The sequence below is a fragment of the Rothia nasimurium genome (assembly GCF_928391935.1).
Classification (GTDB): Bacteria; Actinomycetota; Actinomycetes; order Actinomycetales; family Micrococcaceae; genus Rothia; species Rothia nasimurium_D.
The window spans coordinates 57,672-115,342 of record NZ_CAKMTD010000005.1; the positions used below are offsets into that span (position 1 = coordinate 57,672).

General features: G+C 60.9%; 45 protein-coding genes, 1 CRISPR repeat array and 1 riboswitch (1 of these 47 only partly in view). Of the genes, 26 read left to right on the forward strand and 19 right to left on the reverse strand.

Translation table 11 applies throughout. From position 1 onward, the window contains the following. Positions 1-109 precede the first annotated feature (109 nt). The 17 genes from L7A15_RS06810 to L7A15_RS06890 all read left to right on the forward strand — a co-directional run bounded on the left by L7A15_RS06810 (position 110) and on the right by L7A15_RS06890 (position 21,170). Positions 110-1,624 (forward strand): O-acetylhomoserine aminocarboxypropyltransferase/cysteine synthase family protein, encoded by a 1,515-nt coding sequence (locus tag L7A15_RS06810; protein WP_237208495.1) that lies wholly within the window; start codon positions 110-112, stop codon positions 1,622-1,624. A gap of 3 nt (positions 1,625-1,627) precedes the next feature. Beyond that, positions 1,628-2,131 carry a CoA-binding protein gene (locus tag L7A15_RS06815; RefSeq protein WP_237208496.1) on the forward strand — a complete coding sequence of 168 codons (504 nt, stop codon included), beginning with the start codon at positions 1,628-1,630 and terminating at the stop codon, positions 2,129-2,131. Positions 2,132-2,532: 401 nt separating this feature from the next. Beyond that, the gene (gene cas3, locus L7A15_RS06820; RefSeq protein ID WP_237208497.1) at positions 2,533-5,421 is read left to right on the forward strand and encodes a CRISPR-associated helicase Cas3'; all 2,889 of its coding nucleotides are present in this window, start codon (positions 2,533-2,535) and stop codon (positions 5,419-5,421) included. Then, entirely contained in the window at positions 5,402-7,060 is a 1,659-nt protein-coding gene (casA, locus tag L7A15_RS06825) for a type I-E CRISPR-associated protein Cse1/CasA (protein WP_237208498.1), read from the forward strand. The genes cas3 and casA overlap by 20 nt, the downstream gene beginning before the upstream one ends. A gap of 11 nt (positions 7,061-7,071) precedes the next feature. Further along, positions 7,072-7,704, forward strand: coding sequence for a type I-E CRISPR-associated protein Cse2/CasB (gene casB / locus L7A15_RS06830; protein ID WP_237208499.1), 633 nt, complete (start codon positions 7,072-7,074; stop codon positions 7,702-7,704). 21 nt (positions 7,705-7,725) lie between these two features. Beyond that, the gene (gene cas7e, locus L7A15_RS06835; RefSeq protein ID WP_237208500.1) at positions 7,726-8,844 is read left to right on the forward strand and encodes a type I-E CRISPR-associated protein Cas7/Cse4/CasC; all 1,119 of its coding nucleotides are present in this window, start codon (positions 7,726-7,728) and stop codon (positions 8,842-8,844) included. Between the two features lie 4 nt (positions 8,845-8,848). Continuing rightward, a complete protein-coding gene (gene cas5e, locus L7A15_RS06840) occupies positions 8,849-9,541 on the forward strand; it encodes a type I-E CRISPR-associated protein Cas5/CasD (RefSeq protein ID WP_237208501.1) in 693 nt (230 codons plus the stop codon). Then, positions 9,538-10,224 (forward strand): type I-E CRISPR-associated protein Cas6/Cse3/CasE, encoded by a 687-nt coding sequence (cas6e, locus tag L7A15_RS06845; protein WP_237208502.1) that lies wholly within the window; start codon positions 9,538-9,540, stop codon positions 10,222-10,224. The genes cas5e and cas6e overlap by 4 nt, the downstream gene beginning before the upstream one ends. After that, positions 10,221-11,162, forward strand: coding sequence for a type I-E CRISPR-associated endonuclease Cas1e (gene cas1e / locus L7A15_RS06850; RefSeq protein ID WP_237201567.1), 942 nt, complete (start codon positions 10,221-10,223; stop codon positions 11,160-11,162). The genes cas6e and cas1e overlap by 4 nt, the downstream gene beginning before the upstream one ends. Before the next feature lie 11 nt (positions 11,163-11,173). Then, entirely contained in the window at positions 11,174-11,524 is a 351-nt protein-coding gene (gene cas2e, locus L7A15_RS06855) for a type I-E CRISPR-associated endoribonuclease Cas2e (protein WP_237201597.1), read from the forward strand. Positions 11,525-11,602: 78 nt separating this feature from the next. Further along, positions 11,603-14,315: direct repeats of the CRISPR family, unit length 29 nt; unit sequence GTGCTCCCCGCATGCGCGGGGATGAGCCC. A gap of 140 nt (positions 14,316-14,455) precedes the next feature. Then, a complete protein-coding gene (locus tag L7A15_RS06860) occupies positions 14,456-15,589 on the forward strand; it encodes a pirin family protein (protein ID WP_237212383.1) in 1,134 nt (377 codons plus the stop codon). 366 nt (positions 15,590-15,955) lie between these two features. Beyond that, on the forward strand, positions 15,956-16,834 hold the full coding sequence (locus tag L7A15_RS06865; protein WP_237209065.1) for an NlpC/P60 family protein: 879 nt from the start codon (positions 15,956-15,958) through the stop codon (positions 16,832-16,834). A 201-nt stretch (positions 16,835-17,035) separates the two neighbouring features. Next, positions 17,036-18,172 carry a trans-sulfuration enzyme family protein gene (locus L7A15_RS06870; RefSeq protein WP_237209066.1) on the forward strand — a complete coding sequence of 379 codons (1,137 nt, stop codon included), beginning with the start codon at positions 17,036-17,038 and terminating at the stop codon, positions 18,170-18,172. A 40-nt stretch (positions 18,173-18,212) separates the two neighbouring features. After that, complete coding sequence (locus L7A15_RS06875; RefSeq protein WP_237209067.1) at positions 18,213-19,043, forward strand: transporter substrate-binding domain-containing protein; 831 nt, start codon at positions 18,213-18,215, stop codon at positions 19,041-19,043. A gap of 56 nt (positions 19,044-19,099) precedes the next feature. Beyond that, complete coding sequence (locus L7A15_RS06880; RefSeq protein ID WP_237209068.1) at positions 19,100-19,777, forward strand: amino acid ABC transporter permease; 678 nt, start codon at positions 19,100-19,102, stop codon at positions 19,775-19,777. After that, entirely contained in the window at positions 19,770-20,519 is a 750-nt protein-coding gene (locus L7A15_RS06885) for an amino acid ABC transporter ATP-binding protein (RefSeq protein WP_237209069.1), read from the forward strand. Before L7A15_RS06880 ends, L7A15_RS06885 begins: the two co-directional genes overlap by 8 nt. 210 nt (positions 20,520-20,729) lie before the next feature. Then, the gene (locus L7A15_RS06890; RefSeq protein WP_237209070.1) at positions 20,730-21,170 is read left to right on the forward strand and encodes a GNAT family N-acetyltransferase; all 441 of its coding nucleotides are present in this window, start codon (positions 20,730-20,732) and stop codon (positions 21,168-21,170) included. Positions 21,171-21,172: 2 nt separating this feature from the next. Here the strand turns inward: L7A15_RS06890 and L7A15_RS06895 are convergent, their stop codons facing one another. Then, positions 21,173-21,697 carry a hypothetical protein gene (locus L7A15_RS06895; RefSeq protein ID WP_237209071.1) on the reverse strand — a complete coding sequence of 175 codons (525 nt, stop codon included), beginning with the start codon at positions 21,695-21,697 and terminating at the stop codon, positions 21,173-21,175. 136 nt (positions 21,698-21,833) lie between these two features. Then, on the reverse strand, positions 21,834-21,971 hold the full coding sequence (locus L7A15_RS06900; protein ID WP_237209072.1) for a hypothetical protein: 138 nt from the start codon (positions 21,969-21,971) through the stop codon (positions 21,834-21,836). A 328-nt stretch (positions 21,972-22,299) separates the two neighbouring features. On the opposite strand from L7A15_RS06900, the gene L7A15_RS06905 reads away from it, so the two are divergent. From L7A15_RS06905 to L7A15_RS06915, 3 genes are all read left to right on the forward strand, one after another. Continuing rightward, entirely contained in the window at positions 22,300-23,436 is a 1,137-nt protein-coding gene (locus L7A15_RS06905) for a zinc-binding dehydrogenase (protein ID WP_237189299.1), read from the forward strand. Between the two features lie 37 nt (positions 23,437-23,473). Then, positions 23,474-24,931: a flavin-containing monooxygenase gene (locus L7A15_RS06910; protein ID WP_237201772.1), complete on the forward strand. Its 1,458-nt coding sequence runs from the start codon at positions 23,474-23,476 to the stop codon at positions 24,929-24,931. A gap of 75 nt (positions 24,932-25,006) precedes the next feature. Next, entirely contained in the window at positions 25,007-25,936 is a 930-nt protein-coding gene (locus tag L7A15_RS06915) for an alpha/beta hydrolase (protein WP_237209073.1), read from the forward strand. Between the two features lie 88 nt (positions 25,937-26,024). Here L7A15_RS06915 and L7A15_RS06920 read toward each other — a convergent pair whose 3' ends face one another. Continuing rightward, on the reverse strand, positions 26,025-27,539 hold the full coding sequence (locus L7A15_RS06920) for a PucR family transcriptional regulator (protein WP_237212384.1): 1,515 nt from the start codon (positions 27,537-27,539) through the stop codon (positions 26,025-26,027). A 64-nt stretch (positions 27,540-27,603) separates the two neighbouring features. Here L7A15_RS06920 and L7A15_RS06925 point away from each other — a divergent pair, with 64 nt between their 5' ends. After that, positions 27,604-28,959 carry an aminotransferase class III-fold pyridoxal phosphate-dependent enzyme gene (locus tag L7A15_RS06925; RefSeq protein WP_237209075.1) on the forward strand — a complete coding sequence of 452 codons (1,356 nt, stop codon included), beginning with the start codon at positions 27,604-27,606 and terminating at the stop codon, positions 28,957-28,959. Between the two features lie 94 nt (positions 28,960-29,053). Here the strand turns inward: L7A15_RS06925 and L7A15_RS06930 are convergent, their stop codons facing one another. The 3 genes from L7A15_RS06930 to L7A15_RS06940 all read right to left on the reverse strand — a co-directional run bounded on the left by L7A15_RS06930 (position 29,054) and on the right by L7A15_RS06940 (position 32,267). Then, on the reverse strand, positions 29,054-29,503 hold the full coding sequence (locus L7A15_RS06930; protein ID WP_237209076.1) for a gamma-glutamylcyclotransferase family protein: 450 nt from the start codon (positions 29,501-29,503) through the stop codon (positions 29,054-29,056). A 121-nt stretch (positions 29,504-29,624) separates the two neighbouring features. Beyond that, positions 29,625-31,733: an AMP-binding protein gene (locus L7A15_RS06935; protein WP_237209077.1), complete on the reverse strand. Its 2,109-nt coding sequence runs from the start codon at positions 31,731-31,733 to the stop codon at positions 29,625-29,627. 225 nt (positions 31,734-31,958) lie between these two features. Then, entirely contained in the window at positions 31,959-32,267 is a 309-nt protein-coding gene (locus L7A15_RS06940; protein ID WP_237209078.1) for a hypothetical protein, read from the reverse strand. Here L7A15_RS06940 and L7A15_RS06945 point away from each other — a divergent pair. Next, the gene (locus tag L7A15_RS06945) at positions 32,266-33,168 is read left to right on the forward strand and encodes an endonuclease domain-containing protein (protein ID WP_237189771.1); all 903 of its coding nucleotides are present in this window, start codon (positions 32,266-32,268) and stop codon (positions 33,166-33,168) included. The genes L7A15_RS06940 and L7A15_RS06945 overlap by 2 nt on opposite strands. A 233-nt stretch (positions 33,169-33,401) precedes the next feature. Continuing rightward, positions 33,402-33,502: riboswitch (SAM riboswitch) on the forward strand. A 109-nt stretch (positions 33,503-33,611) separates the two neighbouring features. Beyond that, a complete protein-coding gene (locus tag L7A15_RS06950) occupies positions 33,612-35,072 on the forward strand; it encodes an LLM class flavin-dependent oxidoreductase (RefSeq protein ID WP_237189772.1) in 1,461 nt (486 codons plus the stop codon). Between the two features lie 102 nt (positions 35,073-35,174). Here the strand turns inward: L7A15_RS06950 and L7A15_RS06955 are convergent, their stop codons facing one another. Together L7A15_RS06955 and cls are read right to left on the reverse strand one after the other, a co-directional pair. Beyond that, on the reverse strand, positions 35,175-36,611 hold the full coding sequence (locus L7A15_RS06955) for a heparan-alpha-glucosaminide N-acetyltransferase domain-containing protein (protein ID WP_237212385.1): 1,437 nt from the start codon (positions 36,609-36,611) through the stop codon (positions 35,175-35,177). Positions 36,612-36,731: 120 nt separating this feature from the next. After that, complete coding sequence (gene cls / locus L7A15_RS06960; RefSeq protein WP_237208913.1) at positions 36,732-38,231, reverse strand: cardiolipin synthase; 1,500 nt, start codon at positions 38,229-38,231, stop codon at positions 36,732-36,734. A gap of 110 nt (positions 38,232-38,341) precedes the next feature. On the opposite strand from cls, the gene L7A15_RS06965 reads away from it, so the two are divergent. Further along, positions 38,342-39,031 (forward strand): TetR/AcrR family transcriptional regulator, encoded by a 690-nt coding sequence (locus L7A15_RS06965; RefSeq protein ID WP_237189738.1) that lies wholly within the window; start codon positions 38,342-38,344, stop codon positions 39,029-39,031. Positions 39,032-39,142: 111 nt separating this feature from the next. Then, positions 39,143-40,105, forward strand: a complete 963-nt coding sequence (locus L7A15_RS06970) for a phosphoglycerate dehydrogenase (RefSeq protein ID WP_237208914.1) — start codon at positions 39,143-39,145, stop codon at positions 40,103-40,105. A 262-nt stretch (positions 40,106-40,367) separates the two neighbouring features. On the opposite strand, the gene L7A15_RS06975 is transcribed toward L7A15_RS06970, so the two are convergent. Beyond that, a complete protein-coding gene (locus tag L7A15_RS06975; protein WP_237189740.1) occupies positions 40,368-42,116 on the reverse strand; it encodes an ABC transporter ATP-binding protein in 1,749 nt (582 codons plus the stop codon). A 78-nt stretch (positions 42,117-42,194) separates the two neighbouring features. Between L7A15_RS06975 and L7A15_RS06980 the strand changes: the two genes are divergently transcribed. Next, complete coding sequence (locus L7A15_RS06980) at positions 42,195-42,815, forward strand: PH domain-containing protein (protein ID WP_237189741.1); 621 nt, start codon at positions 42,195-42,197, stop codon at positions 42,813-42,815. 91 nt (positions 42,816-42,906) lie between these two features. Here L7A15_RS06980 and L7A15_RS06985 read toward each other — a convergent pair whose 3' ends face one another. The 10 genes from L7A15_RS06985 to L7A15_RS07030 all read right to left on the reverse strand — a co-directional run. Continuing rightward, positions 42,907-44,091: an ABC transporter permease gene (locus tag L7A15_RS06985; protein ID WP_237189742.1), complete on the reverse strand. Its 1,185-nt coding sequence runs from the start codon at positions 44,089-44,091 to the stop codon at positions 42,907-42,909. Next, a complete protein-coding gene (locus L7A15_RS06990; RefSeq protein ID WP_237201739.1) occupies positions 44,091-45,623 on the reverse strand; it encodes an ABC transporter permease in 1,533 nt (510 codons plus the stop codon). The genes L7A15_RS06985 and L7A15_RS06990 overlap by 1 nt, the downstream gene beginning before the upstream one ends. A gap of 154 nt (positions 45,624-45,777) precedes the next feature. After that, positions 45,778-47,526 carry an ABC transporter family substrate-binding protein gene (locus tag L7A15_RS06995; RefSeq protein ID WP_237208915.1) on the reverse strand — a complete coding sequence of 583 codons (1,749 nt, stop codon included), beginning with the start codon at positions 47,524-47,526 and terminating at the stop codon, positions 45,778-45,780. A gap of 334 nt (positions 47,527-47,860) precedes the next feature. Further along, on the reverse strand, positions 47,861-48,337 hold the full coding sequence (locus L7A15_RS07000; protein ID WP_237208916.1) for a GNAT family N-acetyltransferase: 477 nt from the start codon (positions 48,335-48,337) through the stop codon (positions 47,861-47,863). A gap of 123 nt (positions 48,338-48,460) precedes the next feature. Then, positions 48,461-50,524 carry a glucose PTS transporter subunit IIA gene (locus tag L7A15_RS07005; RefSeq protein WP_237208917.1) on the reverse strand — a complete coding sequence of 688 codons (2,064 nt, stop codon included), beginning with the start codon at positions 50,522-50,524 and terminating at the stop codon, positions 48,461-48,463. Between the two features lie 267 nt (positions 50,525-50,791). Then, positions 50,792-53,299 carry an HAD-IC family P-type ATPase gene (locus L7A15_RS07010; protein WP_237208918.1) on the reverse strand — a complete coding sequence of 836 codons (2,508 nt, stop codon included), beginning with the start codon at positions 53,297-53,299 and terminating at the stop codon, positions 50,792-50,794. A gap of 117 nt (positions 53,300-53,416) precedes the next feature. Continuing rightward, positions 53,417-54,190, reverse strand: coding sequence for a heme ABC transporter ATP-binding protein (locus L7A15_RS07015; RefSeq protein ID WP_237201729.1), 774 nt, complete (start codon positions 54,188-54,190; stop codon positions 53,417-53,419). Continuing rightward, positions 54,190-55,230 carry a FecCD family ABC transporter permease gene (locus tag L7A15_RS07020; RefSeq protein WP_237208919.1) on the reverse strand — a complete coding sequence of 347 codons (1,041 nt, stop codon included), beginning with the start codon at positions 55,228-55,230 and terminating at the stop codon, positions 54,190-54,192. Before L7A15_RS07020 ends, L7A15_RS07015 begins: the two co-directional genes overlap by 1 nt. 8 nt (positions 55,231-55,238) lie before the next feature. Further along, positions 55,239-56,498 (reverse strand): heme/hemin ABC transporter substrate-binding protein, encoded by a 1,260-nt coding sequence (locus L7A15_RS07025; protein ID WP_237188987.1) that lies wholly within the window; start codon positions 56,496-56,498, stop codon positions 55,239-55,241. 125 nt (positions 56,499-56,623) lie between these two features. Next, on the reverse strand, positions 56,624-57,671 hold the end of the coding sequence (locus tag L7A15_RS07030; protein ID WP_237188986.1) for an HtaA domain-containing protein. It continues 1,142 nt past the right edge of the window; the window shows 1,048 of its 2,190 coding nt (coding positions 1,143-2,190); its start codon lies beyond the right edge, outside the window — the gene reads right to left on this strand; the stop codon is at positions 56,624-56,626.

Consider the following 57,671-nt stretch of genomic DNA (forward strand, 5'->3'; position numbering starts at 1 on the left):
CCCGGTAACTCTGCGTAACCTGTTCACACGGTGAAATAAGTTACCGCCCTCCCCTGGGCATGGGCGACTATGGAAGATAGAGAAGACCTACCTACCTCAAGGAGCTTTCATGGCCGAACATACTTTTGGCTTCCGCACCCGCGCCCTGCACGCGGGCGGTACCCCCGACGCTGAGCACGGTGCTCGTGCGGTTCCGATTTACCAGTCCACCTCCTTTGTTTTTAAGGACGCGGACGACGCCGCCAACCTTTTTGCCCTGCAGAAGTACGGCAACATCTACTCCCGTCTGGGTAACCCCACTGTGGCGGCGCTGGAAGAGCGTATCGCTTCGCTGGAAGGCGGTATCGGTGCGGTGGCGACCGCTTCGGGTATGGCCGCTGAGTTCATTACTTTTGCGGCACTCTGCCAGGCTGGGGACCATATTGTTGCTTCGTCCAACCTCTACGGCGGCACTATTACCCAGCTGGACGTTTCCCTGCGCCGGTTCGGTATCGACACTACCTTTGTGGACGGTACCGACCCGGCTGATTACGCCGCTGCGATCCGTCCTGAAACTAAGGCTATCTACACTGAGATCGTGGCTAACCCCTCGGGCCAGGTTGCTGACCTTGAGGGCCTGGCCCGTGTGGCCCACGAGAACGACATCCCCCTGGTTGTGGACGCCACCCTTTCTACCCCCTACCTGATTCGCCCCATCGAACATGGCGCTGACATCGTGATTCACTCGGTGACCAAGTTCCTGGGCGGCCACGGCACTACCCTGGGCGGCGTGGTCGTTGAGTCGGGTCGTTTCAATTGGGGCAACGGCAAGTTCCCCACCATGACCGAGCCGATTCCCTCCTACAACAATATTTCCTGGTGGGGTAACTTCGGTGAGTACGGCTTCCTCACCAAGCTGCGTTCGGAGCAGCTGCGTGACTTCGGCCCTTCCCTCTCAGCCCAGGCGGCTTTCAACCTGTTGCAGGGTGTTGAGACTCTGCCCCAGCGCATGGACGCCCACCTGGCCAACGCCAAGGAGGTTGTGGCCTGGCTGAACGAGGACGCCCGTATCTCCTACGTTAACTATGCGGGCCTGCCGGAGCATCCCCACTATGAGCGGGCGCAGAAGCTGCTGCCGCTGGGTGTTGGGTCGGTCTTCTCCTTCGGCGTTGCCGGCACTGAGAAGGCGGGCGGACGCGACGTGGGCGCCGAGTTTATCAAGAACCTGCAGCTGGCCTCCCACCTGGCGAACATTGGTGATGCCCGCACCCTGATTCTGCACCCGGCTTCAACTACCCACCAGCAGCTGACCGCTGAGCAGCTGGCTGCCGGTGGCGTGGGCGAGGACTTGATTCGTATTTCGGTGGGTCTGGAAGATGCCGTCGATATCATCTGGGATTTGGACCAGGCCCTGACCATTGCTTCTGGCCGCAACCATGCCGGTGAGGTCGTTGGTGTTGCTAGCGCTGATGAGCTGGTGGCCCGCCGTGAGGCTGCCGAGGCTGAGGCGGCTGCCCAGAAGGCTGCCCTGGAGGCGGACGCTGCCGCCCACGCCGCCGAACGCGCCGCGCGGGAGGGGGCTGGGACGTCCGCCCCGGCGTCCGCGCCTGCCTGCGAGATCCCTGCACCTAAGAAGGAGGCCTAAGCCGTGACTGAGATTCGTACCTGGGAAGGCCCCGGCGCACCGGAGCGACTGAAGATTCTGCACGAGACTAAGTCCATTGCGATTGTGGGTATGTCTGACAAGATTTCGCGCTCTTCCTATTTTGTGGCGACCTATTTGCAGTCGTCGAGCCCTTACACCCTGTATTTTGTGAACCCGATTTTGGCGGCTAAGGGTAAGGAGGTGCTGGGGCAGAAGGTGTATGCGTCGCTGGCTGATCTGCCGGTGGCTCCTGACCTGGTGGAGATTTTCCGCCGCAACGAGGATTTGCCCGGTGTGGTGCAGGAGGCCATTGCGGTGGGCGCGAAGACGGTGTGGATGCAGTTGGGCTCCTGGAATGAGGAGGCTGCGCGTCTGGGTGAGGACGCCGGGCTGAACGTGGTGATGGACCGGTGCGTGAAGATTGAGCACGCCCGCTTCCACGGCGGCCTGCACCTGGCAGGCTTCGTGACGGGCGTGATTTCGTCCAAGCGGCAGGTCCTGGCCTAGCCTCAGGGGTAGGTACCATCTAAATCAGAAATGACCACGAACTAGGTGGTCATTTTTGATTTAAATGGTCTTTTCTGGAGAGGTAGAGGTAAGGAACAGGGCCGTCTGCAGTTGCGCCAGTAGGTAGCACCTTCACGAAAAAGCTGGTGAAATAGGATGAGGGCTTCATGAGACTGATCTTCAAAGAAGTTTGGAGATGAGCCCTAGTAGATGTGCATCAAGTACCTATTCCTCGTGTCGATGAGGCTGCCCCCTGGCTTTGACTGCCGGGGGGCTTTTCACATGGTTCTAGATACTAAAAATTTTCTCACATATACTAGTTGACATAAAAATCTTGAAGGTGTTTACTAGGCACTAAGAGACACTCCTAAACTGATGTAACCATGCGAAGAAGGTTGACGATGAAGCAACTTTTCACCGATGATTTCCCTATTTGGAGCCCACAAGCCGCTAGTCTATGGGCCAAGACTGACCGGTCTGACGATCAGAGCACTGATTGGCTTAACCTCCCCCAGCACATGATGGATTCTGCCCAGGTTGGGGCTTACCTATGGAGTCACTACCTCTCAGAAAATCACCGTAGGTTCATTCAAGGCCAGCTTGCTTTATCGAGCGAAGATTGCCAACAGTTAGTAGCTTTTCTGTGCGGATCCCATGACATAGGCAAAGCTAGTCAATCTTTTGCGAGTCAGCTCAACGAGTCATCTCGCTACAGCTTCCTGGCTGACCAGATACGGGCAACGGGTTTGAACTTGCCTTCTGCAGTACCTTCAGACCAATGGTCCCCACACTCTGCAGCGAGCTACATTATTTTGACTCGGTTCTTCGATGAAAAATTTGGTCAGAGCAGCTACCGCACCTTATCCCATCTAGGTCAAATTTTAGGGGCCCACCATGGTCTCCCCGCAGGTAGTGACCATCGCAAAAATGCAAAGCGCGAAGTCGATAATCTGTCGAGTGGGTGGACAGAAGTCCATAACGAGCTTCTGGGTAAAATTCTTGAGCTCACCCAGGCTGAACCGGCAATTATCCAGCTGTTAAGCCAGCGCACCAAGCTCAAAGACAATGCCAAAATGATTCTGACAGGCGTGGTCATTATGGCGGACTGGATTGCATCCAACGCTAATTATTTCCCGCTGGGTCTCTTTGAACCAGGTGACCAGAGTGTGCGTTTTGAGTCTGCTACTTCCAAGCTCAGGCTCCCCCCAAGCTGGAAGCCTGAAGATTTTTCCTACCGAACACCTGCAGAAATTTATGCTGCTAAATTTTTGTGGGATGCAGCTAGCTCACCCAGGCCAGTGCAGGAAGCTGTTATTGAAGTGCTCAACTTAGAGAACCCGCCCTCTATGCTTATTATTGAAGCCCCTATGGGGGAAGGGAAAACAGAAGCCGCTTTGGTAGCTGCTGAAAAACTAGCTCATCTTAATGGTTGTAGCGGCATCTTTTTTGGGGCTCCCACTATGGCAACTACTGATGCCCTCTTTACCCGTATAAAAAAGTGGGCAGAGCAGTCGCATAATTCACCGGTGATCTCGATGTATCTGGGGCATTCGAAGAATCAGCTTAACCCTTTCTACACTTCTATGGGGCGATACGCCCGTTATAACCTCGATGATGAGGACCAGCGGTCTACTCACAATCATTCCCAGATTATTGCCCACCAGTGGTTCAGAGGCCGTAAGCAGGGGATTCTTTCAAGTCTGGTTGTGGCTACCGTGGATCAGGTCCTCATGATGGCTCTGCAGAGTAAACATCTGATGCTGCGTCACCTTGGTCTTGCAGGAAAAGTCGTAGTTATTGATGAGGTCCACTCCTACGGCGCTTATATGAATCACTATATGGAGGCCGCCCTGCGCTGGCTGGGAAGTTACGGCGCTCCGGTCGTTCTGCTCTCGGCAACTCTGCCCCATGAAACCAAAGCTAAGTTGGCTGCGGCGTACCAGTCCGGGCTGAGAGGGAAGCGAACTTCAGCTGAGGCTGTTCCTTCGGCCGGTATTGCTTACCCCGTTATTACTGCGGTGGCAGCTGATTCAATTGACGTGTACGAGGTTGAGGGGAGCTCTCGTAGTACCACCTACACGGTGGAACCTATGGCTGATGATGACGCTTCGCTCGAACAGCTGATGGGGCAGGTACGTGAGGACGGAGGGTGTCTGTTAGTCATCTGTAACACTGTTGACCGGGCTCAGGCTGCCTATCAGCTTGCCCAACAGCAGGTAGGGGATGATGCCTATCTATTGCACTCTCGTTATACGGCAGTGGAACGTGTTCAACGGGAGAGCCACCTGGTACAGGAACTGGGTCCCGGAGCTTCACTAGGACAGGGACGTCCTGACCGCAGAATCGTGGTGGCAACCCAGGTGGTTGAACAATCTTTGGATTTAGACTTTGACTGTATGGTGACAGATATTGCGCCAATTGATTTAATCCTGCAGAGACTAGGACGACTACACCGTCACCAACGTTTGCCTGAAGATAGACCGCAGTGGGCTCAACAGCCTCGTCTATATGTACGTGGTATGCAGGAACTCCCAACAGAAAACTCTAGCCCCGTCTTTGCACCTGGTGTGGATGCTGTCTATCAGCCAGCACTCTTGCTACCTACATGCAGTGAGCTTTCACTTCATGTGGGCGTGGAGAGAGTCCTTGAAGTTCCTAGTGAGATTCCTTCTCTGGTCGAGGCTGTCTATTCCAGCCCTCATGTCTTACCAGCTTGGGAGGACACTTATCAGCGTGCTCGGCAACAGCTTGAGAGTGAGTTAGAAACTGCACGGAAGAAATCTGAAAGCTTCAGGGCGGAGCTTTCACGGAGCGTCCGTGAATTCTCAGAAGTATGGGCTGCTCAGAGTGGCGATCTATCGGATGAGGAAGGCGCTGCTCAAGTACGTGATACTGAGCCTACTCTTGAAGTAGTCCTCGTGCAGAAGGTGGGAGATGGGTATTATGCTCCGCTGCCTTGGTTGGTTGAGGACGTCGAGTCCCCGGCTTTGCCGGTGGGGTTCACTCCTAATGCGGATACAGCCTATCTCTTAGCTCAGTGCACGGTGCGGTTGCCCTACCAGTTATCACGGCCCTGGTTACTCGATGAAGTGTTAGACCAGTTAGAACAGGCAACCGATTTGGCTTGGCAGAAGTCGCCTTTGCTTAAGGGACTTCTACAAGTAACTCTTGATGAAAATTTTGAAACTGAGTTAGCCGGTTTTCGGCTGCGATACAGTCAGGAACTCGGTTTAGAGCTCCTAAATAAACCGACCTATAGAAAGGAGAACCATGAGTTCAACGGCAACTGAACTGAGCTTTAACCTGGTGGACAAACCCTGGGTTCAATGCCTTATGGCTGATGGATCACATCGTTGTCTTTCGCTTACAGAAGTGTTTAAAGAACTTGAGCATATTAAGTGCTTGGCAGGTGACTCTCCCCAGCAGGATTACGCTGTACTCCGTATTCTTATTGCTATCTTCTGGAGGGCTCACGCTGCCACCGAAGAAGTGCAGGAGTGCGAGGACTTCCTAGACTGGTGGGAAGACCTTGTGCAAGGTGGAGTTGAGGTGATTTCTGAGCCTGTATTTGACTATCTGACGCAATACCGAGACCGGTTTGACTTGCTCGATGACCGTGCTCCCTTTATGCAGGTAGCTGACTTGGCTACTGCCAAGGGGGAACATGCTCCTATCCAGCGCATCATCCCTGAAGCAGAGACTGATTACCTCACCATGCGGGCTGGAAATGGAATTCAGGCTCTTTCTCCTGGAGAGGCCGCCCGTTGGCTGATTTCAATTCAAGCTTGGGACTACTCAGGTATTAAGCCTGGTGCTATCGGCGACCCCCGCGTCAAAGCTGGGAGCGGTAAAGGGTATCCCATTGGAACAGGCTGGGCTGGCTTCACCGGTGGAGTCGTTGTTCACGGATCCAACCTTGCTCAAACTCTTCTGCTTAATACTCCCGCAAGTTTTATCTTCACCGAAGAGAACCTAGATGGGGATCTCCCTGTCTGGGAGAGGGAACCTGCAACCGCTGCTCCTCGCACCAGCGAGTTTCCGACTGGGCCTTGCGATGTACTGACCTGGCAATCCCGCCGCGTCCGACTTTTCTGGGACGATGTTGAGGAAGTTGCCACCGGCGTGCTGGTCACCAATGGCGACAAAATCGAAATCAGAAATCAGTTTGCAGACCCCATGACCGGCTATCGTTACAGCAAGGTCCAGTCCAAGAAGGGAGCCCCGGTATTTTTTGCTAAAAGCCACCCTGAAGAACGCACCCTTTGGAAAGGTATTGAAGCGCTCCTAGCTGATGAGCGACTTCAAGAAATTCCAAAAGGCGGGGAACCAGACAGAATCCCAGCGACCTTGCACTCTCTACAGGTACTAAAAGAAAATCGTCTGATCAACGCAGACCAAGAAGTCCGAGTAGAACTTATTGGGTTTGTGTATGGCCCGCAATCTTCGATTATTACCAATTCAATTCATGAGGTCGTTCCGTTCAAGCTCCGCACTCTGATAGCTAGAGATTCTCCGTCCTCTGACCGAATCGTTCAGGCTGCCCGACGAGCTGTTGAGGCGTCTATCAACTTGGGCCAGTTCGCCGGTTTCTTGGCAGAAGCTGCAGGTGGGACGTACGCTTTCGTTCCTTCAGCGACTGAAAGTGCCCTCAATAAACTTGAAACTAGATTCAAAGACTGGCTCCTGACCGTCACACCCGATACTGACTTAGCTCAAAGACTTAACACATGGTGCGATACCGTTGAAAAAATTATCGGAGATGAAGCCATTAGGTTAGCTCAGGGAGCAGGTTCAAAGGCTCTGATCGGCAGGCTTGATACAAGCTCTGAGAAGCCCCGAGTTTTGAATACCGCAACAGCTTTTAACCGTCTTAGAAACTCTCTCAAGAAAACACTTGAAAGAGTACCGGCTAATGAAAATGCCTCATAGAAAGGAAAACTATGGATACCGGAACCCAACAAGATTTCTCCGGCCAAGATATGCCGTTATCTTCTCAGCCTGAAAAACAGAGTTTCTACAACTCGATAGCAACTGCTCTTTACAAGCTTCAGGCAGCGTATGAACGCGGCGATCGAGCGACCCTAGCAACGCTTCGAAAGGCAGCAGGAAAAACTCCGGAAAAAGACCCATTGGCATGGTCCTATGCCTTGGATACACTTTTGCCTGATTTCGCCTACACCGGTACTAAGGACGAAGCGAATAACGCTGAGCGAGCAGCTTTCACCGCTCTATCTCTATATGCATTACACCAACGTTCTTTAAGTCGTCCTATGCACCTCGTAGGTAAGAAATCACTAGGAACAGCTGTTGCTGAGTTGACAGTTTTATCGGGAAGCAAATCTATTAAAAGCCGGCTGGATGCTCTTATGGTCACTCGAACTCCTTCCGCCATCAGCTACCATCTCCGATCTCTCATTAGCCTTTTGCACACCTACGAGATCCCGCTTGACTATGCTCAACTAGCCAGCGATCTTTGGGCACTGCATACTCCTAGCCGACGTGAAGGTGTCATCCTTCGTTGGGGCAGAGATTATGCTTCAGCCCTCTGGAAACAAACACCCACAAAAAACTAACCATCGAAAGGAAAATCTCTAATGTCACTCTTCATTGATATTCACGCACTACAGACCTTGCCTCCCAGCAACATCAACCGCGATGACACTGGCGCTCCCAAAACAGCGACTTTTGGCGGTGTTCCCCGTCAGCGTGTTTCATCTCAGGCATGGAAGCATGTCATGCGACATGACCTTGCAGAAACTCTCACCCCTGCACTCATGGGCGTACGTACCAAGCGGGTTGTCCAGAAAATTGCGTCCAAGATCCTGGAACTTGACGAGAGCTGGGACGAGGCACGCGCGACCGCTGAGGCTGAGACTCTTTTGAAAACTGCTGGCATTAAGGTTTCTCCCTCTTCCAAGAAGAAGGGCGAAGACGAAGAAAGCCACCTCGAAACCGGCTACCTGCTTTTCCTCAGTAACTACCAGATTCAGGCTGCTGCCCAGGCAATTATTGATGCTGACGGAGAAAAGATCGCTAAGAAGGACGCCCAGAAGGTCCTTGACGATAAAAACTCTGTCGATATTGCCCTCTTTGGCCGCATGGTCGCTGATGACGCTGCCTATAACGTTGATGCGGCTGCCCAGGTAGCCCACGCATTAGGCGTCGCTGGAGCAGAGCCTGAGTTTGACTTCTTCACTGCAGTCGATGATGTGGTTCGCGATGCCGATGAAACTGGTGCCGGAATGCTGGGTACTGTTGAGATGATGTCATCAACCCTCTACCGCTATGCCACCGTCAATCTCGATGGCTTGGCAAAGAACCTTGGTGATCGTGACGTCGCAGTTAAAGCAACACGGGCTTTTGTGGAGTCTTTCCTGACTTCCATGCCTACCGGCAAGCAGAATACCTTTGCTAACCGTACTTTACCTGAAGCTATTGTGGTCAGCGTCCGAAAGGATCGCCCTGTCAGCTTAGTCAACGCCTTTGAAGTGCCTGCTACCAATGAAAACGCTGGTTACCGCTTACAGGCGGCTCAGAAACTAGCAGAAGAGGCGCAAGCCCTAGACGCTATGTACGGTTATAAGCCCGAGGCATCTTGGGTAGTTGCTTTGCCTAACCTGGCTAAGGCCCTTGACGGTTTGGGTACCGTTACTAACCTGCCCCAGCTTCTGGATGAACTCACAGCAACCCTGGAAGCCACTGAAAGTAAGTAACTCCATGAAAACACTGGTTCTTAAACTGAGAGGGCCTTTGCAATCCTGGGGATCAGATAGCCGCTACCGTACCCGTGCAACTAACACCGTACCCACCAAATCAGGAGTTTTAGGTTTGCTTGCTGCAGCTCAGGGCAGACAACGAACCGATAATATCGCTGATCTTGCTGGGCTTGAGTTTGCGGTACGTATCGACCAACCAGGAAACCTGGAACGGGACTATCAAACAGCCCGCGAACCAGGTGCTAAAGCCCCTAACCTCTCAACCCGTTACTATCTGTCTGACGCGGTCTTTCTAGCAGCTGTGTCAGGGCCTGACGTGCTCATCGAAACCATCGCGGAAGCGGTACAGAAGCCTGTGTACCCCCTTTACCTGGGGCGCCGTAACTGTCCTGCAAATGCTGATCTTTTCGTATGCGTCAGCGAAGATGACGCAGAAACGGCGCTCCGCAAACAGCCTTGGGGAGCAGCGTCCTGGCATAAAAAACGCAGAGACCAGAAGGTCTTTCTGCCCCTTATCCGGGATGCCCGTACTGGTGAAGACGGCGACCAGGTACGAGATACTCCACTGAGCTATAGCCAAGAAAACCGACAGTACAGTTGGCGAACCGTGTATGAGGCGGAGCCTGTGGAGTTTGATAATGAAGAAGGACAACCTATGAGTGACCCCTTTATGGAAGCGGTGCGAGGCCTATGACCTGGTTCAGTTCTATCCTTATCAACCCCCAAAAACGTGAGGGACGAAAGCTTCTAGGCAACCGTCAGCTTATGCATAAGGCTGTACTCCAGGCCTTCCCACCAGGTTCGCTTGAAGAAGCTGGGGAACGTGTGCTTTGGCGTTTGGACCAAGAAGGCATCAAATATACCCTGTATGTAGTAAGCCCTCTGGAACCAGATTTCACCCATATCGTTGAAAGAGCGGGCTGGGTCTCACAAACCTGGAACTCGATTCACTACGGTACTTTCCTTGACCGACTTATGGTTGGGCAAGAATGGGGATTCCGTCTGCAAGCTAACCCTGTCAAACGGGAGTCAACTCCTCCCGGGAGTAGAGGGAAAGTTCTGCCACACGTGACCCCTGAACAGCAGATCAACTGGCTTACCCAACGGTCTGCGGATTTTGGCTTCGAGATTAAAGAGGCTCCTCAGAGTCTCACAGGCTTTGCTGTCGATGTTACTCACCGAGAAGACCTTCGATTTTCTCGGAAGGACCCCCGTCAGGGAGGTAGAAGCGCACAGGTGACTTTGCGAAAAGCACAGTTTGATGGAGTCTTGAAAGTTACCGACGCTGAGTCCCTAAAGTCTGCTTTAATTCAGGGAATTGGGCGAGGAAAAGCCTACGGTTGCGGCCTAATGACGCTCAGGAGGGTAGCGGCATGAGCATTCCCGGTGCACCGCCACCTACTAGAACTGAGCTGGCGCGAGTTAGCGACAGATTATCTTTTGTGTATCTGGAGAGGTGTGCGGTGCACCGGGACGCCAACGCGGTTACCGCAACTTCTGATAGAGGCGTAATCCACATTCCAGCAGCCACTTTAGGGTGCTTGCTCTTAGGTCCCGGAACCCGTGTAACTAATGCTGCGATGACTCTCTTGGGTGACTGTGGAGCTAGCGTAGTCTGGTGCGGTGAGAACGGCGTCCGATTCTATGCTCACGGTAGCTCTCTAGCTCGGAGCTCCCGTATGTTGCAGGCCCAAGCTGAGCACGTTTCAAACGTGCGCTCACGGCTTGATGTTGCCCGGAAAATGTATGCCTATCGTTTCCCAGGCGAAGATGTCTCGCAACTTACCATGCAACAGCTCCGTGGAAGGGAAGGTGCTCGCGTCCGTCGTATCTATCGGGAACATTCTGAACGTACTGGTGTTGCCTGGGGTAAACGTGATTATATACCGGGGGCCTTTGAGGACGGTTCCCCCATTAACCAAGCCCTTACCGCCGCTAATGCTGCTTTGTACGGGGTGGTACATTCAGTCATTGTTGCGTTGGGATGTACTCCAGGACTGGGCTTTATTCATACTGGTCATGATCGCTCTTTTGTCTTTGATATCGCTGACTTGTATAAAGCTGAGATCACCATTCCGGCTGCTTTTGATGTAGTTGCTTCAGGCAGCAGTAACATCACATCGGATGTTCGCCGAGCTGTTCGCGATGCTGTGGTTACACATCGTCTACTCGCCCGGTGCGCTCGTGATATTTCGCGGCTATTAGCTCCAGATATTGATACTGAATGGGAGCAGATTGATGAGCTTTCACTTTGGGCTGGGCCCGGTAAAACTACAGTAGAAGCAGGCATCAACTATGCAGGTGATGGTAGTTGATTGTTTTAGTTGTGACTGCGTGCCCAGAAGGGCTACGTGGAGACCTGACACGGTGGCTATTAGAGATTAGCCCTGGGACATTTGTAGGCAACGTCTCGGCAAAAGTTCGCGAGGCGCTCTGGGAACGCACATGCTCGTACGCTGGAAGTGGTAGAGCAATTTTGGTGTACTCATCGGACAGCGAGCAGCGTCTTCGGTTCAAGGTGCATAAACATGACTGGGAGCCTATCGACCTGGAAGGGTTAACGTTGATGATGAGACCCTTACCTGGTTCTCAGGCGAAATCGAAGCGTACTACAGGGTGGAGTAAAGCAAGAGCACAAGTGCGTAGCCGTAATCCCTCATGGCGGTCTAAGATGTAATCAATGATTTCCTGATGATAATCACTTATTCCGATTGGATTTCACCTTTGGCTCAGGTAAATAACCTTGTCAGGAAGTGTGCTCCCCGCATGCGCGGGGATGAGCCTTTGGCGCCTTTTTCACCAAAGCTCTTGATAAGGTGCTCCCCGCATGCGCGGGGATGAGCCCCGTCCAATGCTTCGGAACAGGCACGACTAAGCGTGCTCCCCGCATGCGCGGGGATGAGCCCGGCTACGCCGCCCGCGCCGGGACACCCCAAGGGTGCTCCCCGCATGCGCGGGGATGAGCCCGTTTTGGCGCCGATCTTCACCTGGCTGTGGAAGTGCTCCCCGCATGCGCGGGGATGAGCCCCGTCCAGAACATCGTTAGAAGAATCAACCGCCGTGCTCCCCGCATGCGCGGGGATGAGCCCAGGGTCAAGGCAAGCTTCGAGCGCCTCGGAGGGTGCTCCCCGCATGCGCGGGGATGAGCCTGACGCGCACCTGTACCTTGCCGGTTCGGGGGTGTGCTCCCCGCATGCGCGGGGATGAGCCTGGGTAGAAGACCGGGTCTACCTGCGAAGCTCAGTGCTCCCCGCATGCGCGGGGATGAGCCCGGTGAGTTTATCCCCGCCGGAGCAGCCGTGGCGTGCTCCCCGCATGCGCGGGGATGAGCCCACAGAAACGAAAACAGACGAAGCCACCGAGCAGTGCTCCCCGCATGCGCGGGGATGAGCCCCGTCACCGTTCAGCAGCTGGTCTTCTTCAGCCGTGCTCCCCGCATGCGCGGGGATGAGCCCGGTGTAGACCTGCTTTGAAGGGATATCGGCGGGTGCTCCCCGCATGCGCGGGGATGAGCCTTTTCTCTACAATCTTGTGTCTCAACTGATATCGTGCTCCCCGCATGCGCGGGGATGAGCCTGTGCCACGGTTGGCGGGGTCGTCGAGGAAGCCGTGCTCCCCGCATGCGCGGGGATGAGCCTCGGGAGGGGTCAGGCCGGGCTTCTTGGCGTTTGTGCTCCCCGCATGCGCGGGGATGAGCCCTTCTTCACCGGAATAACCTTCCGCACCGAAGTGTGCTCCCCGCATGCGCGGGGATGAGCCCGGCGCCCAGGCATACAAGCTCATCAAGGCTGGGTGCTCCCCGCATGCGCGGGGATGAGCCCGGTATGTGACGTGGAGGGGACGTTCGCCGGTGGTGCTCCCCGCATGCGCGGGGATGAGCCTGAGCCCGGAGTCTGGCGTGGGGCCAACCTCGAGTGCTCCCCGCATGCGCGGGGATGAGCCCCAGGGAATTATTGAAGTTCTGCATGGCCTGAGGTGCTCCCCGCATGCGCGGGGATGAGCCCTGAAAGCAACATAACAATGACAGACGCAATCGGTGCTCCCCGCATGCGCGGGGATGAGCCCAGGCGGTAAGTTCTTGCAGGGTGCTTCTCGCAGTGCTCCCCGCATGCGCGGGGATGAGCCCCAGGTGAATGTGTGGGCTGAGCGGGGGAAGTAGTGCTCCCCGCATGCGCGGGGATGAGCCCCGCAACGACGGCCCAACCTCCTCCACCTCCAGGTGCTCCCCGCATGCGCGGGGATGAGCCCCCGGATAACGACCGCAAACGCCGGTACAGTACGTGCTCCCCGCATGCGCGGGGATGAGCCCATACTTGTAGCGAAAACGCTTGGGGTCTGAGGGTGCTCCCCGCATGCGCGGGGATGAGCCTGGCACCGAGAGCTTCACCGTGACCGTCGGCAAGTGCTCCCCGCATGCGCGGGGATGAGCCCACTTCGACCCATATCTTTGGGATAACCGCGTCGTGCTCCCCGCATGCGCGGGGATGAGCCCGATCACCTGGGAGGTCCCCACTATGGCTGCAGGTGCTCCCCGCATGCGCGGGGATGAGCCCTCCTACAACGAATTCGCCACCCTTATCGGCTCGTGCTCCCCGCATGCGCGGGGATGAGCCCTGATTGACTTTGGCCTCATGCCCTATATGGCCGTGCTCCCCGCATGCGCGGGGATGAGCCCTGGGTCATGGCGGTAGCGGCCAGTTCGGCGGCGTGCTCCCCGCATGCGCGGGGATGAGCCCTTCAACCCAGTCACGCCGGGTCAGCCGGTAGGGTGCTCCCCGCATGCGCGGGGATGAGCCCCTCTGAGGCCGGGCGGCTAATGGTTGGGCCCGGTGCTCCCCGCATGCGCGGGGATGAGCCTTCGCGCTCCATGGCGTCGCCAGCTTCTTTGGCGTGCTCCCCGCATGCGCGGGGATGAGCCCCAGTTTCCGTTACCGTTGGCCCACTTGGCGCTGTGCTCCCCGCATGCGCGGGGATGAGCCCAAAAGAAGGAATCGGCAAAATCTGGGAAGGCCGTGCTCCCCGCATGCGCGGGGATGAGCCCAACGAAATGGACGCCGTTGACCGCGAGCGCCGGTGCTCCCCGCATGCGCGGGGATGAGCCTCGTATGTCCTCTAGCAAGGTCGGTGCTATCACGTGCTCCCCGCATGCGCGGGGATGAGCCCGGGAAGTGGGTTTACCCGTTTGATGAGGCGCTGTGTTCCCCGCATGCGCGGGGATGAGCCCCTCGCCCAAGAAATCATCGGACCCCACCTTCCATGTTCCTCGCATGCGCGGGGATGAGCCCGACGGTGAAGGCTCTACCGTAGGTGGCCTGGTGTGTTCCCCGCATGCGCGGGGATGAGCCCAAACCAGAAGTGCCGTAAGGCTGAGTCAGGTTGTGTTCCCCGCATGCGCGGGGATGAGCCCCAAGAATGATGAATCCGCCCAGCAGAATCACCGTGTTCCCCGCATGCGCGGGGATGATTCCTCTTCGTTCTGGCTCTTAACGTGTGGGTCAGCGTGTTACCCACATGTTTGTACACAAATAGGGCCTTCCAGCCCCGGCACACCCCCACCCAAAAACTTCACGAGTAAAGTATTTTCTCCTTTCTCCAGTAGACTAAACCCATGAAACTCATTGAGCCTCGCCCCGTGCCCCTGGGCGGGCTGCGGTCCATGACCGTGCGCCGCCTGCTGCCCTCCCGCGACCGCCGCATGGTCGGCGCCTGGTGCTTCATCGACCACTACGGCCCCGACGACGTCGCCGTCACCGGCGGCATGCGCGTCGCCCCGCACCCCCACACCGGCCTGCAAACCGCCAGCTGGATCTTCACCGGCACCGTCGAACACCGCGACTCCCTCGGCACCGTCGCCGACGTCCGCCCCGGCGAACTCAACCTCATGACCGCCGGCTACGGCATCAACCACTCCGAATACTCCACCCCAGACACCACCGTCCTGCACGGCATTCAACTCTGGATCGCCCTCCCCGAAACCCACCTCAACACCGCCCCCACCTTCGAAAACTTCGTACCCCAAGCCCTCACCTTTGACGGGCAGGGGAGCGGGCAGGACGCGTCCGCCCCGGCTCCGGTGCAGACCCGCGTCTTCCTCGGTGAACTTGGCGTAAGCGTCGACGGGCAGACCCTCACTGGCTCGTCGCCCGTCACCACCTTCTCGCCCCTGCTCGGCGCAGAAATCCTCGTCGGCACCCCCGGCTCCGACCCAAAGGCCGACAAGACCCCGGCAGACGACGCCCCGCGTCGCACCATCACCCTCACCCTCAATCCCGAGTACGAGCACGGGTTCGTGGTCGACACCGGTGCCCTCCTTATTAAGGGTCAGCAGGTAGCCGCCGACGAAATGCTCTTCATCGAACCCGGCACCACCGAACTCACCCTTGAGGCAATCGGCGACACCCGCCTCATCCTGCTCGGCGGCACCCCCTTCGGCGAAAAAATCACCATGTGGTGGAACTTCATCGGCCGCACCCACGAAGATATCGTCGAAGCCCGCGCCGCCTGGAATGCCCAAGCCCAGGCCTTCGACGGCACCACCGCCCCCAGCGGCGCCCGGGGGCAGGCAATCGTCGCCGACGGCACCCTGGCAGCAGGCCCGGGGGAGGGGCAGGACGGCGCCGCCCCGGCACCCCGCTTCGGTGGGGTCGTCCTGCTACCCGGTGAATACCAGGAAAAGCCGCGCACCTCCGTCATACCGGCGCCCGAGCTGCCCAACGCCCGCCTGAAACAACGAGGGGACTAGACCGCCGCCGCCCCTCAGAGGCCAAACGGGTCACGATTTCGATGCGAAACCGTGACCCGTTTGCCTGTGTGTCGCAAATTTCTTCTAAAAAGAGCAGACAGGTCAGGGGTCTTGTCTAATAAGTGTCTGACCAGTAAAAACAGGGAAAAAATCGAGCCTCAACACCCTCAAGAAATCAGCCCCAGCCACCCAAAAGCCAACTTTTGGTAACGATTTGGTATACATCGTTACCAAATCGTTATAAGCTTGTCGGAGTCCAATCAGCTTCGGAAAGAAGCATGGGAGCCCAAAACCCCCACACTGGGCCACCCAGCAGTAGCAGCAACCCGGCTGCGAAAATCTCAAGAAGAGACGAAAGGTACAACATTGCGTCGTTCACTCTCAGTAGGTGCGGTAGGCGTCCTGATCTCAGGTGCAGTACTCGTAGCAGCCAACGCTAACGCAGCGGCAGAAGCACCCCAGACCACCGTAGACAGCAACTCCATCATCGCTGCCCCCGCCCTCCAGGCATTCGCCGTAGAAGCGACCAGCAAGGTTGTAAGCTGGGGCGTTCCCGCTTACGTTGTAGCCCCCGCTGCCCCCGTTGAATCAACCCCCGCAGTTGAAGAAGCTCCCGTTGAAGAAGCACCGGTAGAAGCTCCTGCTGAAGAAGCTGCCCCCGCCCCCGAGGCCCCCGTTGAAGAAACCAACGTCACCACCCAGGCAGAGACCGTAGAGGTCATCGAAGCAGCACCTGCCCCCGCCCCGGTTGAAGAGCCCGCTCCCGCTCCTGTTGAGGTAGCCCCCGTAGCTGAGCCTGCCCCCGCTCCTGTTGCTGAGCCCGCCCCGGCACCCGTCGAAACCGCAGCTCCTGCCCCCGCCGCAACCGCAGAGCCCACCCTCTCCGTTGCCACCAACCAGGCCAAGCGCGACGCCGTCGTAGCTGCCGCCCTGGCTGCTGCAGCCGTCAACGCTCAGACCGACTGCACCATGCTGGCAACCAACTCCCTGCGCGCCGCTGGCATCAACTTCCACGGCTGGCCCATGAACTACATGGCCCTGGGTACCGTAACCTCCAACCCCCAGCCCGGCGACCTGGTTCTTTACCAGTCCAACGGCTTCGGTCAGCAGCACATCGCCGTTTACATTGGCAACGGCCAGGCTGTTCACGGCGGCTGGAACGGCATTGGCACCTCCATCTTCTCGGTGAACCTGCCCACCGCGTCCGCACCGATCTTCGTATCACCCGCTGGCTACAACAGCTAAGGCAACCGCCAACAGCGTCTTTTCTTGAGAAAAACCCCGCTCCCTCACCAGGGAGCGGGGCTTTCTGTTTGTGGGCTTGGCGATAGTCCCCGGTATTTGCCCAAGAAGCGCGTCATAAATGCGTAACAATAATTATTTCCCTTGCAAGTATCGGGTGTAGGCTGTAGCGATACCCACCGCTCAACCACGAAAGGGAAAACCATGGCAGGCTTTACCACTCGCGCCATTCACGCCGTCCACTCCAACGAAGAACAGGCCGTCGTGCCCCCGATCTACACCGCCTCCACCTTCGGCCAGCCCACCGACGGCACCGAAGGCCCCTTCGAATACCAGCGCGGCGGCAACCCCACCCGCTCCAAGGCAGAAACCACCCTCGCCGCCATCGAAGGTGCCGAACACGCCTTCCTCTACGCCTCCGGCATGAGCGCCACCGCCGCTGCCATGGGAATCCTAGAACACGGCCAGACCCTCATCATGGGCATGCCCGTCTACGGCGGCAACTACCGCTTCGCCACCATCGAACTCCCCAAGCGCGGCGTCAACCACGAACTGGTCTACGACCTCTCCACCCTCTCCGACGCCCACTTCGAGGGTAAGAACGTGGGCATGGTCTTCATTGAGACCCCCTCCAACCCCACCCTGCGCGTCACTGACATCAAGAAGGTCGCCGAGCTGGCCCACCGCCACGGGGCCCTGCTGGTCGTCGACAACACCGTCATGACCCCCTACCTGCAAAAGCCCCTAGAACTCGGCGCAGATATCGTCGTGCAGTCAGCAACCAAGTACCTAGCCGGTCACGGCGACCTGCTCGCCGGCGTCGCCACCACCAACAACGCAGACCTAGCCGACAAGCTCTTCAAGGCCCAGCTGATCTCCGGCGGCGTGCTCTCACCCATCGACTCCTACCGCCTACTACAGAACGTCAAGACCCTAGCCCTGCGCATGGAGCGCCAGCAGGCCAACGCCGACGTCCTCATCGAAGCCGTCGCCGCCCACCCCGCCGTCGAAACCGTCTACTTCCCCGGCTCCTACAGCACCGAAGAAGCTCAGATCCAGGCCGAACAGGCCACCGGCAAGGGCGCCCTCTTCTCCTTCACCGTCAAGGAAGGCCACGACATCAAGGCCTTCCTCGACTCCCTCAAGGTCTTCACCTTCGCCGTCTCCCTCGGCGGCATTGAGTCCCTGGTCTGCCTACCCACCACCATGACCCAGGGCGCCTACTCCCCAGAAGACCGTGACGACGCCGGCCTCACCACCCGCCTGGTGCGCGTAGCCGTTGGTATTGAGGACGTTGAGGACCTGCGTGCCGATATCATCGGCGCCCTCGACGCCGCCTAAGCCTTCCTTTTCCACAACACAATCACCGAAAGGTACCCCCATGCAGAACATCACCCGCCGTACCGCGCTCACCGCAGCTGGCGCGTCCGCACTCGCCCTGGCCCTGGCCGCCTGCGGCTCATCCTCATCATCCACCACCTCCTCCGACTCCTCTGCCGCAGCCGATAAGCTGCAGGCCATCAAGGATGCCGGTAAGATCCGCATCGGCTTCGAAGGCACCTTCGCCCCCTGGAACTACCACAACGAAGCCGGCGAACTCGTGGGCATGGAAAAGGAAATCGGCGACCTGATCGCCGCCGACCTGGGCGTTACCGCCGAATACACCGAAACCCCCTGGGACTCCCTGATCGCCGGTGTTGACGCCGACCGCTACGACATCGTCATCAACAACGTCTCACCCACCGAAGAGCGCAAGCAGAAGTACGACTTCTCCAACCCCTACGTCGCCTCAGAAGGCAAGGTAGCCGTCCTGCAGGAATCCAGCCTGCAGACCATCGCCGACCTCAACGGCGCCACTGCAGCGTCCTCAGAGACTTCCAACTTCCGCACCCTGCTCGAAGAAGCAGGCGCCCAGATGACCATCGTGACCGGCTTTGACGAAGCCATCGAACAGGTACTCACCGGCCGCGTCGACGCCTGCGGTAACGACGCCGTCACCTTCGCCTACTACCAGGAGCAGCACCCTGACGCCCCCATCCGCCTGCTTGATGGCGTACTCGGCGACGCCTCCGAATCAGCAATCCTGATGCCCAAGGGCGCCACCACCCTGCAGACCGCCATCAACGACTCCATCGCCAAGCACCTGGACAACGGCGACTTCAAGGCCATCTACGAAAAGTACGTTGGCATCGACCTCAGCCCCAAGGCCTAGCCACACGCGGCTAGCCGAACCCCGGCGTCCGAACCGAAAGTAACCCGTAGAACACTATGGACCGCTACCTAGAACTCTGGGCACAATCCCTGCCCTCCCTGCTGCTGGCCACCGTGCAGGTGACCATCCCGCTGACCCTCATCTCCTTCGTGCTCGCACTGGTGCTGGGTCTGCTGGCCACCGCCGCCCGCAACCTCAGCCGCTACAACCCGCTCAACTGGCTAGCCACAGCCTTCGTGTGGTTCTTCCGCGGCACCCCGCTTCTAGTGCAGCTCTTCCTGGTGTTCTACGGGCTACCCCGCATCGGCATCACCCTCGACACCTGGCCCGCCGCCATCATCGCGCTGAGCCTCAACACCGGAGCCTATGTGGCAGAGACCTTCCGCTCAGCCTACGCCTCCATTCCGCGCGGCCAGTTTGAAGCTGCCCGCACCCTCAACTTCACCAAGATGCAGACCCTGCGCCACGTCGTCATCCCGCAGGCCACCCGCATCGCCCTGCCCCCGCTGGGCAACGACCTGATCGACCTGGTCAAGGGCACCTCCCTGGTCTCGGTGATCTCCATGGTTGATCTCTTCCACTCCGGCAAGCAGGTCGCCGCCCGCACCTTCGAACCCCTGGCCATGTACCTTGAAGTAGCCGCCATTTACCTGGTCATCTTCACTCTTCTCTCCCTCGCCCAGCGTGCCCTGGAGAAGCGCACCAGCCGTTATCTAAGGAGCTCCCATGCTTAGCCTGAAGAACCTCACCAAAAGCTTCGGCGAGAACACCATCCTGCGTGACATCTCCCTGGACCTCGACAACGGCGAAACCACGGTCATTCTCGGCCCCTCCGGCTCAGGCAAATCCACCCTGCTGCGCTGCCTGAACCTGCTCGAAACCCCCGAGTCCGGCGTCCTCACTATTGAGGGCGACTCGGTGGACTTCGCCACCGGCCTGACCGACGAGCAGGTACGCACCATCCGCAAGCACTCGGCCATGGTCTTCCAGAACTTCAACCTCTTCCCCCACTACACCGCCGAGCAGAACGTGGCCCTGGCCCCGGTGCTCAACGGCAAGATGGGTAAGGACGCCGCCGCCCAGCTCGCGCGCGACCTGCTGGAAAAGGTGGGGCTGGGGCATAAGGCGGACGCCTACCCCGATAACCTCTCCGGCGGCCAGCAGCAGCGCGTCGCCATTGCCCGCGCCCTGGCGGTTGCCCCCGACTACCTGCTCTTTGACGAGCCCACTTCCGCCCTTGACCCCGAGCTTGAAGCCGAGGTTATTCGTGTGCTCATCGACCTGGCCCGCGAAAAGCGCTCCCTGGTGGTCGTTACCCACAACATGGCCTTCGCCCGCCGGGTCGCCGACCGCATCGTATTCCTCGACGGCGGCAACGTCCTCTACAACGGCGCCCCCGAAGCCTTCTTCGCCTCCGACAACGAACGCATCCAGCGCTTCCTGCAGATCTTCGAAATGACGGACTACCGCATCTAAGGAGTTGGGACGCCCGGTCTGGGTGTTTGGACCAACCTGGCGCCGTGCCATCTGCTTCACCCCCTCATTTCTCTCTTGACCCCCTCGAAAATCACGGGGGTGGTGGGAGAGTCGAGGGGGTGATGTGTTAACACCAGAGGATCGCAGAGGGGCTACCGGTAAATTGTTGAACTGTATTTTCAGGGATAAGTGCGCGGTAAAGTTTTGCCCATGAACACCGCTTTTACTTTTTCAGTAGGTCTGGTACCCAGCCAGCAGGAACTGGTAGATCTCTATACCTCTGTTGGGTGGAGTGCTTACACCGACCACCCTGAAGACCTGGTGCCCATGTGCACCGGTAGCCTTTACCTGGCGGTGGCCCGCGAGGACGCCACCGGCCGACTCGCAGGGCTGGTGCGGGTCGTCGGCGATGGGGTCAGCATTAGCTATATTCAAGACCTACTCATTAACCCGGACTTTCAGAGGTCCGGCCTGGGCTCCCACCTACTCGACATGGCGTTGGACGCCGTGGGTGGCGTCCGCCAGGTCTACATCACCACAGACGCCCACCCTAGCAACCAGCACGTGATTGACCTTTACCGGGGTAGAGGCTTCAAGCCCGTCGAGGGCTACGGCTGCGTGACCCTGGCACAATTTACTGTTAAACCGTAAGGCTAGTGGGTCAGCACAGCCTTCAAGACAGCCACTGTAAAGCCCAGCACAGCGAAGATAATGCCGCCAAGAAGGGTGCGGAAGGTGACGCTTTCTTTGCGGTAGTGGGCAACCACAAAACCGACCGAGAACAGGCGGCCCACCAGCGCTAGTACCGCCAGGTGCCAGCTGACCTTGCCCGGCACCAGATGGAACATCGCCAGCGCGAGGAAGAAAGCCGGCGTCAGAGTAGAGCTGACAATCGGCACAGCGTTACGCAGGGCGTCCTTAACATCAGCCTTGGTAAGCCCATTGCCGTGAAGAAGGCGGTGCTCCTGGCTCTCAGCCAGGAAGTGCGCCAAGAAGGTGGTCAAGCCGGTCGCCAGCAAGACGACGAGTGCGTGCCCGTGCTCAATATCCTCAGCAGATACCAGGACGAGCGCACCCAGGGCCAAAATATTGCCGTAAGTGTAGGCCGAGATACGGTGGGCGGCATTGCTGGGGGAGAGGCCCTCAATCATACGGGCCTGCTTAGTGCGGTGTGACATGCCCTCTATTCTATTTGCACCCGCCTTAGGCCCGCCCCTCGCGGTGGGTTCGGGCTGTTTCTTCGTCGATAATCCGCATTTCCTGGGTCAGCAGCCCCGGGCACCCACCCGTCGCGCGAAGCTGGGCGGGGGCGTCCTACCCGGCGTTGCTGCTGACCGGCGCGGACGCCGGGAGCAGGTAGGGACAGGAGTCGTTTGTGGCCAGCTTGTAGCCGGTAATAGTCGCGTCAGTACGGTTAGAATCAGCCCCGCAGAACCAGCGATTATTACTCATGCCGGGACGCCCGGTCTGGGTGTTTGGACCAACCTGGCACCGTGCCACCTGCTTCACCCCCTCATTTCTCTCTTGACCCCCTCGAAAATCACGGGGGTGGTGGGAGAGCCGAGGGGGTGATGTGTTTTAAGGTGGCGACGGACATCCGCCCCCATAAAGCCGGTAGCACAGCTCTGCCTCACTTAGACACTTTCACCAAATCGCCCTGTGGCCTAGGTCATTCTGTCTATAAGTGGTGGGTTATCTCTTTTTAGTATCGAAATTGATAACGCACAGGCACCAACTCCGGTGCGCCGCCACGACCGACACCCAAAGGAGGGCAACGGCCATGACCACCACCCCCACCCGTCAGCGCACCATCCGCGGCGCCGTCCTCGAACGCATAGGGGCAGCAGAACCCTACTCTGAAACCCACCCCATCACCGTCTCAGAACTCCAGCTCGACGCCCCCGGCCCCGGCGAAATCCTCGTCCGAATCGAAGCCGCAGGGCTCTGCCACTCAGACCTTTCTGTGGTCAACGGCAACCGCCCCCGGCCCGTCCCCATGCTGCTCGGCCACGAATCAGCCGGCATCATCGAAGAACTCGGCGAAGGCGTCACCGATCTTCAAGTCGGCCAGCGGGTCGTCATGACCTTCCTGCCCCGCTGCGGCGAATGCTCCGGCTGCGCCTCCAACGGCAAGACCCCCTGCATCCCCGGCACCGCCTCCAACACCGAAGGCACCCTCCTCTCCGGCGCCCGCCGCCTCACCCGCGACGGCCAAACCGTCCAGCACCACCTGGGTGTCTCAGGCTTCGCCACCTACACCGTCGTTGACCAGCGCTCCGTCGTGCCCGTCGGCGACGACGTCCCCGCCGACGTCGCAGCCCTCCTGGGATGTGCCCTGCTCACCGGCGGCGGCGCCGTCCTCAACGTCGCCAAGCCCGAAAAGACCTCCCGCGTCGCCATCGTCGGCCTGGGCGGTGTTGGCATGGCAGCCCTCATCGTAGCCCGCGCCCTGGGTGTTGAAGAGGTCGTCGGTGTCGATATGCAGCCCGACAAGCTCGAGATGGCCAAGAAACTCGGCGCAACGGACGCCCTCACCAGCCCCGAAGCCCTCGAACAGGCAGCAGCCGGTAAGAAATTCGACGCAGTCATCGAAGCCGCCGGCCACGCAAAGGCCCTCGAAACCGCCATCAAGATCACCGGCCCTGGCGGTATCACCGTCACCGTCGGCCTGCCCGCCCCCGGCTCCGAGACCGTCATCGACCCCCTGGCCCTCACCGCTGAGGCTCGGACGATTGCCGGTAGCTACCTGGGCACCTCAGTGCCCTCCCACGACATCCCCATCTACGAACAGCTCTGGCGCGATGGCAAGCTCAACGTAGAAGGCCTCATCTCAGCACACATCGAACTCGACCAGATCAACGAAGCCATGGACGCCCTGCACAACGGTGCAGCCCTTCGCCAAATCATCAAGTTCTAACACCACACGAAAACCCCTTGTAAAGGAGCAAGACCCCATGTCACACATCTACGACGCAATCATCATCGGTGCCGGCTACGGCGGCCTCGGCCAGGGCGCCCAGTTCATGCAGGACGGCATCGAAGACTTCCTCATCCTCGAAAAGGCCGACGAAATCGGCGGCGTCTGGCGCGAAAACACCTACCCCGGTGCAGCCTGCGACACCCAGGCCGTTATCTACTGCTTCAGCTACTTCCTGAACCTGCGCGTCTCCCGCATGTACGCTGGCCAGGAAGAACTGCAGAACTACCTCAAGGACCTCGCCACCGAGTTCAAGCTCGACGAGCGCATCCGCTACAACACCGAAGTCACCCACGCTACCTGGGACGAAGACCGCAAGCTCTGGGTCATCAAGACCGGCACCGGCGACGAACTCCTCGCCCGCACCCTGGTTGCCGCCTGGGGCCAGCTCTCCGAACCCAATATCCCCGCCTTCCCCGGCACCGAGAGCTTCGAGGGGGAGCGCTTCCACTCCGCCAACTGGCGCCACGACCTCGACCTGACCGGCAAGCGTGTTGCCTCCATCGGTAACGCCGCCACCGCCGTCCAGTACGTCCCCGAAATCGCCAAGATCGCTGAGCAGGTCACCGTCTTCCAGCGCTCCGCCAACTACATCCTGCCCCGCGACCAGCACATCTTCACCGCAGAAGAGACCGCTGAGTTCGTCTCCAACCCCGACTCCTACCGCAAGATCCGCCAGGAAATCCACGACTTCCGCGAAGCCGGTTTTGAGCGCACCCGTCGCGGCACCGAAGCCTCCGCAGAAGGCGTCGCCATGGCCCGCGAGCACCTGGAAAAGCACATCACCGATCCCGTGCTGCGCGAAAAGCTCACCCCCGACTACGACTACGGCTGCAAGCGCATCCTGCGCTCTGACGAGTTCTACCCCGCCCTCACCCGCGACAACGTTGAACTGGTCACCGAAGGCATCTCAGAAATCACCCCCAAGGGCATCAAGACCGTCGACGGTGTAGAACGCGAATTCGACGTCATCATCTACGCAACCGGCTTCCAGTCCCAGGCCTTCGGCCGTAGCACCGTCATCACCGGCACCGGCGGTCTCACCCTGGACGAGCGCTGGGGCGACGCCCCCGAAGCCTACCTGGGTATGGCAGTTGACCACTTCCCCAACTTCTTCATGATGTACGGCCCCAACACCAACCTCAACCACAACTCCGTGGTCTCCATGCTGGAGCCCGCCCAGAAGTACGTTGTTCAGGCTGTCAAGCACCTGCAGCAGAACCCCGAGCAGCCCCTGGACGTCCGCGAAGAGGTCATCAACCGCTTCAACGACGAGCTGCAGAACACCCTCGCCGGTTCAGCCTTCTCCTCAGACTGCTCCAGCTGGTACAAGAACGCAGATGGCCGCGTCATTAACAACTGGGGTGGCACCGTCAACGAGTTCGTTGAGCTGACCGAAACCCTCAACCTTGAAGACTACGGCCTGACCGCCTAAGAACCCCGTTAGGGCGCCGGTGAACCAAGCCACCGGCGTCCTTTCCCTTAAGCAGAGCAAAGGAGAACACCCACCATGACTAACTCCTACCCGCCCCTTGCCGCGGACGCAGCGGCCGTCATTGAGGCCTTCCGGGCCGCTGGTTCGCCCTCCTTCCATACCCTTGAGCTGGGAACCGCCCGCACCAACTACCGGGCCTCCTGCGCGAAGAACGGGATTCCGGCCGCCCAGATGGCCCAGGTAACCGACTACGACCTCGGCAATTTTTCGGTGCGGCTCTACACTCCCGGTGAGATTTTCGGGCCCACCCCTGTGATTCTTTTCTTCCACGGTGGCTGCTGGGGTATTGGCGATCTTGATACCCACGACGGCCTGTGCCGGGCCTTGGCCGCGGATGCCGGTATCCCTCTGCTGGCAGTAGATTACCGCCTGGCCCCCGAATACCTGTACCCGACCGCTCACGATGACTGCCGCGAGGCCCTCACCTGGCTCACCGGCAGCACAGAACACGGTTTGGCCGTCAGCGGCGTGGTCCTGGCAGGCGATAGCGCCGGTGGCCACCTGGCTGCGGTGATTGCCCGAGAGAACACCGAGGCGACCGTTCCGGTGCTGGCCCAGGTCTTGCTGTACCCGGTGCTGGACCTGACCATGAGTAGCGAGTCCTACCAGCGCGTCACGGAAGGCTACCCCCTGGTAGCTGAGACTATGCGGCACTTCACTGCCGCCTATGTGCCCGCTGAGGTTGACCTGTCAGCCCCCGAGCTGAGCCCCGCCCTCGCTGATGTCCCGGAGGGCCTGGCCCCGGCCTACGTCGTGACCGTTGGGCACGACCCCCTTGCCGATGAGGGCATTGATTACGCTGCGAAGCTGGCCCGCGCGGGTGTTGAGGTGGTTAGCCACCACCTGCCCGGTTACGCCCACGGCCTCTTTACCTCGGCCGGTATTCTTCCCGTAGGCCGCGACGAGGTGCGTGCCGCCGCTGCCTTCATTCGGGAGCGCGTCTAGCCTTCAGGCTTGATGCAAGGACGTCGAAGCCCCACCCTTCCTGCCCTCTGGGTAGGGGGTGGGGCTTCGGCCTTCTCTGGGGACGGGGCTAGTCGACGCGGTCGCGCAGGGCCAGCCAGAGGGGGGCGAAGACGTCGGGGTCGCCGAGGTCAACGCCGAGGAGGTTCTGGGCGGTTTCGATACGGTGGCGCACCGAATTGCGGTGGACGCCGAGTTCGCGGGAGGTTGGCTCCCACTGGCCCCGGTGACGCAGGTAGGCGGCGACGGTGCCGAGCAGGTCGGAACGGTCGTATTCGAGTAGGGTGGCCACCCATTCTTCGGCGCGGCTGCGGTCGTAGCCGCCGACCTTAGAGAAGTAGCCCGGCTCGGCCCGGCGCAGGCCGCGGCGGACGGCGTCCACGGCGGCGGGTAGCTCGTGCAGGAGCACGGCGTCGCTCATCATGGCGCTGACGGTGGCAGCCCGGCACCAGTCGTTTGCGGCGGCCCGGGGGCTGGCGGACGAAGCCGCTTTCTCGGTGATGAGAAGGAGCAAGATGCCGTCCTCTTGCAGGCGCAGCTGGGTCTCTTCGAGGGCAGAATCGAGGACGGGGACGTTCGGGGTCCGCTCGAGCAGGGGCAAGACGCGCAACCAGTCGTTGGGGTCCTCCCGGCCGTCGCCCTTGATACCCACAACGTGCATACGGGCGGGAAGCTCACCCATGCCGACATTCTCAGAGAGCAGGCGGGCGGCGTCCGCATGGCCACCGGCAAGGAGCCGAACCACGGCAGCGCCCAGGGTCGCGATGCCAGCAGTGTAGCTTTCCCGCTGGCGGATCTTCATGAGCAAGAGGGTGCAGACAGTAGCCACCACCTGGGCGTCCGCTGCCGTTAGCCGACGCGGCGACCCCACCATAAGGTGGCCGTAACTCTTCTCCCCGGATGACACCGGGTACTTGAGAATAATCTGCCCGTTGGCCTCATAGCTGAGCGGGGCGTTCGCGTTCCCCTGCTTAGTGCGTTCCTCTGCCTGACGGAACTTCCGCACATACGCCTCAGCCGTCTCAGGCCACACCACAGCAGCCGCACCAGTCGCCGGCAGGTAGGCAGCCCAACCACCCACAAACTGGCCCAGACGGCGCAAAACCGCCTTAATGCCGTCCGGACGCACCACCTCCCGCACCAGGGCCGTCTGCAACCCCAGGGTGCGTTTCAGCTCAGCCTGGCCGCCCTCGTCCGCAAGGTGCCAGTAGGTGCGGGTAATCTGCTGGAAGGTCACCTCATCAGGCACAATCAGCAGCTCAAGGCCCTGGCGGGCACACTCGCTCCGAACTGCCTCAGGTATCTCGGGAAAAACCGGGCCAACCCCGAAACCCAGAGCCTTAACCCCCTTTGCGACCAGGCGGGACACATAATCCGGCACCGCCTTACAGGAGTTCTCAAAAGCCATACCTGTCGTCAGCAAAAGCTCCCCACCCGACAGGTAGGGGGTGGGGTCAAGCAGCTCAGAAAGATGCACGCCGCTCAGCTCATGGGCAGAAACCTGCCCCTCCTCAGACACCGGCACCAGGGCCGTATCGAGTTTTTGTTGAAGTTCACGCAGTGAGACCATGGTCATATTATCCATAGCACACCCCCCACCCGGCAAAAATGCACACTCAGGGGCCCGTCATAATTCCTAGTATGTGGCTATGAACGAAACTGTAAACAACTCAGTACCCCAGAGCCGCCACCTCGCCACCGAGGTCCCCGGCCCCAAATCAACCGCCCTGCACGCTGAGCGCCTCAAGCACGTCACCAACGGCTTCGGCGTCACCCTGCCCGTCTTCGTAGAACGCGCAGGCGGCGGCATCATCGAGGACGTCGACGGCAACCGCCTCATCGACTTCGCCTCCGGCATCGCCGTCACCAGCCTCGGCGCCTCCAACCAGAAGGTCGCCGAGCGCGTCGCTGCCCAGGCAGCCAAGTTCACCCACTCCTGCTTCATGGTCACCGAATACGACTCCTTCACCAAGGTCTGCCAGTGGCTCAACGAGCACACCCCCGGTGACTTCGAAAAGCGCACCGGCCTCTTCTCCACCGGCGCCGAAGCCGTCGAGAACGCCATCAAGGTCGCCCGCTCCTACACCGGCCGCCCCAACGTCCTGGTCTTCGACGAGGCCTACCACGGCCGCTCCCTGCTGACCATGGCCATGACCGCCAAGGAAAACCCCTACCGCCTCAACTTCGGCCCCATGCCCGGCGAAGTCGTGCGTGCTGCCTCAGCCAACCCCCTGCGTCCTGCAGCCGGTGGCGCCACCGAAGAGGAAATCACCGCCAATGCCCTGGCCGCCGTTGAAAAGACCCTGACCGAGCGCGGCCCCGAAACCTTCGCCGCTATGGTCATCGAACCCATCCAGGGTGAAGGTGGCTTCATCGTCCACGCCAAGGGCTTCCTGCCCGGCCTGCGCGCCCTGGCTGATAAGTACGGCATCGTACTGGTCATCGACGAAATCCAGGCCGGTATCGGCCGCACCGGCACCCTCTACGCCGCCGAGCACGAAGGCGTCGCTGGCGACCTCGTCCTCTCCGCTAAGGCCCTGGCCAACGGCGTGCCCCTGTCAGCTGTCACCGGCCGCGCCGACATCATGAACGCCCCCCACGCTGGCGGCCTCGGCGGCACCTACGCCGGCAACCCGCTGGCCTGTGAAGCAGCCCTGGCTGTCTTCGAGCAGCTCGAGGACGGCGCCGTCCTTGAGAACGCCCGCATGATTGAGCGCGTCGCCCGCGAGATCCTTGAACCGCTCGTTGCCGAAACCGGAATCGTCGCCCAGGTCCGTGGCCGCGGTGCCATGCTGGCTATCGAATTCGCAGACTCCAACCTGGAGCCCCTGGCCGACATCACCAAGGCTGTGTCCGCTGCCTGCCACAAGCAGGGCGTCCTGACCCTGACCTGCGGCACCTACGGCAACGTCCTGCGCCTGCTGCCCCCGCTGGTCATCAGCGAGGAACTGCTGCGCGACGGCCTCGGCGTCCTGCGCGAGGCAATCCTGGAGGCTGCCAAGTAAACCCCTGTACGGGGTTAGCTCCCTCAAAATAGTTACTGTCAGGCAAACCCCCGCCGCCCCTGTGAGGGCTGCGGGGGTTTGCTGTGGGTAGGCCTTATTCGGTCCATTCCCCGCCGGGGACGACGGGGTAGCGCTCGCGCAGGCGGGCATGGGCAGCCTGGGGCGGGATATAGACCCAGGCGGTATGGGTCTGGCCATCCTCGGTAGTGACTTCGGCCAGGACCCGGTTATAGAGGTTGTCGTCGTGGACGGGCCGGGTGGGGTCGGTGCCCTCTAGTTCGTCAAGGGAGGCAGCTACAGCCTCCCAGTCGGCCGGGTCCACAAAAACCAGGGTGCCGCGGACGAGCGGGGCGCGGCCGTCCTGCCCGGGCAGGGCCGGGAGCAGGTAGGGGTATTCGCCGTTGGTGACGAGCTCGTAGCCGGTGATCAGGGCGCTGGTGCGGTTGGCGTCTGCCCCGCGAAACCAGTGGTTGTTGCTCATGCCGGGGCGCAGGGTGCCGTAGACGAAAACAGGGTAGTGGGCTGGGGTGGGGCTAGTGGTCATAGGTCTATGGTAGAAAGCTACCCCGCCCCCGCCGACGTAAATGCCCACCTTTCTTTCGAAAGTCCGTACGTTTTACGGGCACTCGAAAGAAAGGTGGGCACTCAGTCATTCGGCCTGGCGTTTAGCGGGCAGCCAGCACCTGAGCGATAGCCTCCAGGGCTTCCTCATTCTGCAGGGATGAGGTGTCACCCAGTGCGCGGCCCTGGTAGAGCTCACCGAGCAGACGGCGGGTAATCTTACCCGAGCGGGTCTTAGGGATATCCGCTACCGCAATGACGTCTTTGGGCTTGGCAATCGGGCCAATCTCGTGACGGATATGCTCGGTCAGGGCCTTCTTCAACTCCTCGGCACTCAGCGCCCGCCCGGCCTCAGAGAGGGTCACATAAGCAACCGCCTGGTGGCCGGTCAGCTCATCCTCCACCGGACAGACCCCGGCCTCTACCACGGCTTCATGGGTAACCAGAGCAGACTCAATCTCAATGGTCGACAGGCGGTGGCCCGAAATGTTAATAACATCGTCGATACGGCCCAGAATGTAGACGTCGCCCTCCTCATCGACCTTGGCGCCGTCCCCGGCCAGGAACCAGCCGTGCTCGCCGTAGTGGCGCCAGTAGGAATCCAGGTAGCGCTGCGGGTTACCCCAGACCGTGCGGGCCATGGAGGGGCCAATCTTATCGACCACAATAAAGCCCTGAACCCCAGGCTCAACCTGGTTCCCCTGCTCATCGACCACGCGGGTTGAGATACCCGGAACCGCCCGGGTCGCACAGCCGGGCTTGGACGCCGTGTGGGGGGCGTCGTCCGCAAAGGTGCCAACTGGCGCGAACTGGGGGTCGTGAGGACGCGGCGAGCACACGGTTGATCCCGTCTCAGACTGCCACCAGGTATCGATGAAGGACGCGGTGCCCCCGCCCACGTGCGTCCGCAACCAACGCCAGGCCTCGGGGTTGATGGATTCACCCACCGACCCCAGCAGACGTACCGATGAGAGGTCGTACTTGCCCGCCGGCGGGCCGTCGGGGAAGGCGCCCATGAGGGAGCGAATCAGGGTAGGGGCGGTGTAATAGTTGGTGACCCCGTAGCGTTCAAGCACCTCAAAATGGCGCTCAAAGGTGGGGGTGTTGGGGGTGCCCTCATAAATGACCTCGGTGACGCCGTTGAGCAGGGGCCCGTAGATTTCGTAGGTGTGGGCGGTGACCCAGGCCAGGTCGGCGGTACACCAGTGAACGGTGTTCTCAACCTTGGCGGGGTCGTTGACGGTTGCCAGCTCGTCCACGCGGCGCTGGCCCTGCTCGTCCTCAACCTCGGGGAGCAAGTCGAAGAGCAGGGCGTGGGTGTAGGCCACCTGGGTCAGGTAGCCAGCGGACGTGTGTACCAGACCCTTGGGCTTACCGGTTGTGCCCGAGGTGTAGATGATAAAGAGGGGGGTTTCAGCGTCAAAGAGCTGGTAGTCGTGGGTGTCGGGCAGGTCATCGACCAGGTCGTGGTACCAGATGTCGCGGCCCTCGGTCCAGGGCACAGCGGCGTGGGCTTCGGGGGTGCCCGCGGTGCGGTCAACCACAATGACGTGCTCGATATTGTTCTCACCCGAGCAGGCTTCGTCGGCGGTTGCCTTGACCGGCACGACGGTGCCCCGGCGGTTCTGCCCGTCGGTGGTAATGAGCACCTTAGCGCCGGTGTCTTCCACGCGGAACTTCAGGGCCTCAGCCGAGAAACCGCCGAAGACCAGGGAGTGGATAGCGCCAATACGGGCGCAGGCAAGCGTGAAGATGATGGTTTCGGGAATCACCGGCAGGTAAATGACCACACGGTCCCCCTTGCCGATGCCCAGCTTCTCCAGGCCGTGGGCTGCCTTGGCGACGCGGCGCTGCAGCTCGGCATAGGTAATGGCCTCGCGGTCACCGGGTTCACCCTCGAAGTAGAGGGCCACCTTATCGCCCTGACCCGCTTCGACGTGGCGGTCTACGCAGTTGTAGGCAACGTTGAGCTTGCCGCCCTCGAACCACTTAATCTCGGGCACGGTGAACTGCTCGATACCCTCATCATCGAGGCCCAGGCTCTGTGGCTTGGCGAAAGTGTGGGGGTTGGCTTCGTCGAAAAGTTCCCCCCAGGTCAGGCGGGCCTTGGCCTGGTCAGCCCAGAACTGGATTCGGGCCTCATCTGAGATCAGCGCCGGGTTAGGGGTGGGGTTGAAGGGGTCGGTGTAGACAAAATTGGCAGGTGCGCCCAAGGGTATCTCCCATCGGTAGCTGGCTGTAGCACCGGCGCCGGGACTCGAAAAAGAACAATATGAACCTGTAACCCCTTGACCCCCAGTCAAGTGCCTGCGGCTCTTGGGGTGGGGCTGGTGCGTCAGGACGTCCGGGTTCGGGTTCTCGGCGTGGTTGCTGCGATCGTCGTAGAGCCAGGTCTCTCGTATCGCTCTTGATGGACAAAATCTCTTTCAGGTTAAGGGCTACTTCTCTGTGGTGCCAAACCCTGCCCATTCTTTGACGTGTGTGACGCCCCGTGACGGGGCGCGGCCGTCCTGCCCGGGGCCGTTCACATCATGAACTGCGGGGTTTCTTTCGAGATGCGGTAAGAATACCCGCAGTTCGAAAGAAACCCCGCATCTCGCGTTCTGACGCACTTTTGTCATATAGCCAAACGCTTCATCAAAAAAGACACCTCTCACCCTAAAAGCCCTAGGTAAACGATGAAGGGATATCCACAGGCTGCACTTTTCCTTGTCAAAGCTCACCTGCTGGGCAAAGATACCTGCCATGGAACAACTTTTCACATCGGTTGCCACAGCATCTGAGCTAGCCCACAGGGGGTACAGCCCCGCTGCGATCACGCGAGCCTGCCAGACAGGGCAGCTCATCAGATTCCGCTACAACTCCTACACCACCATGGACCTCTGGCGCACTTGGGACGCCACCACCCGCTGCAGGGCCCACCATGTGGGGGTGCTCAAGACCAATAGCAACTACGTCCTGAGTCATAGCTCGGCGGCCCTCTGGTGGGGAGCGCCCTTGCTGACCCTGCCTCAGAAAGTGTGGGTGAGTACGTCGGGTAACGGGGCTCGGTCGAGAGGGCTCATCAGGGTGTCGGGCGGGCGGACGGAAGTGTGCGCGAACAGCGTCTTTCATGCGGGGGCCCTGCTGACCAGCCCGCTCCAGACCGTCCTGGACTGCGCCCGCGTCCTGCCCCTACTTGATGCCTTGTGCGTGGCTGATTTTATGCTTCATCGAGGGCTTGTTTCTGCCGTTGACCTGGGTGAATCTCTTCAGGGTATGAGCGGACGAGGGGCACGCACGGCTCGTGAGGTAGAGCAGCTGATGAGCGGGGCGGCGGAGTCACCTGCTGAGACGATTGCCCGTTATCGTATCGCTCAGTGGGGTTTTGCCCGGCCGCGTGAGCAGGCTGAGCTGGTGTGCGAGGGGCGGCTGTATCGTCCCGATTTTTTGTGGGAGGAAGAGAAGGTCATTCTTGAGGTGGATGGGGAGGTGAAGTACGACGGTACCTACGGTGATTCTCGTGAGGTGATTCAGCGGGAGCACCGCCGCCAGCGGGAGATAGAGCACTTGGGGTATCGGGTGGTTCGGGTTCGGTGGCGGGATCTGATGGACCGTCCTTTTCGGGTGAAGCAGTGGTTGCTGGACGCCGGCCTCGCCCCCGGGTAGCGAAATGCGGGGTTTCTTTCGAGATGCGGTAAGAATATCCGCAGTTCGAAAGAAACCCCGCATGTCACGATACGGACGGCGGGGCGCGGGCGGACGGTGGGGCGCGGCTGGGCCTAGGGTGTGGGGTTCAGGCGGGGCGCGGGGCGTCATACTGCTCAATACGGGTCACAATATGAAACAGGCGGGTTCTGGTTTGCGTGGGCCCTGGCTTGTGGGGCTAGACTGAGTTTCAAGATCATGAGTCCCAACGTCAAGCTCTGGCTAGTTGGGCGGCAACCCTCTCCCGTAGCGGGGTGCCCCAGATGAGGATCAGGCAGTAATGCAAGTACGGCGCACCAGGCGCCACCTTCGCGAAGGCTCGGCGCCTTTTACCTTTGGGTAAGGACGCCGGTGGCAGCACGGGCGCGGAGGGCTAAGCACCACCTGTGAAAGGGCCCGGTTCCATGACCGAGAAGAAGCGCATCGTCGTCAACGCGTTTGATATGACTACCACCAGCCACCAGAGCTTTGGCCTGTGGCGTCACCCCCGTAACCGGGCGGATGAGTACAACACTATTAAGTACTGGACTGACCTGGCTAAGGTCTGCGAGAAGGGTCTGTTTGACGCTGTTTTTATCGCCGACGTGGTGGGCGTCTATGACGTTTATAAGGATTCAGTAGCCCCCGTGCTGAAGGACGGCGCCCAGGTTCCTGTGGGTGACCCCTTCCTGCAGATTTCTGCTATGGCCGCTGTGACCGAGCACCTGGGCTTTGGCGTTACCGCCGCGGTGACCTACAACCAGCCCTATACTCTGGCCCGCTCCTACTCCACCCTGGATCACCTGACCGGTGGTCGTGTGGGCTTCAATGTGGTGACCTCCTACCTGCAGTCTGCTGCTGAGAACCAGGGCCTGCCCGGTCAGATTGAGCACGATGAGCGGTATGAGATTGCCGAGGAGTTCCTTGATGTCTGCTACAAGCTGTGGGAAGGCTCGTGGGAGGACGGCTCTGTGCCTCGCGACCGTGAAAATGGCGTCTTCGCTGACCCCTCTAAGGTTCACCCCATCCTGCACAAGGGCAAGTACTTCCAGGTGCCCGGTATCGCCCTGACTGAGCCCTCCCCCCAGCGTACTCCCGTGATTTTCCAGGCCGGTGCGTCCTCGCGTGGCCAGGCTTTCTCGGGCCAGCACGCCGAGGCTATCTTCATCACCGCCCTGCGTCCCCACCTGACCAAGGTGCTGACTGAACGTATCCGTAATGAGGCTGAGAAGGCTGGCCGTAAGCGCGATGATGTCAAGATCCTGGCTATGCTTTCCGTTGTCGTCGATGAGACTGACGAGAAGGCCCAGGCCAAGTACGCCGAGTATCTCAAGTACCAGAACGTTGAGGCCTCCCAGGGCATTATCGGCGGCTGGAGCGGCCTTGACCTGGACCAGTTCGATGAGGACGAGGCCCTCAAGTACGTTGAAACCGCTGCGATTCAGTCCTTCCTGACCCCCTTCACCCTGCAGGATAAGGAGAAGGAGTGGACCCGTAAGGACATCGCCGAGCACTGCGCCACCGGCGGCATGGGTGCGGTTCTGGTGGGTTCCCCCCAGACTGTTGCCGATGAGCTGGAGAAGTGGATTGACGAGGGCGGCCTGGACGGCATCAACCTGGCTTACCACGTTTCCCCTGGCTCCTTCGAGGACTTCGTTGAGTTCGTCGTTCCCGAGCTACAGAAGCGCGGCCGCTACCGCACCGCCTATGAGGGCACTACCCTGCGTGAGAGCCTCTTCGGTGAGGGCAACAAGTACGTGGACGAGCGCCACCCGGCTGCCAAGTACCGGGGCGCCTACGTCGGCAAGCCTTCTGCTGCCGACACCCCGGCCCGTGACTTCCTCAAGTTGGCGCTTGAGCAGGCTGAAAGCTCTGAGAGCGCCTAGTAGGTGTAGCCCCTTTCGGGCCCTGTCACGTCTCCCTTGATAGGACGCCGCCCCCTACCTTCCTGCCTGATGGCAGGGAAACACGGGGCGGCGTCCTCGTGTTTAGTCTGCCCGGTGGGCGGGAGCCGGGCGGGGATTCTTTGCTTGCCCTGAGAAGACCCGAGCTGAATGTAGGGTGAGGGTTTCGAGGGGGCCTCTCTGGAAGAAGAGGAGCCAGATGGAGGCGAAGAGGGCGAGGCCGGCGGTGAGGGACCAGAAGAAGACCGGTGAGACGATCTGCCCGGCGGGGCCGCAAGCGAGCCAGAAGATGAGGACGTGGGCGGAGTAGGCGGTCAGGGGCATGGCGCCGAGGGCGGCGAACGGGTAGAGGGCCACGGAGAGCAGGCGGGCGGCGAGGAGGCTGAGGCCGATGATGGCTAGGGCGAATCCGCCGGAGCCGATGATTTCTGCGGTTGCCCCGCTGTGGGGGTCGGCGGTGAGGAGGGCGCCGACGGTGGTTCCGTACCAGTCTGCTTCTAGGGCCCCGAGCAGGTGGTCGGTCCAGGAGTTGTAGCTGATGGCTTCTGCCTTGTCGATGGGCATGGATCCGCTGGCTGTTGAGTCGGAGGAGTATTCGGCGATGAAGCTGCCTGCCTGGGTTTGGCAGAGGACGAAATCGCCGTAGTCGTCGCAGATGTATCCGGTGAGGTCTAGGTCTTCGGCGGGGACGCTGGCGGGTTGCTGGTCGAGGCCGGGGGTGGGTTCTGTGGGGGAGACGCTGGAGGAGTCGCTGGGGAGTTCGGTGGCGGTGTAGAGGGCGCCTGCCCCGTAGCCTGCTGCGGCGAGGAGGGCTCCTGCGCCGAGGAGGGTGAGGCCGGTGCGCCAGGCGGTCCAGTCTGTGATCCAGCGGCCGAGGGCGAGGCCGGTGAGCATGAGGGCGAGCCAGGCGGGCAGGTTGTAGTGGGGTTGGAAGAGCAGGTTGTGGCCTGGCCCGTTGGCGGGGATGAGGATGCTGAGGGCTGCTAGGGTGATGGGCCCGAGGACGGCGAAGCCCGCGGCCCAGCCGAGGAGGGCGGCGGGGCGGAGGCGTAGGAAGGGGAGCATGACGAAGTAGAGCGCCCCGTAGAGGGTCAGGATGATGGCGATGTTGGTGCCGAGTTGTTCGAGGGCTAGGCCGATAGCGAAGATGGCGAGGGCCCGGCCGGTGAGGACGAGGCGGGTGCGGGGCATGTCGTCGGGGGCGGGGGCCTGGGTTTTGCCGGTCATGAGGGCTAGGGAGATACCGCCGAGGAGAGCGAAGAGGAGGGAGGGGCGGCCGTCGACGATCCCTGACCAGGTGGTGGGGTCGGTGAGGCTGACGGGGGAGGCGTAGTCGAGGGTGTGGGCGGCCATCATGCCGATGATGGCGAGGGCCCGGGCGACGTCGAGCCCGGCGATGCGGGGTGGGGCGAAGCGGGTTGCGGGGGAGTAGGCCCTGCGGGTGCGGGGGCGTGAGGACGCGGGCTGCTCGGGGGCGGGTGCGCCGGGGATGGCCGCCGGGGTGGGGGAGGAGGTAGTCATAGAGCCCACTGTAAGGCCAGTTCCCTCCCGGGAAGGGGAGGGTAGCTGGCCTGGGGGTCGTGTCTGGCAAATATCAGCCGGGAGGGGGAGGGGCCGGGGCGGGGCCGTCCTGCCCCTGGGTTAGAGTAGGGCGCTCCAGAGGCGGCAGAAGTTTTCTGCGACTTTCTGGTGGTTGGGGCGGTTGACCCATTCGTCGTAGCGCAGGCGCTTGCAGCGGGCCATGTAGTCGGTGGCGATTCCGTCCAGTTCTTTGACCATGTCGCGGCCCACGATGAAGGTGGAGACTTCAAAGTTGAGGGCGAAGGAGCGCGGGTCCATGTTGGAGGAACCGATGAAGGTGATGTCATCGTCCACGATCATGAACTTGGAATGGAGGACGGTGGGGCCGGGGTACTGCTGGATGACTACTCCGGCGTTGAGTAGCTGCTCGTAGTAGGAGCGCTGGCCCATGATGGGCAGGAACTGGTCGCCTTTTTCGCAGACGATTAGGGTCACGTCAATCCCGGAGAGGGCCATGTTGGTGAGGGCCTGGAGCAGGGTTTCTTCGGGCACGAAGTAGGGGGAGCAGATGACAATGCGTTCTTCTGCGTTGTAGATCAGGTGGTTGATGAGGCGGAGGTTGTTTTCGGTTTCAAACCCGGGGCCGGAGGGCACAATCTGGGCTAGGGGCATGGTGCCACCGAGGCTGGTGAAGCTGTTGGCATCGATATCGGCCACGATTTCGTCGAGGAGCAGTTCCTTGGTTTCGGCGTACCAGTCTGAGATGAAGACGGCGTTGAGCTGGTGGACGACGGGGCCGGTGCAGAAGTAGCTGAGGTCTTTCCATTCCAGGCCTTTTTTGAGGTTGGCCTTGAGGTTGTAGCTCTTGTCGATGGCGTTTTGGGAACCGGCGAAGGCGAGTTCGCCGTCGATGACGACGATTTTGCGGTGGTTGCGGAGGTCGGGCCGCTGCCACTGGAGTTTCCAGGGTTTGAGGGGCAGCATGAGGCGCCAGGGGACCCCGGCTTCGTTGAGTTTGCGCTGGAGTTCCCGCCAGCGGGGGTATTTGCGGGAGCCGATATGGTCGATCAGGATGTGGACGGCAACCCCCCGCTGATGGGCTCGGACGAGGGCGTCCCAGAGGGGTTCGGTGGTGGTGTCGAGGGCGGTGATGTAGAACTCGAAGTGGACGTACTTGGTGGCTTGGTTAATTCTTGCGGCGATTTCTTGCAGGGCCGCGTTGTTGTCGTGGCGGAGTTCAAAGGTGTTTCCGCCGATGAGGGGGAGGGCCCCGAGCTTGTAGTTGAGGTTGGCAGCTACGCGGGCAGGTTCTGAGATGATGGGGTCGCCAAGCACGGCGTCGTTGCCTTCGATGGCGTCCTTGATGATGTTGTTCATGGTGCGCTGGCGGCTGCGACGGTGGCGGGGCACCAGGTTGGAACCGAAGACGAGGAAGGCGAGCAGGCCGACGTAGGGGATGTAGAAGATGGCCATGAGCCAGCCGAGGGCGACCACGGGCTTGCGGTTGTAGGGCAGCCAGAAAATCACGGTCAGACGAATCACGACATCGATGATGATGAGTGCGGCAGCCACCCAAGGTGGCAGATTCGTCAGTTCAATGAAGGGTAAGCCAAGGTTCACCCTTCTAGTCTACAGTTTTCGGACGCCCCGCCCCGGCTTGGGCTGGTAGCTTGGCCTCTGGTTAGGTCGCCTGGAGAACAAGGGTGGGGTGCCTGGAATAGAATGGTGGGGTGACTACTACTACTTCTCCCGGTAAACCCAGACCTTCGATCCGTCAGCAGCGGAGGGAACGAACCCATGCTCTGATTCATGAGGCTGCCCTGCGCCTGGTGCAGGAAAAGGGTTTTAAGGCGACGACCACGGACGAGATTGTTGCCCAGGCCGGGGTGAGCCCGCGTACCCTCTTCAATTATTTCCAGGGTAAGGAGGACGCGGTCTTGGGCCTGCGGACTCCGGCTGTGACCGAGGAGATTCTGCGTCGGGATTCTGAGCGGGAGGACCTCTATATTTTTGAGCGGATTACCCACCTGCTCCTGGATATTGTGTTGGAGTCTGTGCAGGGCCCTCCCTATGATCAGGTTGTTGAGCTTGTGTCGGCCTATCCGGAGCTTCGCTTTCGTCTGCGCACCCACAATTTGGCCTGTGAGAGTGTGCTGGCTGATTTCTTGCGGACGATTGACTGGAAGGAGTTTGCCCGGCAGGGGCGCCGGGGGCCTTTCATCTACTTCACCCCGGATTCGTCCGATCCGGTTGACCACCCCACCCATTACGATGAAGACCTCGTGCAGGGTGGCGTGTGCATAGCCTCGGCTATATGGCGCTACCTGGACTACACCAAGCGCCTGCCCCTGGGGGATACCCGGGATCAGAAGGTTGCCCAGGCCGTGCATAACTTCCGCCACCTGCTCCGCGAGGACTAGCTATCTGCCCTGCCGTCATACGGGGTCACGGGGTGGACGCGGTAGGGTAAGGGGGGAGTAGAGTGGCTAGTGGGCCGTGAGCGCCCTTTAGCTGGAACAAAGGAGTACACCGTGAAAATTCTTCTGCCGACCTCAATCACCCTCAACCAGGACGCCCTGGGGCTGGAGCCTGGTGACGAGGCCGTAAGCTACGACCCTGCCGTCAACATTGCCCCCGAGCACCGGGACGCTGACGTCCTGGTGGCCTGGGGCAACACCAATGAGCAGCTTAAGGACGCCGCCACCCACCTTCAGCAGGTAGAGCTGGTTCAGGCCCTGCTGGCTGGCCCCGACCAGGCCAGGGCTGCGGGCTTCCGCCCCGAGGCTGTTATCGCCTCCGGTAGCGGTCTGCACTCCAAGACCGTCGCCGAGCACGCCCTGGCCCTGACCCTCAACTTTGTGCGTTTCCTGCCCACCCTGGCTGAGCACCAGGCCAAGAACAACTGGGCTACTGAGCTGGGTGGCCCCCAGGAGCTTCACCCGGCTGACCAGGTCACCACCCTGCTGGGTGCCAAGGTCACTATCTGGGGCTTCGGCTCTATTGGCCGTGAAACCGCCCTACTCTTCAAGGCCTTTGGGGCTGAGGTAACCGGTGTGGCCCGTTCTGCAGGTGAACGCTACGGCTTCCCCGTCGTTGCCACCGACGATGTTGATTCGGTACTTGAAACCACCGACATCCTGGTGATGATCCTGCCCAACTCCGAGGAAACCAAGAACTCCCTGGACGCCGCCCGCCTGGCCAAGCTACCCGACCGCGCCTACGTCATCAATGTGGGCCGCGGCCCCACCGTCAACGAGGCTGACCTGATTGAGGCCCTCAACAGCGGCCAGATTGCGGGTGCCGGTATTGACGTGACTGTCACCGAGCCCCTGCCTGCCAGCGACCCGCTCTGGGGCGCGAAGAACCTGGTGATTACCCCCCACTCTGCCGGTGGCCGCCCGGTTAATCCCGAGGCCCTGATTAAGCAGAACCTCCAGGCCCTGCGCGACACCCGCGCGGGCAAGGACGCTGACTGGCGCAACAAGATGAACTAGGGGAGTCAAAGGGGGCAGAGCCTTGTAGCTATTGCCCTACCCCTGGCCTGAATCGGCCAGGTGAGGGCATGCCGGGGCCTGCTAAAAGCCAGCTGGCTGGGTCTGGCGTGAATCGGGGGAGCGCCCCGGCGCGAGCCCGAGAGGGTCAGCTGGCGCTAGCAGGCCCCTGGCATGACCTGCTGGTATGCCCTACCAGCGAGGTACAGAAAAAGAGCTCCACCAGAATCTCTGGTGGAGCTCTTTTTCTAGGTTTGAGCCGTGTTTAGCTCACAACGTGGCCGGTTTCGTCCAGCAGCTTGGCGCGTAGTTCGCGGCGTTCTGCCTGGGCGTCCGGGTCGGGCAGGGGCACAGCGGCCAGCAGGCGCTGGGTGTAGGCTTCGCGCGGGTGGCGCAGGATCTGCTCGCGCGGGCCCTGCTCCACGATTTCACCGCGGCGCATCACGGCGATACGGTCTGCCAGGGCGTCAATGACGGCCAGGTCGTGGGTGACAAAGAGGCAGGCGAAGCCCATTTCTTCCTGGAGTTCCTGGAAGAGCTCAAGCACGCGGGCCTGGACGGACACGTCAAGAGCTGAGGTGGGTTCGTCGGCGATCAGGAGCTTGGGCTTGAGGGAGAGGGCGCGGGCGATACCGACGCGCTGCTTCTGGCCGCCGGAGAGCTCGTGCGGGTAGCGGTTGCGGTAGGAGCGGGGAAGCTCAACGCGGTCCAGGAGTTCCTCAATGCGCTTCTGCAGTTCGGCGCCCTTGGCCACGCCAGCCAACATCATGGGCTCACCGATGGATTCGCCGATGGGCAGGCGGGGGTTGAGGGAGGAGGAGGGATCCTGGAAGACCATACCGACGTGCTTGCGTACCTCGGCCAGGTCCTTGCGGCTGGGCTTGCGCATGTCGACGCCGCAGACGTTCAGTTCACCTTCGGCGACCTGCAGGAAGCCGACGGTGGCGCGTCCGATGGTGGACTTACCTGAACCGGATTCGCCCACCAGGCCCAGGACCTCACCGGCCCGGATTTCAAGGTTGGCACCGGTGACGGCCCGGAAGGGGCCGACGCGACCCTGCTTGGGGTATTCGAGGGCGACGTCCTTGAGGGAGAGGATGACCTCACCGGTGCGCTCGGGGGCGAGCTGTTCCAGCATGGCGGTGGCGGGGCGGGCGTTCTCGGCGGCGTCGTCGATAGCGGCGTTGACGTCGATTTCGTCGCCGCCCAGGTGGAGCACAGCCCCGAGTAGGGCCTGGGTGTATTCGTGCTTGGGGTTGTTGAAGACCTCGTGGATTTCGCCGGTTTCAACGATTTCGCCGCGGCGCATGACGGCGACGCGGTCGGCCAGGTCGGCGACGACACCCATGTCGTGGGTGATCAGGATGATGGCCGAGTTGAGCTTCTTCTGCAGGTTACGCATGAGTTCCAGGATCTCGGCCTGGACGGTGACGTCGAGTGCGGTGGTGGGCTCGTCGGCGATCAGGAGCTTGGGGTTGGTGGAGAGCGACTGGGCGATCATGGCACGCTGGCGCTGGCCACCGGACATCTGGTGGGGGTAGGAGTTGAAGGCCTTGATGGGGTCGGGCATTTCGACCATTTCAAGCATCTTGATGGCTTCGGCCTTGGCGTCTGCCGGGGAGATGTCCTTGTGGATTCGCAGGGTTTCGACGATCTGGTCGCCGACGGTCATGACCGGGTTCATGGCGGTCATGGGTTCCTGGAAGATCACGGCGACTTCTTCACCGCGGACGCTGAGCAGCTCGGTGTTGGTGAGCCCGATGAGTTCGCGGCCGTTGAGCTTGACGGAGCCGGTGACGCGGGCGTTCTTCGGCAGGAGGCCAATCATACCCATGGAGGATACGGACTTACCGGAGCCGGATTCACCCACGATGGCGAGGACCTCGCCGGCGTGGACCTCGTAGTTGAGGTTCATGGCGGCGGGAACCCATTTGCGTTCGACACCGAAGTCGACGCTGAGGTTACGAACTTCAAGCACCGGCTGGCCGGTGGGCTGAGTTGCTGGAGTGTTCACTGGTTTTCCCAACTCTTGGTTGTGTTGTCTAGGAGTCTGGTGTGGCGACAGCTACTTCATCTGAGAGAATCTAAGACTATGAAGTCTCAGTATGTGCAGAATTTTCCGGTGACCTATCGTGTGAGGACCGCGCCTTTTTATACCTGGTGCTCGATACTGGTCGCCCTGGTGGTGATGGTGACTTTAGCGGTGAGCGGCGGGGCGGTAGCCCTGCTGACCCGTGGCTGGGGCGTGGTCTTCCTCGCTTATGCGGTCTGGTATCTTTTGGGCCGCCCCCACGTGGTGGTGGGGCGGGACGAGGTGACGGTGGTTAATCCCTTTGTCACCCATACCGTGAATTATGCTGCCCTGATTGATATTTCAACCCGTTACCATCTGACCCTGGTGACCCCGACGAGGGGTTATCAGGCGTTTGGTATCCCGTCGAGCGGGATGGTGGCGTCCTTGAACGCCCATAAGCAGGATTTGAAGCGTCTGCCCTCCATTACCTATGGGGCAGGGGGGTCGGTGAGGACCTCTGATCTGCCGAACTCTTCTGCCGGTGCGGTCGCCTTGGTGTTGCGTGGCTACTGGCAGGAGCTGGTGGAGGACGGGGCCTTGGATCAGGTTCAGCCGGTGCAGACGAGCCGGGTGGACGTGCGCGGGGCGGTTGCCTTTGCCGTCCTTTTGGTTGCTGCGGTAGCTGGCCTGATGGTGTAGCTCCGGTTGCTTCTGCGTTTCTCTATGAGGTTATAGGTGGCGGTGAGTGCGGGTGCGCTCACCGCCACTGTCCTTGTGATGGGAGCTTGCCTTATCGGTTCTCGCCCGAGGGGCCTGCCTGGCCGTCGAGATTCTGATCGAGGGAATCTGAGGTGCGGCTGCTGGCCGGGGTTTCGATGTCTGAGGCAATGGTGGTTGCTGCGACTGCTACTGCGGGGGCCGCGGTGCCGTCAATGCCTACCCCGTTTTCTGCGGAGTGGGCGGTGCGTTCCTTTGCCTTCTTGGGGTTGAACTTCTTCTGACGGGGGTCGAAGGCGTCACGTAGGCCGTCGCCGACGAAGTTGACGGCGAGGGAGATCGCCAGGATGAAGAGGCCGGGGAACCAGAAGAGCCAGGGGCGGGTTGCGAAGGCTGACTGGTTTTCTGAAATCAGGGAGCCCAGGGACCAGTCGGGGGCCTTGATACCGAAGCCCAGGTAGGAGAGGGCGGTTTCGGTGAGGATTGCGGCACTCATCATCAGGGACACGTTCACGGTAACCACGCCGATGGCGTTGGGCAGGATGTGCTTGAAGATGATACGCATGTCGGAGGCACCTGCCAGGCGGGCGGCGTCGACGAACTCACGTTCACGCAGGGAGAGGAACTCTGCACGGACCAGACGGGCCAGGGAGGACCAGAAGAGCAGGCCGACGACGACACCGAACATGATGGTGTTCCAAATGCCCTGGAAGTAGCTACCGGCCAGTTTACCGAGGACGGCGGTGAGCAGGATCAGGGGGATGATGATGATCATGTCGGTGAAGCGCATGATGACAGCTTCAATCCAGCCGCGGTAGTAGCCTGCCAGGCCGCCGAAGAGGACGCCGAGGAAGCCAGCGATGGAGGTGATCAGGAAGACGACCAGGAAGGAGTTCTGAACACCGCGCATGGTCATGGCGAAGAGGTCACGGCCGGTGGTGTCCTGGCCGAACCAGTGCTGGGCGTTGGGGGCTGCCCCGTTGACGATGGGGTTCATCTCGGAGTAGGTGTACTTCCACCAACCGGGGATGGGGCCAACGCCGATAGAGGTGATGGCCAGCAGGAGGATACCGATCAGGACGCAGAGGGAGACGACCGCGCCGGTGTTCTGCCGGAAGCGTTTGCGGACGATCTGGCCCTGGGTCTGGCCGACGGACTCTTGGGCCCGGATGTCGATGTTTGTCTCAACCGAGCGGAGGGCCGTGGTTTCGGTGGTGGGCTCTTTGCTGGAGCCGAGGTTCTGTTCGTTAGTGCTCATTATGCTTTCACCCTCACGCGCGGATCGAGTGCTGAGTAGAGAAGGTCAGCAACCAGGTTGAAGACGAGCGCCATGATACCGGTGATCAGGAAGACGCCCATGACGGGTGCTGCGTCGGTCATGTGCAATGCGTCGAGGAAGAGGGTACCCATGCCCTTGAAGGCGAAGATACGCTCGGTGATCGCGGCGCCGCCGATGATGCCGCCGATGTCCATGGCGATGATGGTGGCCAGGGGGATCAGGGCGTTGCGGAAGGCGTGCTTCATGACGACGGTGCGTTCTGAGACGCCCTTGGCGCGGGCGGTGCGGATGTAGTCCTGGTTCATGATCTCAAGCATGGAGGCTCGTGAGTAGCGTGAGTAGGACGCCAGGGAGATCAGGGTCAGGGCAATGGTGGGGAGCAGGATGTGGGTCATGGTGTCGATTCCCAGAATCCAGAAGTCACCCTGCAGGTTGGGGGTGGATGCATTGGCGGTGGGAATCGGGCGGCCCTTAATGCGGCTGTTGCTGATGTAGTCGGGCCAGGCCTGCATGAAGCGGTCGGCGATGATCAGCAGGGCCATGACGAGGCCAGTGAGCAGGCCGACGCGGGCGCCCTGGCCCTTGTCGTAGCCACCGGCGATGTAGCCAGCGGCTACACCTAGAACCATAAAGGCTGCTGCGATGATGATGACCATCAGGAAGGTTGCCTGGTCGAGCAGACCCTGGATGGGGAAGTAGGCGATTAGGCCGACGACGACCATGGCGATACCTGCTGCCAGGGCCCGGCGGTTACGCAGGCCGGAGACCAGGATGGTGAAGACGACTGCTGCCAGCAGGCCCAGGGGCAGGATGAAGGGGATACCCAGGAAGGGGGTGCGGAACCAGAGGGTGGTGGAGACGAAGATGATGGCGCCTGCGGTGATGGCGAAGCCGAGTAGGCCCATGAGGTAGCGGGTCTTCTGCTTGCCGAAGGAGGCTGCGTACCAGAAGAAACCTGCAATGACTGAAATCAGCAGGGTCGTTGGTATGGTGACCACCGGGTTGCGGAGGAAGTCATTGAAGCCAATCGCAACGAATTCCTTGAGCAGAACTGCGATCCAGAAGGAGGGCAGGGAGAAGAAGAGAAAGCTTGCGAAGGTGATGGTGTAGTCCAGGCCTGAGTACTGGCGGAGCGCTGAGACGATACCGAGGCTCACACCGATCAGGATGGAAAGGATGGTTGCGGCAACGACCAGGGTTAGGGTCTGGTAGATGGCGTTGGAGAGAAGCTGGGTGACGGGGGTGCCTGCCAGGTTCTGGCCGAAGTCGCACTTGCCTGCGAAGCACCCGAGGACGCCGCCGAGCCACTTGAAGTAGCGGATGGGGGCGGGGGTGTCCAAGTCAAGGGCCTCAATACGCTGGGCGATGAGGGCTTCTTTATTGGGGGCGGTTGATACTCGAAGCTCTTCGAGGGGGTCGCCCGCGATGGCTACGAGGTTGTAAATGAGGAAGGATGCACCGAAGAGGATGAAAACAGCGGTGATCAGTCGCCTCACGGAGTACATGAGCATGATGAGTCCTGATGGGGTAGTGGGGCGTGTTCGTGGGGTACACGGTAGGCTTGCTCAACAGCCAGAAGGCGCGGACGCTCATGAGCGTCCGCGCCTAGGGCAGTTACAGGCATGAACCGGTCATGGTCTGTAGCATGACGTGAGCGTTAATCGACTACTCGGCGATGTCCCACTCTTCGATGTTCCAGGTCAGGGGCTGCTGGCCGGGCTTGGGCTTGACACCGGTGATGGTGTCTGAAACCGAGGTAACAGCGATGGACTGGAAGAGGGGCAGGCCGTAACCGTCCTTGAAGATTTCGCCGTCTGCCTGCATCTTGAGTTCCTCAATGCGGGCGGTGTCGGTGGTCTTCATGATTTCATCAGCTGCAGCGTTAACGGTTTCGTTGTTGTAGCTGGTGAAGTTGGAGGATGAACCTGCTGCGAAGATCTGGCCCAGGGAGGAGTTGCCAACGCCTGATGAAACCCAGCCGAAGATGGAGGCTTCGTAGTCGCCACCGGCAAGCAGCTTGGACCACTGCTCGTTACCTGCGTCCTCAACGATGAAGCCGGCCTTCTCAGCGGATTCCTTGATCATCTGGAAGGAGTTGACGCGGTTGGGGTTCTTGGAGTTGTAGAGAATGCGGATGGTGGGGGTCTGGCCGCCCAGCAGTTCCTTAGCCTTCTCGATGTTGGCGTCCATGTTATCCAGGGGGTACTCGGAGGAGTTGTTGGTCTGGATGGTCTTGGCGTAGTTCTCGGAGTCAGAAGCTACGTAGAGCTGGGAGTTGAGAACCTGGGCCTCGGGGTCCATGGGCTTGATCAGCTTGTCGAGGATGTCCTGGCGGGGAACGGTCAGGAGGAAGGCCTTGCGGACGTTGGCGTCAGCGAAGGGGGAGCCTTCCTTCATGTTCAGGTCCAGGTGGTCGTAGGCCTGGTCAGGCTGGGTTTCGGTGACAACACCTGACATGTCGTTCAGCTGGGTGATGGTGTCGACGGAGGCCTGGGGGGCAACACCGTTGACTTCACCGTTCTTCAGAGCCTGGATCTGGGCGTTGACGTCGGGAAGAATCTTGAGAACAACTTCGCCGATGGCGGGCTTGACGTCACCCTGGTAGTTGGGGTTAGCGGTCAGGGTGACTGACTGGTTCTCTTCAACGGCTGAAACCAGGTAGGGGCCGTTGCTGACCAGCAGGCTCTCTGCGGGCAGGGTGGTGGTGTTGTAGCCGGTGTTCCAGGCTTCAGCAATCTTCTTGAGGTCTTCGTTCTCTACGCCGGGCTCAGCGGACTCGATAACCTCGATCAGCTTGGCTTCGTCGATGCCAGCCAGTTCAGCAACGACGTGGGCGGGCTTGCCAATGTCGTAGGCGATTTCCCAGTCAGCGAAAGCGGTGGGGTAGGTGAAGGAGATGGAGCGGCCATCTTCACCCAGGGTGGGCTTGCCTGCGCCGCCCAGACCTGCGGTTTCACCGGCGTAGTCGAAGTAGGTCACTGAGCCATCTTCGCTGTCGAAGTAGCCGGACTGTGAAGCCCAAGCCAGGAGGAGGTCACCCTTGTCGATGTCGTTACCATCGGACCACTTCTGGTCGTCGTTGACCTTGTAGTCTACCTTGATACCTTCGCCCTCTTCGGTCATGGAGTAGCTACCGAACCATTCGTTCTTCTTCAGGTCGAAGGTGTTGGTGATGGTGAGGAAGCCACGGGTAGTCATGGCAGCGATAATGCCGTTGGTGTCTGAGTTGCCTTCAGCAGTGCCAGCGTTCAGGGAGGAGAATACGTTGGTGATCGCCAGAGAAACGGACTTGTCGCCAGCAGCTGCGCTGGAGTCGTTGCTAGCGGTGGTGCCGGACTGGCTAGCGCATGCTGAGAGGGCAAGGGCAGCAACAGCGGAGAGGCTGAGTGCTGAAGTAATGCGGGTCTTGCGCATTGGTGTCTCCTTGGTGAGGGGAAAGTGTATGTTGTGGTGTGTTTTCATGCCGACGAGCGCGTCGTGGCAGGCCCAAGACCGCAAGCGGTGTGTTGGGTCACACACTGTGTACGTCCTATACTAGGGCACTTGGTAGGGTCGGCGCCACACGAAACTAAACTTCTGAGATAAAAACTCTGCAATAAACGTAAATTTTTCGTAAATTGACAAATATTTCATCTAGTCAGGTTGGATTTTTTCGGGTTATTAAAACGTATATGAACCCGAAGGTCGGGATGTCTATTTGGGCCACCCAGCTCCTGACCTGATCTTTGAGATTCCCCAGGGAGGGGCCCTATCGCAGGTATTTCACCATGTGTACGTGTTCGATTCCAACCTCAAGGTAGGACGCGCCAACCTGCTCAAAGCCTGCCGGGCCGTAGTACCGGTCTTTTAAGTAAGCCTGGGCGCTGATAGAAATTTTTGAGGCGTCCGTATTGTGAGCAATCCACTCGATTCCAGCGTCCAAGAGCCTGCGACCTAGGCCTGTGCCACGGGCGTCCTGACGAACCGCCACCCGGCCCAGGGTCCAGGTGCCAGGTTCCGCGGGATGGGAGGCGTCGGAGTAAACGCCCAGGTCAAACATGCGTAGATAAGCCAGCATCTCGCCGTCCTGGTTCGCAGAAAAGAGGTGCAGGGCAAACCTGTCAGCCCGATCAATCTCGTTTTCCTCGGTAATTTTCTGCTCCACCACGAACACCTGGCCGCGCAAAATATAGATCTCGTTGAGCTCCTCAAGGGTGAGCTCCTGAAAGGTCTTAAGAGTAAACATAGGCCCAGTCTAAAACGCCCAGTCCCAGCCACCCATTCGTCCCTGCCTGCAGCCCGTCGCCCATGAACAAGGCCCCGTCCCTCACACCAGGAGGGACGGGGCCTTGGGGCAGTCGGGAACAGACTACTTGGTGGTTACCTCAAGCAGCTGGGAGCCGGGCTGAACGTCACCGGTTGCACCTTCAACATCCGCAAAGCGGTTGGTGTTGGTGACGAGAACCGGGGTGACCAGGCTGTAACCGGCAGACTTGATGACCTCAGGGTCGAAGGTCAGCAGGGCGTCACCGGCGGCAACGCGCTGGCCCTTTTCAACCTTGACGTCGAAGCCTTCACCGTTCAGGTTTACGGTGTCAATACCAACGTGAATCAGGAGCTCCACGCCGTTATCCAGCTTCAGACCGATAGCGTGGCCAGAGGGCATGGTGACGGTGACCTTACCGGCACCGGGGGCTACAACGGTGTTGCCGGTCGGCAAGATCGCAGCGCCCTTGCCCAGCTTTTCAGCGGCAAAGATGGGGTCAGGGGTCTCAGACAGGGGAAGGGCCTTGCCTTCCAGGGGGGAGGCGACTGTCAGGACGGCGCCAGCCTCAGCGGCTTCAGGAGCGGCAGCTGCGGGGGCAGCAGTACCTGCAACGGCAGCTGTAGCGGGAGCGGCACCTGCTACAGCACCTTCCTCACCCTCAGCCTGGGTGGCAGCAACCTTTGCCTCAGACTTCTGGGCCTTGGACTCGTAGCCAAAGACCAGCACGCCAGCCATAGCGCCGAAGAAGGCAATAGCCAGACCAATCATGTAGAGGTACCAGGGCTGCATTGCGGGGATAGAAATCAGGGAGGTGAAGGCAAAGGCGTAGGACTTGACACCCAGGGCTGAGATGGTGGCACCACCGATGATGGCGGGGACCAGGATCAGGGGGAAGACGCGCTTGTAGCGCAGGACGATGCCGTAGAGAGAGGGCTCAGAGATACCGCCGAGCAGACCCGAGGCGGCTGCACCCACAGCGGTCTGGCGCAGCTCCTTGTTGCGGCGGGCAACGATAGCAACACCGGTGACAACACCGAAGACGGCGAAGTTGTAGGCACCCATGGGGGACTGGATGAAGTCCACGCCGTCGGTCTGCAGGTTGTTAATCATGACGGCGTTCAGGGGCCAGTGCAGGCCCAGGGGAACCATGAAGAGGTAGAGACCGGCGATGAGGCCACCGACCAGCCAGGGGGCGATTTCGTTGACACCGCCGATGAAGTCAGAGATAGCCAGAGCGAACTTGATGCCGATGGGGCCGATCAGGAAGGCGGTCAGGGGTACCAGGATCATGACGGAGAGCATGGGCACGAAGACCATGTGCAGCATGGTGGGGATGACCTTCTTCAGGAAGCGCTCCAGGGGGGCCAGCAGGGCTGCGGCGAAGAGGGGCGGGAAGATCTGGCCGGTGTAGTTCATGACGTACAGGGGCAGATCCAGGCCCAGGAAGGGGACGTTGACGACGCCGTCGGTGGCAATCTCGTTAAAGCCCTGGAAGGTGCCGGTCATGAGGGCGGCGGGGATAGCTGCACCAACCCACATGTTGGCGCCCAGGCGCTTGGCTGCGGTTGCGCCCAGCATGATGGGCATGAACTGCAGGACGGACAGGGAGGCGGCCAGCATGATGAACCAGAAGGGGAAGGCTGCTCGCCACTCGTTGAGCATGGTGGCGGCTGCGTCGGCGTCGGCCAGGCGGGGGCCGTTGACGATGTCGATGTTGACGACCTGGCCGGTGAGGTCGGTGTACTGACCGAAGTAGCCCAGCTGCTGCAGGAATACGATCAGGGTCAGGATCATGGAGGTGCCCAGCAGGGCCCAGAGGATGGGGCGGAAGGAGTCTGAGAGGACGTCGAAGACGCGGGTCAGGGCGCTGGCCTTCTTCTCGTCGCCAGAGCCCTGATCGGCAGATTCGCCAACGGCACCCATGCCGGGGAGCTTGAGCATTTCGTTGTAGACGGCTTCAACCTTGTCGCCCAGGACAACCTGGGTCTGGCCGGACTGCTCGATAACGGAGAGGACGCCGGGTACCTTCTCGAGGCTGGCGGAGTTGATGGACGCCTTGGATTTGGGGGTAACGCGCAGGCGGGTGGCGCAGTGGGTGAAGTGAGAGATGTTCTCGGGGCCGCCGAGGCCCTCAAGGATCTTCTCGCCCATCTGTGAGTTATTCACGGATCTAGCCTTTACAGTGTGTGGTTGTTACCGGTGGCAACAAAAAAGACCCGAGTCGCTGATCGATTCCCCAGGGCCCTAGAGGGCAGAGGGGTGCTCAAACTGCCGGGGTGCACCCGGTGAGTGAGCCGATAGCAACCCAGGTCTTGCCTGCTTAACCAGTAACAATCCTGATGATTGGTTTTCGTGTGTGGGGCCCAGGAGCCCCGCTCGTGTTCTAGGCTACTCTGCTCGGGCGGGGCTACGCAAGTGGGCTGGGTAAGTTTTTTAGTGCTGGGTTGAGGCCTGTAGCAGGGCCGGGTGCTTGGCCTTCAACCAGGCGGAGTGCAGGCGGAAGTTGGTTTCAAGGAGCAGGCAGCCCACCAGGGCTGACCCCAGGGTGGCAAGCATATATTCCCCGGTTGGAATGGTGAACTGGTGGTACCAGAGGGAGGGTGGCAGAAGCAGGACCGCCACCAGGCCCGCATACATGCCCCCCACAATCGCAAGACGGACCCCCCGAACCGGGCGCACCACCGTCGTGATGTTGTAAATACCCATGAGCGCCAGGGCCATAAAGGTAGCGGTCTGAACCTCAGAGGTGCTGACGCGGGCCACGTAGGCCCCGTACCCATTGACGAAGACCAGAACCACGGTAATGACGAGGGCCGCAGGCAGGGCAAAATGCAGGGCCCGCTGCAGGAACCCGCTCACATACCGGCGGCTATTAGGCAGCATGGTCAAGAAGAAGGCCGGGCCACCCACAATCAGAAGGTCGGCAGTGGAGTACTGGCGGGGCAGGAAGGGGAACTTCCAGCAGAGCAGGCCCAGAACCAGGCCCAGCATGATGGCAAAGGCCGTCTTGGTCAAGAAGAGGTTGGTGACCCGCTCGATATTGGCAATAATCTTGCGTCCCTCAGCCAGCACCGAGGGCAGGCGGTCGAAGCGGCCGTCCAGAAGAACCAGGCGGGAGACTGCCTTGGTGGCCGGGGCCGCGTTGCCCATAGCAATGCCCAAATCGGCGTGCTTGAGGGCCAGGGCGTCGTTGATACCGTCGCCGGTCATGGCAACAACATGCCCGGCCTCGCGCAGGCCCAGCACCATATTCTTTTTCTGCTCGGGGGAGACGCGGCCAAAGACGGCGTGGGTGAGGGCTGCCTCGACAAGCTCGGGGCCGTCCTCGGGCAGGGTTGATGCGTCCAGGGCCCCGGCGGAGACGTCCATGCCAGCCTCGCGGGCAGCAGCAAGCACAGTGCGCGGGTTATCGCCCGAAAAGACTTTCAGATCGATTCCCTGGGAGGCGAAATAGGCCAGGGTATCGGGGGCCTCGGCCCGCACCTGCTCCCGGAAAATCACCAGGGCCTGGGGGGCCAGTTGGGCTGGAACCACCGTGGCAACCTGCCCCGCCCCGTCCCGGGTGAGGGCAGGAGCCTGGGCCAGGACGAGCACGCGCAGGCCGCTTTCGGCCAGGTCACCGGCCAGCTCCCGGGCGGGGGAATCGGCAGCTAGGAGGGCCTCGGGGGCGCCCAGGAGCCAGGCCCCGGTACCACCGAACTCCACCCCGCTAAAGCGCAGGGCAGAGGAGAAAGGCAGGACGCCGGTGGGTTCGGGAGCGGGGAAACCCGCGAAAGGGTCTTTGAGGGCGGCAGCTGTAGGGTTGGCGTTCTGGTCGGCCCCCAACCAGCCCAGGGCGGTAGCCCACCCCTCCCGGAGGGCACCTGCTGGGGCGCCTGCGTCCTGGGCGCCGTCCTGGCCCCAGACCACCTGGCCAGACAGGGTGCGAACCGACTCAAACCGCACCCCGCCCTCGGTCAGGGTGCCGGTCTTATCAAAACAAACGGTATCAACGCGGGCCAGCACCTCAACGGCGGGCTGCTCCTGAATCAGCACCTCAGAGCGGGCCAGCTTAACCGAAGCCACCGCAAAGGAGATCGTGGTCATCAGGGCCAGGCCCTGGGGAATCATGGAGGCCACCGACGATACAGCGGTAATGAGGGCCCCCCGCCAGGCATCGGTCTCAAGGGCAAGAGACCAGCCGCCGGCCGCCTGCATTTGCCCGTTCAGCACGATCGCAATAATGGGAAGCAGGGCCCAGGTAATCCACTTCACCACTCGCTCCATGCCGGCACGAAGCTCAGAATGAATGGTGGTGAACTGGCGGGCCTCAGCCGTAATTTTTGCGGCCCGTGAGGTAGCCCCCACGGCCGTAAGTCGAACCTTGCCCGACCCCCCAATGACCGAGGAGGCCGAGAGCACCGCGTCCCCCGGCTTCTTGCCCACCGGGTCGTTCTCGCCGGTGAGCAGGGACTCGTCAAGGTCTAAGCCGTCACTGGTTAGAACCAGGGCGTCAGCCGGGACCTGGTCCCCGCGCTTGAGCAGGACCACATCGTCGAGAACCAGCTCTTCCATCTGCACCTGGGTCAGCTGGCCATCGCGAAGCACACTCACCGGGTCACGGCGCAGCAGGGCAATGCGGTCCAGCTGGCGCTTAGCCGAAAACTCCTGGGTAAAACCAATAACCACATTGGCAATAGCCGCCAAGAGAAACAGGGTATCTAGCCAGGAACCCACCAGAATAACCGCCAGCCCACACAGGCCCAGCACCAGGTTAAACATGGTGAAAAGATGGGTGCGAATAATCGTGGCGGTTGAGCGGGAGGTCGCATTATTTTGGACGTTCACCAGCCCCGCTGCCCTGCGCTCAGCCACCTGCTCTGCACTCAAACCGGTTGCCACCAGCTGGGAATCGGGCTGGGTACTCACGTTCACGCGGTGCGTGGGCGCGGAAGCAGGCATGGGGGCTCCTTGACGGTGCGGGCTAATGTCTTCTACCTAGTCTAGTGGGAGCTAGGGGGTGGGGCGTCCACCTGCCGGGGGATTCTGGAAGGCCCGCCCCGCTTCGCCCCTGCCGCTTCAGGCGCGGACGGGCAAGACCAGGAGCCTGCCACTGACCGGGTGGGCCAGCACCTCAATCGGGTAGCCGTAGACTTCACTGAGCAGGTCGGAGGTCAAGACCTGCCCCGGGCTGCCGTCAGCCCGCACCTGCCCCTGGGCTAGCAGGAGAATACGGTCAGCGTAGGAGGCTGCAAGATCAAGATCGTGGAGCACCACCACAACAGCCACCCCCGAGGCGGCCGCCTGCCGGGCCAGGGCCAGGGTCTGCTCCTGGTGGCGGATATCGAGGGCGGCCGTTGGCTCGTCCAAGAGGAGCAGGGGGGTGCGCTGGGCCAGCACCCGGGCCAGGTGGGCCCGCCCGGCCTCCCCACCAGAGAGGGTGCGGACGTCCCGCCCCGCCAGGTGGGTGGTATCGGTTGCTGCCAGGGCGGCGGTGACGGCCGCTTCGTCTTCGTCCTGCCGGTCTGTGCCCCGCCAGGGGGCCCGGCCCATCTCCACCACCTGGCGGACCGTATAGGAAAAGGCCACCGAGGTCTTTTGGAGGAGGACGGCCCGGGCGCGGGCTAGGGCCAGGGGCTTGTAGGAGGCAAGGTCCTGGCCAGCAAGGATGACCTGGCCACTGTCGGGGGTAAGGTCCCCGGCCAGGGCCGCCAGGAGGGTGGATTTCCCCGCCCCGTTCGGGCCGATCAGGGCCAGAACCTCACCGGGGGCGACCTCAAGCGACACCTCAGAAAGAATCTGCCGGGACCCGTAGGCCAGGTTCAGGGAAGACGCAGTGAGCAGGGCAGGCATTAGAGGGCCCCCTTTCGGAGGTTCCGGCGGAGCAGTACGAAAAAGGTGGGCCCACCAACCAGGGCGGTAAAAATGCCGATGGGCAGGTCAGCGAACTCAACCAGGGTGCGGGCCGCTACATCAGAAGTCGCAATGAGCAGGGCCCCACCCAGGGCAGAAGCCGGAAGCAGGACCCGGTTCGAGGGCCCCACCACCATGCGGAGCAGGTGGGGAACAATCAGCCCCACAAAGGCGATGATTCCCGCATAGGCAACAGCAGCCCCCGTCAGGAGGGCCGTGCAGGTAATGGCAGCCAGGCGCAGGCGCTCCACATTGACCCCCGAATGGCGGGCGGCCCTGTCACCTAAGGCCAGGAGGTTGAGCTGCCGGGCCAGGAACAGGCAGCCGGTGAGGCCAAGGGCAATAATGGGGGCGCTGGTTGCCACCGCCGCCCAGGTAGCCCCGTTGAGGGAACCCATCTGCCAGAAAACAATCTGGTCACGGCTGGCGTCATCGGCCATGAAAACCATCAGGGCAATCAGGGCGTTGGCCACGGCGGTCACCGCAATGCCGGTCAGAATCATGGAAAGAACCTCAGCCCGCCCACTTGACCGCGAAAAGATGTAGACCAGGGCGGTGGTGAGCAGGGCGCAGGCAAAGGCGAAGAGGGGCACGGTGAAGATACCCAGCAGGTTGATCCCGAAGACAATGGCGGTGCAAGCCCCCACCGCGGCCCCTGCCGACACCCCAATCACACCGGGCTCAGCCAGGGGGTTCCCAAAGACCGCCTGCATGACCGCTCCGGACACCCCCAGGGCCGCCCCGACCAGGAGCCCCAAGAGAATACGGGGCACCCGAATGTTCCAGAGGGTTGCGTCTGCTAGCTGCTGGGTAGAATCGGGGGCAGCCCAACCCAGGGACCGGGCGATCCCGCCGACAACCTGGGGAACAGGAATCTCAAACTGGCCCAGGCTAGCAGACACCAGGACGGTAACGGTCAGGGCTAGGGGCAGGACGATAAAGACGGGGAGGGTGTGGGAACGTGTGTGACGGGTAGGCATACTTATTTTTACTGTTGGGTATAGATAGCGGTGGCGAGGGACAGAAGAACAGCAGCCGAGTTCGGCCCAAAGGAGAGAATCTGCCCATCAGCCATATCAACAACACGCTGGTTGGCCCCCGCCGTCGTCTCAGCAACACCGGGGCGGGCAAAGAAACCCTCAATACCCCCGGTGGACTGAACCCCACCGGTCATGGTCAGAATCAACTCAGGATTAGCCCGCACCAGGGCCTCAGCGTTAGCCGGAATCGTGCCGGACGCCCCGCCCTCGCTGGCCACGTCGCGTCCGCCCAGGGCCGTAATCAGCTCATCAGCCCCCGTGCCATCTCCCAGAATGAAGAAGACACCGGCAGTACCCCGAACGTAAAGGAAGGCCATGCCCACCTTCTGGGCAGGATCCTGGGGGGCTACCTCAGCAATAGTGGCCAAGGCCGAATCAATCTCAGCCTGGACGCGCTCACCCAGGCGGGCACCGGCGTCCTCAACCCCCAGGGCGGCGGCAACCGCATGAATCTGGGGCACCACCTGGTCGAGGGAGCGGGCCGGGTCAAAATGCACCACGGTCACCCCGGCAGAACGCAACTGCTCGGTAATTTCAAGGGGGCCGTTGGTGGTGTCCATGAGCACCACGGTCGGGGCCAGGGAAAGCACCGCCTCAGCAGAAATATCGTGGCCGTTCTCCGTCACCAGGGGCAGGTCGGCCAGGGCGGTTTCGGTTGAAGAAGTAACCCTGCCGACCAGGTTGTCGCCCAGCCCCAAGGCCAGGACGGTCTGGGCTAGGGTGCCGTACATATCCAGTGCCAGAATCCGGTCGGCACTGGTCACGGTCACCTCGGTGCCCTGAAAATCAGTGACGGTCACCGGCAGCTGCGGGGCCTGCGGGTTCTCAAGCGGTAGCACATCCGGGACGGACGCCGCCGTCGCCAGACCCGTCAGGGCCTTGGGATCTGCCACCGCCTGGGCCCTCAACCGATCCTCAGCCTCCTGCAAGGCCGTGCGATGAACCTGCTCATTCTCCACCGGGGCAATACCACCGGCCGTAGCCTGGGCAGACTCAGCAGGAGCTGCAGATGCAGGAGCCTCAGAAGTAGAAGCCGCCGCAACCTGGGAAGCTGCCGGACTAGGGGAAGCAGACGAGGCCCCAGCCTCAGAAACCGATCCGCCCCCCGCACACGACGACAAAACCAGGGCCGCAAGAACCGCCCCAGACACAACCGGCAAGGAACGACGACCAGCAGAAAAAACCGAAAAACAAGGAAAACCAAACATAGAACTACCTCCTGACGACACCGTCGTCCACCAGGGACTAGCCGCGCCCCTACGACACATATAAAAGGGGGAAGCGGGCAGGCGCCTACACACGCCTGCCCGCTAAGAACCACAGGGCCAGGGGCCTAGCGGCGACGGCGGGCTACAGCCACACCACCAGCAACCAGGGCCGCCCCAGCCAGGGCCAGGGCGCCAACGCTAGCACCCGTTGAAGCCAGACGCTGAGCACCAGCCGAGGAACCAGAAGAAGCCTGCTGGGCAGCCGACTTCTGAGCTGCTGCCTGACGCTGAGCCTGGGCGTTCAGCTCATCACAGTTAGCGCCGTTCTCAGCAACATACTGAGTCTTCTCAATGGTCTGGGAAGCACCGGTGACGGTCTGTGAACCCAGGGTGCCGGTGAAGCTGATGGGGTCAAGGGCCATACCTGCTGAGTAGAAGCCAGCAAAGGCGGCGGCACCAGCCTCAGTGAGGGAAGCGGCAGCACCAGAGAGGGACACGGTAGAGCCGTCAACTACCAGAGCTGAGGTGTCAACGGTGGCGAAAGCAACCTCACCGTGGTGGGTTGTCTGCCCCTGCACGTCATTAGAGCTTACGGTCAGGTAGAGGGTGCCGGTAGAACCGTTGATCTCAAGGCGGGGGTTAGCCATCAGGGTGTTCAAGGTGCCGCCGTGGCCGGTGAAACGGACAGAGCCCTCGAAAGCCACAGAACCCTTGCCGTTAGCGTAGGTTCCTGAGCCGTTGTACCAGCCGAAGGCCTGGTTAGCGTAGGTGACGCCGTTCAGTTCCCAGCCACCCTTGGCGATGCCACCACCGATGTAGTTGCGGAAGGAGGAGCGCACACCCCAGTCGAAAGTAGCAGCTGAGACGGTGCCGTCAGCCTGGGTAGTGGTTGCACCGGCAACAGTCTCAGTGACGGTCACCGGAACACACTGGGGGTTAGCGTTGGCAGGGTCGGTGGGGTTGCCCGGGGCTGCCTCGGGGGCGGGTGCAGTAGGCGCAGGGGTATCTGCAGGTGCCGGGGTCTCAACGGGGGCAGGGGTTTCGACAGGAGCCTCAGGTGCCGGAGCTTCGGGAGCCGGGGTTTCGACAGGAGCCTCAGGTGCTGGAGCTTCAGGGGCCGGGGTTTCGACAGGGGCTGCGACGTTCAGATACAGCGGATCGAATTCGGTGCCT

Bases quoted from the DNA above. Each gene is read 5' to 3' on its own strand.
- L7A15_RS06810 (WP_237208495.1), top strand. From the start codon at position 110: ATGGCCGAACATACTTTTGGCTTCCGCACCCGCGCCCTGCACGCGGGC.
- cas3 (WP_237208497.1), top strand. From the start codon at position 2,533: ATGAAGCAACTTTTCACCGATGATTTCCCTATTTGGAGCCCACAAGCC.
- casA (WP_237208498.1), top strand. From the start codon at position 5,402: ATGAGTTCAACGGCAACTGAACTGAGCTTTAACCTGGTGGACAAACCC.
- casB (WP_237208499.1), top strand. From the start codon at position 7,072: ATGGATACCGGAACCCAACAAGATTTCTCCGGCCAAGATATGCCGTTA.
- cas7e (WP_237208500.1), top strand. From the start codon at position 7,726: ATGTCACTCTTCATTGATATTCACGCACTACAGACCTTGCCTCCCAGC.
- cas5e (WP_237208501.1), top strand. From the start codon at position 8,849: ATGAAAACACTGGTTCTTAAACTGAGAGGGCCTTTGCAATCCTGGGGA.
- cas6e (WP_237208502.1), top strand. From the start codon at position 9,538: ATGACCTGGTTCAGTTCTATCCTTATCAACCCCCAAAAACGTGAGGGA.
- cas1e (WP_237201567.1), top strand. From the start codon at position 10,221: ATGAGCATTCCCGGTGCACCGCCACCTACTAGAACTGAGCTGGCGCGA.
- L7A15_RS06860 (WP_237212383.1), top strand. From the start codon at position 14,456: ATGAAACTCATTGAGCCTCGCCCCGTGCCCCTGGGCGGGCTGCGGTCC.
- L7A15_RS06870 (WP_237209066.1), top strand. From the start codon at position 17,036: ATGGCAGGCTTTACCACTCGCGCCATTCACGCCGTCCACTCCAACGAA.
- L7A15_RS06875 (WP_237209067.1), top strand. From the start codon at position 18,213: ATGCAGAACATCACCCGCCGTACCGCGCTCACCGCAGCTGGCGCGTCC.
- L7A15_RS06880 (WP_237209068.1), top strand. From the start codon at position 19,100: ATGGACCGCTACCTAGAACTCTGGGCACAATCCCTGCCCTCCCTGCTG.
- L7A15_RS06885 (WP_237209069.1), top strand. From the start codon at position 19,770: ATGCTTAGCCTGAAGAACCTCACCAAAAGCTTCGGCGAGAACACCATC.
- L7A15_RS06890 (WP_237209070.1), top strand. From the start codon at position 20,730: ATGAACACCGCTTTTACTTTTTCAGTAGGTCTGGTACCCAGCCAGCAG.
- L7A15_RS06895 (WP_237209071.1), bottom strand. From the start codon at position 21,697: ATGTCACACCGCACTAAGCAGGCCCGTATGATTGAGGGCCTCTCCCCC.
- L7A15_RS06900 (WP_237209072.1), bottom strand. From the start codon at position 21,971: ATGAGTAATAATCGCTGGTTCTGCGGGGCTGATTCTAACCGTACTGAC.
- L7A15_RS06905 (WP_237189299.1), top strand. From the start codon at position 22,300: ATGACCACCACCCCCACCCGTCAGCGCACCATCCGCGGCGCCGTCCTC.
- L7A15_RS06910 (WP_237201772.1), top strand. From the start codon at position 23,474: ATGTCACACATCTACGACGCAATCATCATCGGTGCCGGCTACGGCGGC.
- L7A15_RS06915 (WP_237209073.1), top strand. From the start codon at position 25,007: ATGACTAACTCCTACCCGCCCCTTGCCGCGGACGCAGCGGCCGTCATT.
- L7A15_RS06920 (WP_237212384.1), bottom strand. From the start codon at position 27,539: ATGGATAATATGACCATGGTCTCACTGCGTGAACTTCAACAAAAACTC.
- L7A15_RS06925 (WP_237209075.1), top strand. From the start codon at position 27,604: ATGAACGAAACTGTAAACAACTCAGTACCCCAGAGCCGCCACCTCGCC.
- L7A15_RS06930 (WP_237209076.1), bottom strand. From the start codon at position 29,503: ATGACCACTAGCCCCACCCCAGCCCACTACCCTGTTTTCGTCTACGGC.
- L7A15_RS06945 (WP_237189771.1), top strand. From the start codon at position 32,266: ATGGAACAACTTTTCACATCGGTTGCCACAGCATCTGAGCTAGCCCAC.
- L7A15_RS06940 (WP_237209078.1), bottom strand. From the start codon at position 32,267: ATGGCAGGTATCTTTGCCCAGCAGGTGAGCTTTGACAAGGAAAAGTGC.
- L7A15_RS06950 (WP_237189772.1), top strand. From the start codon at position 33,612: ATGACCGAGAAGAAGCGCATCGTCGTCAACGCGTTTGATATGACTACC.
- L7A15_RS06955 (WP_237212385.1), bottom strand. From the start codon at position 36,611: ATGACTACCTCCTCCCCCACCCCGGCGGCCATCCCCGGCGCACCCGCC.
- L7A15_RS06980 (WP_237189741.1), top strand. From the start codon at position 42,195: ATGAAGTCTCAGTATGTGCAGAATTTTCCGGTGACCTATCGTGTGAGG.
- L7A15_RS06985 (WP_237189742.1), bottom strand. From the start codon at position 44,091: ATGAGCACTAACGAACAGAACCTCGGCTCCAGCAAAGAGCCCACCACC.
- L7A15_RS06990 (WP_237201739.1), bottom strand. From the start codon at position 45,623: ATGCTCATGTACTCCGTGAGGCGACTGATCACCGCTGTTTTCATCCTC.
- L7A15_RS06995 (WP_237208915.1), bottom strand. From the start codon at position 47,526: ATGCGCAAGACCCGCATTACTTCAGCACTCAGCCTCTCCGCTGTTGCT.
- L7A15_RS07000 (WP_237208916.1), bottom strand. From the start codon at position 48,337: ATGTTTACTCTTAAGACCTTTCAGGAGCTCACCCTTGAGGAGCTCAAC.
- L7A15_RS07010 (WP_237208918.1), bottom strand. From the start codon at position 53,299: ATGCCTGCTTCCGCGCCCACGCACCGCGTGAACGTGAGTACCCAGCCC.
- L7A15_RS07015 (WP_237201729.1), bottom strand. From the start codon at position 54,190: ATGCCTGCCCTGCTCACTGCGTCTTCCCTGAACCTGGCCTACGGGTCC.
- L7A15_RS07020 (WP_237208919.1), bottom strand. From the start codon at position 55,230: ATGCCTACCCGTCACACACGTTCCCACACCCTCCCCGTCTTTATCGTC.
- L7A15_RS07025 (WP_237188987.1), bottom strand. From the start codon at position 56,498: ATGTTTGGTTTTCCTTGTTTTTCGGTTTTTTCTGCTGGTCGTCGTTCC.